This is a genomic window from Coleofasciculus sp. H7-2, assembly GCF_042747725.1.
In the GTDB taxonomy this organism is placed as follows: domain Bacteria; phylum Cyanobacteriota; class Cyanobacteriia; order Cyanobacteriales; family FACHB-T130; genus FACHB-T130.
Window position 1 is genome coordinate 1 of record NZ_JBHZGO010000086.1, and the last position, 56,515, is coordinate 56,515.

At 47.2% G+C, this 56,515-nt stretch carries 59 protein-coding genes and 2 pseudogenes (1 of these 61 cut by a window edge); 32 read left to right on the forward strand and 29 right to left on the reverse strand.

Annotated elements, in window-relative coordinates:
- The first annotated feature begins 503 nt into the window (after positions 1–503).
- Positions 504–785: an HNH endonuclease gene (locus tag ACFW2W_RS17355; protein ID WP_378181015.1), complete on the forward strand. Its 282-nt coding sequence runs from the start codon at positions 504–506 to the stop codon at positions 783–785.
- A gap of 26 nt (positions 786–811) precedes the next feature.
- On the opposite strand, the gene ACFW2W_RS17360 is transcribed toward ACFW2W_RS17355, so the two are convergent.
- Positions 812–1,708: a tetratricopeptide repeat protein gene (locus ACFW2W_RS17360; RefSeq protein ID WP_378180719.1), complete on the reverse strand. Its 897-nt coding sequence runs from the start codon at positions 1,706–1,708 to the stop codon at positions 812–814.
- Between the two features lie 216 nt (positions 1,709–1,924).
- On the reverse strand, positions 1,925–2,083 hold the full coding sequence (locus ACFW2W_RS17365; RefSeq protein ID WP_378180722.1) for a hypothetical protein: 159 nt from the start codon (positions 2,081–2,083) through the stop codon (positions 1,925–1,927).
- Between ACFW2W_RS17365 and ACFW2W_RS17370 the strand changes: the two genes are divergently transcribed.
- Positions 2,067–4,118 (forward strand): elongation factor G, encoded by a 2,052-nt coding sequence (locus ACFW2W_RS17370; protein WP_378180725.1) that lies wholly within the window; start codon positions 2,067–2,069, stop codon positions 4,116–4,118. The two genes, ACFW2W_RS17365 and ACFW2W_RS17370, sit on opposite strands and share 17 nt — an antisense overlap.
- 92 nt (positions 4,119–4,210) lie before the next feature.
- Positions 4,211–4,399: a DDE transposase family protein gene (locus ACFW2W_RS17375; protein WP_378180728.1), complete on the forward strand. Its 189-nt coding sequence runs from the start codon at positions 4,211–4,213 to the stop codon at positions 4,397–4,399.
- A gap of 49 nt (positions 4,400–4,448) precedes the next feature.
- On the opposite strand, the gene ctpC is transcribed toward ACFW2W_RS17375, so the two are convergent.
- Entirely contained in the window at positions 4,449–5,732 is a 1,284-nt protein-coding gene (ctpC, locus tag ACFW2W_RS17380) for a carboxyl-terminal processing protease CtpC (RefSeq protein ID WP_378180731.1), read from the reverse strand.
- A 254-nt stretch (positions 5,733–5,986) separates the two neighbouring features.
- Positions 5,987–7,213: a (E)-4-hydroxy-3-methylbut-2-enyl-diphosphate synthase gene (gene ispG, locus ACFW2W_RS17385; protein ID WP_378180734.1), complete on the reverse strand. Its 1,227-nt coding sequence runs from the start codon at positions 7,211–7,213 to the stop codon at positions 5,987–5,989.
- Positions 7,214–7,732: 519 nt separating this feature from the next.
- Here ispG and ACFW2W_RS17390 point away from each other — a divergent pair.
- Positions 7,733–8,422, forward strand: coding sequence for a Uma2 family endonuclease (locus ACFW2W_RS17390; RefSeq protein ID WP_378180737.1), 690 nt, complete (start codon positions 7,733–7,735; stop codon positions 8,420–8,422).
- A gap of 3 nt (positions 8,423–8,425) precedes the next feature.
- On the opposite strand, the gene ACFW2W_RS17395 is transcribed toward ACFW2W_RS17390, so the two are convergent.
- Positions 8,426–9,871: a phosphoglucomutase/phosphomannomutase family protein gene (locus tag ACFW2W_RS17395; RefSeq protein WP_378180740.1), complete on the reverse strand. Its 1,446-nt coding sequence runs from the start codon at positions 9,869–9,871 to the stop codon at positions 8,426–8,428.
- 135 nt (positions 9,872–10,006) lie between these two features.
- On the reverse strand, positions 10,007–10,366 hold the full coding sequence (locus ACFW2W_RS17400) for a hypothetical protein (RefSeq protein ID WP_378181018.1): 360 nt from the start codon (positions 10,364–10,366) through the stop codon (positions 10,007–10,009).
- Between the two features lie 241 nt (positions 10,367–10,607).
- Between ACFW2W_RS17400 and ACFW2W_RS17405 the strand changes: the two genes are divergently transcribed.
- From ACFW2W_RS17405 to psaI, 7 genes are all read left to right on the forward strand, one after another.
- Positions 10,608–11,447, forward strand: a complete 840-nt coding sequence (locus ACFW2W_RS17405) for a photosystem II manganese-stabilizing polypeptide (RefSeq protein WP_378180743.1) — start codon at positions 10,608–10,610, stop codon at positions 11,445–11,447.
- Positions 11,448–11,865: 418 nt separating this feature from the next.
- Positions 11,866–12,642 (forward strand): RNA polymerase sigma factor SigF, encoded by a 777-nt coding sequence (locus ACFW2W_RS17410; protein ID WP_378180746.1) that lies wholly within the window; start codon positions 11,866–11,868, stop codon positions 12,640–12,642.
- Between the two features lie 209 nt (positions 12,643–12,851).
- On the forward strand, positions 12,852–13,877 hold the full coding sequence (locus ACFW2W_RS17415) for a hypothetical protein (protein ID WP_378180749.1): 1,026 nt from the start codon (positions 12,852–12,854) through the stop codon (positions 13,875–13,877).
- Between the two features lie 11 nt (positions 13,878–13,888).
- Positions 13,889–14,170: a hypothetical protein gene (locus ACFW2W_RS17420; RefSeq protein ID WP_378180751.1), complete on the forward strand. Its 282-nt coding sequence runs from the start codon at positions 13,889–13,891 to the stop codon at positions 14,168–14,170.
- Positions 14,171–14,345: 175 nt separating this feature from the next.
- Positions 14,346–15,629 (forward strand): histidine--tRNA ligase, encoded by a 1,284-nt coding sequence (gene hisS, locus ACFW2W_RS17425; RefSeq protein ID WP_378180754.1) that lies wholly within the window; start codon positions 14,346–14,348, stop codon positions 15,627–15,629.
- 125 nt (positions 15,630–15,754) lie between these two features.
- On the forward strand, positions 15,755–18,817 hold the full coding sequence (locus tag ACFW2W_RS17430; RefSeq protein WP_378180757.1) for a hypothetical protein: 3,063 nt from the start codon (positions 15,755–15,757) through the stop codon (positions 18,815–18,817).
- A gap of 94 nt (positions 18,818–18,911) precedes the next feature.
- On the forward strand, positions 18,912–19,028 hold the full coding sequence (psaI, locus tag ACFW2W_RS17435; protein WP_378180760.1) for a photosystem I reaction center subunit VIII: 117 nt from the start codon (positions 18,912–18,914) through the stop codon (positions 19,026–19,028).
- Between the two features lie 119 nt (positions 19,029–19,147).
- Here psaI and ACFW2W_RS17440 read toward each other — a convergent pair whose 3' ends face one another.
- The 7 genes from ACFW2W_RS17440 to ACFW2W_RS17470 form a co-directional block, all read right to left on the reverse strand.
- The gene (locus ACFW2W_RS17440; RefSeq protein ID WP_190410994.1) at positions 19,148–19,267 is read right to left on the reverse strand and encodes a photosystem II reaction center protein J; all 120 of its coding nucleotides are present in this window, start codon (positions 19,265–19,267) and stop codon (positions 19,148–19,150) included.
- 48 nt (positions 19,268–19,315) lie between these two features.
- The gene (locus tag ACFW2W_RS17445) at positions 19,316–19,438 is read right to left on the reverse strand and encodes a photosystem II reaction center protein L (RefSeq protein WP_190410995.1); all 123 of its coding nucleotides are present in this window, start codon (positions 19,436–19,438) and stop codon (positions 19,316–19,318) included.
- 13 nt (positions 19,439–19,451) lie between these two features.
- On the reverse strand, positions 19,452–19,586 hold the full coding sequence (gene psbF, locus ACFW2W_RS17450) for a cytochrome b559 subunit beta (RefSeq protein ID WP_378180765.1): 135 nt from the start codon (positions 19,584–19,586) through the stop codon (positions 19,452–19,454).
- 371 nt (positions 19,587–19,957) lie between these two features.
- Positions 19,958–20,203 carry a cytochrome b559 subunit alpha gene (psbE, locus tag ACFW2W_RS17455; RefSeq protein ID WP_378180768.1) on the reverse strand — a complete coding sequence of 82 codons (246 nt, stop codon included), beginning with the start codon at positions 20,201–20,203 and terminating at the stop codon, positions 19,958–19,960.
- 110 nt (positions 20,204–20,313) lie between these two features.
- Positions 20,314–21,318 carry a photosynthesis system II assembly factor Ycf48 gene (locus ACFW2W_RS17460; RefSeq protein ID WP_378181021.1) on the reverse strand — a complete coding sequence of 335 codons (1,005 nt, stop codon included), beginning with the start codon at positions 21,316–21,318 and terminating at the stop codon, positions 20,314–20,316.
- A 99-nt stretch (positions 21,319–21,417) separates the two neighbouring features.
- Positions 21,418–21,753: a rubredoxin gene (locus ACFW2W_RS17465; RefSeq protein ID WP_378180771.1), complete on the reverse strand. Its 336-nt coding sequence runs from the start codon at positions 21,751–21,753 to the stop codon at positions 21,418–21,420.
- A gap of 103 nt (positions 21,754–21,856) precedes the next feature.
- Positions 21,857–22,069 carry a hypothetical protein gene (locus ACFW2W_RS17470; protein ID WP_378180774.1) on the reverse strand — a complete coding sequence of 71 codons (213 nt, stop codon included), beginning with the start codon at positions 22,067–22,069 and terminating at the stop codon, positions 21,857–21,859.
- Positions 22,070–22,073: 4 nt separating this feature from the next.
- Between ACFW2W_RS17470 and ndhC the strand changes: the two genes are divergently transcribed.
- The 4 genes from ndhC (at position 22,074) to ACFW2W_RS17490 (ending at position 25,580) form a co-directional block, all read left to right on the forward strand.
- Complete coding sequence (gene ndhC / locus ACFW2W_RS17475) at positions 22,074–22,436, forward strand: photosynthetic/respiratory NAD(P)H-quinone oxidoreductase subunit C (protein ID WP_190411000.1); 363 nt, start codon at positions 22,074–22,076, stop codon at positions 22,434–22,436.
- Positions 22,433–23,179, forward strand: a complete 747-nt coding sequence (locus tag ACFW2W_RS17480; protein WP_378181024.1) for an NADH dehydrogenase subunit K — start codon at positions 22,433–22,435, stop codon at positions 23,177–23,179. The genes ndhC and ACFW2W_RS17480 overlap by 4 nt, the downstream gene beginning before the upstream one ends.
- Positions 23,172–23,711: an NAD(P)H-quinone oxidoreductase subunit J gene (locus tag ACFW2W_RS17485; protein ID WP_378180777.1), complete on the forward strand. Its 540-nt coding sequence runs from the start codon at positions 23,172–23,174 to the stop codon at positions 23,709–23,711. The genes ACFW2W_RS17480 and ACFW2W_RS17485 overlap by 8 nt, the downstream gene beginning before the upstream one ends.
- 417 nt (positions 23,712–24,128) lie before the next feature.
- On the forward strand, positions 24,129–25,580 hold the full coding sequence (locus ACFW2W_RS17490) for a DNA phosphorothioation system restriction enzyme (RefSeq protein WP_378181027.1): 1,452 nt from the start codon (positions 24,129–24,131) through the stop codon (positions 25,578–25,580).
- 87 nt (positions 25,581–25,667) lie between these two features.
- Here the strand turns inward: ACFW2W_RS17490 and dndD are convergent, their stop codons facing one another.
- From dndD to dndB, 4 genes are all read right to left on the reverse strand, one after another.
- Positions 25,668–27,653 (reverse strand): DNA sulfur modification protein DndD, encoded by a 1,986-nt coding sequence (dndD, locus tag ACFW2W_RS17495; RefSeq protein ID WP_378180780.1) that lies wholly within the window; start codon positions 27,651–27,653, stop codon positions 25,668–25,670.
- A gap of 61 nt (positions 27,654–27,714) precedes the next feature.
- A complete protein-coding gene (gene dndC / locus ACFW2W_RS17500; protein ID WP_378180783.1) occupies positions 27,715–29,304 on the reverse strand; it encodes a DNA phosphorothioation system sulfurtransferase DndC in 1,590 nt (529 codons plus the stop codon).
- Between the two features lie 18 nt (positions 29,305–29,322).
- On the reverse strand, positions 29,323–30,276 hold the full coding sequence (locus ACFW2W_RS17505) for an HNH endonuclease (protein ID WP_378180786.1): 954 nt from the start codon (positions 30,274–30,276) through the stop codon (positions 29,323–29,325).
- Complete coding sequence (gene dndB, locus ACFW2W_RS17510) at positions 30,273–31,364, reverse strand: DNA sulfur modification protein DndB (RefSeq protein WP_378180790.1); 1,092 nt, start codon at positions 31,362–31,364, stop codon at positions 30,273–30,275. The genes ACFW2W_RS17505 and dndB overlap by 4 nt, the downstream gene beginning before the upstream one ends.
- Positions 31,365–31,494: 130 nt before the next feature.
- On the opposite strand from dndB, the gene ACFW2W_RS17515 reads away from it, so the two are divergent.
- Positions 31,495–33,096 carry a DGQHR domain-containing protein gene (locus tag ACFW2W_RS17515; RefSeq protein ID WP_378180793.1) on the forward strand — a complete coding sequence of 534 codons (1,602 nt, stop codon included), beginning with the start codon at positions 31,495–31,497 and terminating at the stop codon, positions 33,094–33,096.
- Positions 33,097–33,157: 61 nt separating this feature from the next.
- Here ACFW2W_RS17515 and ACFW2W_RS17520 read toward each other — a convergent pair whose 3' ends face one another.
- The 8 genes and pseudogenes from ACFW2W_RS17520 to ACFW2W_RS17555 all read right to left on the reverse strand — a co-directional run bounded on the left by ACFW2W_RS17520 (position 33,158) and on the right by ACFW2W_RS17555 (position 40,938).
- The gene (locus tag ACFW2W_RS17520; RefSeq protein ID WP_378180795.1) at positions 33,158–33,628 is read right to left on the reverse strand and encodes a DNA phosphorothioation-associated protein 4; all 471 of its coding nucleotides are present in this window, start codon (positions 33,626–33,628) and stop codon (positions 33,158–33,160) included.
- 58 nt (positions 33,629–33,686) lie between these two features.
- Positions 33,687–34,244 (reverse strand): annotated as a pseudogene (locus ACFW2W_RS17525) (Uma2 family endonuclease).
- 54 nt (positions 34,245–34,298) lie between these two features.
- On the reverse strand, positions 34,299–34,850 hold the full coding sequence (locus tag ACFW2W_RS17530) for a Uma2 family endonuclease (RefSeq protein WP_378180798.1): 552 nt from the start codon (positions 34,848–34,850) through the stop codon (positions 34,299–34,301).
- Positions 34,851–34,856: 6 nt separating this feature from the next.
- Positions 34,857–36,782 (reverse strand): DUF3370 family protein, encoded by a 1,926-nt coding sequence (locus ACFW2W_RS17535; protein WP_378180801.1) that lies wholly within the window; start codon positions 36,780–36,782, stop codon positions 34,857–34,859.
- Positions 36,783–37,231: 449 nt separating this feature from the next.
- Complete coding sequence (locus tag ACFW2W_RS17540; RefSeq protein ID WP_378180804.1) at positions 37,232–37,978, reverse strand: SAM-dependent methyltransferase; 747 nt, start codon at positions 37,976–37,978, stop codon at positions 37,232–37,234.
- 80 nt (positions 37,979–38,058) lie between these two features.
- Positions 38,059–38,712 (reverse strand): Uma2 family endonuclease, encoded by a 654-nt coding sequence (locus ACFW2W_RS17545; RefSeq protein ID WP_378180807.1) that lies wholly within the window; start codon positions 38,710–38,712, stop codon positions 38,059–38,061.
- The gene (locus ACFW2W_RS17550; protein WP_378180810.1) at positions 38,702–40,768 is read right to left on the reverse strand and encodes an AAA family ATPase; all 2,067 of its coding nucleotides are present in this window, start codon (positions 40,766–40,768) and stop codon (positions 38,702–38,704) included. Before ACFW2W_RS17550 ends, ACFW2W_RS17545 begins: the two co-directional genes overlap by 11 nt.
- Entirely contained in the window at positions 40,765–40,938 is a 174-nt protein-coding gene (locus ACFW2W_RS17555; protein ID WP_378180813.1) for a hypothetical protein, read from the reverse strand. The genes ACFW2W_RS17550 and ACFW2W_RS17555 overlap by 4 nt, the downstream gene beginning before the upstream one ends.
- A 318-nt stretch (positions 40,939–41,256) precedes the next feature.
- Between ACFW2W_RS17555 and dndE the strand changes: the two genes are divergently transcribed.
- A complete protein-coding gene (gene dndE, locus ACFW2W_RS17560) occupies positions 41,257–41,649 on the forward strand; it encodes a DNA sulfur modification protein DndE (RefSeq protein ID WP_378180816.1) in 393 nt (130 codons plus the stop codon).
- A gap of 20 nt (positions 41,650–41,669) precedes the next feature.
- Here dndE and ACFW2W_RS17565 read toward each other — a convergent pair whose 3' ends face one another.
- A complete protein-coding gene (locus ACFW2W_RS17565; protein WP_378180819.1) occupies positions 41,670–42,875 on the reverse strand; it encodes a class I SAM-dependent methyltransferase in 1,206 nt (401 codons plus the stop codon).
- A complete protein-coding gene (locus ACFW2W_RS17570) occupies positions 42,862–43,887 on the reverse strand; it encodes a carbohydrate kinase (RefSeq protein WP_378180822.1) in 1,026 nt (341 codons plus the stop codon). The genes ACFW2W_RS17565 and ACFW2W_RS17570 overlap by 14 nt, the downstream gene beginning before the upstream one ends.
- 213 nt (positions 43,888–44,100) lie before the next feature.
- On the opposite strand from ACFW2W_RS17570, the gene ACFW2W_RS17575 reads away from it, so the two are divergent.
- The 9 genes and pseudogenes from ACFW2W_RS17575 to mdh all read left to right on the forward strand — a co-directional run bounded on the left by ACFW2W_RS17575 (position 44,101) and on the right by mdh (position 51,900).
- Positions 44,101–44,376: a LuxR C-terminal-related transcriptional regulator gene (locus ACFW2W_RS17575; RefSeq protein WP_378180825.1), complete on the forward strand. Its 276-nt coding sequence runs from the start codon at positions 44,101–44,103 to the stop codon at positions 44,374–44,376.
- A gap of 493 nt (positions 44,377–44,869) precedes the next feature.
- Entirely contained in the window at positions 44,870–45,463 is a 594-nt protein-coding gene (locus ACFW2W_RS17580; protein ID WP_378180828.1) for a TolB family protein, read from the forward strand.
- 203 nt (positions 45,464–45,666) lie between these two features.
- Positions 45,667–46,320 carry a DUF6391 domain-containing protein gene (locus tag ACFW2W_RS17585; RefSeq protein ID WP_378180831.1) on the forward strand — a complete coding sequence of 218 codons (654 nt, stop codon included), beginning with the start codon at positions 45,667–45,669 and terminating at the stop codon, positions 46,318–46,320.
- 88 nt (positions 46,321–46,408) lie between these two features.
- Positions 46,409–46,789, forward strand: coding sequence for a photosystem I reaction center subunit IV (locus tag ACFW2W_RS17590; protein WP_378180834.1), 381 nt, complete (start codon positions 46,409–46,411; stop codon positions 46,787–46,789).
- A gap of 3 nt (positions 46,790–46,792) precedes the next feature.
- The gene (locus ACFW2W_RS17595; protein ID WP_378180837.1) at positions 46,793–47,626 is read left to right on the forward strand and encodes a DNA-formamidopyrimidine glycosylase; all 834 of its coding nucleotides are present in this window, start codon (positions 46,793–46,795) and stop codon (positions 47,624–47,626) included.
- A 377-nt stretch (positions 47,627–48,003) separates the two neighbouring features.
- Positions 48,004–48,219, forward strand: coding sequence for an NAD(P)H-quinone oxidoreductase subunit O (locus tag ACFW2W_RS17600; protein ID WP_378180840.1), 216 nt, complete (start codon positions 48,004–48,006; stop codon positions 48,217–48,219).
- 634 nt (positions 48,220–48,853) lie between these two features.
- Positions 48,854–49,153: pseudogene (locus ACFW2W_RS17605) on the forward strand (hypothetical protein); the annotation flags it as partial.
- A gap of 141 nt (positions 49,154–49,294) precedes the next feature.
- Positions 49,295–50,893, forward strand: coding sequence for a right-handed parallel beta-helix repeat-containing protein (locus tag ACFW2W_RS17610; RefSeq protein ID WP_378181030.1), 1,599 nt, complete (start codon positions 49,295–49,297; stop codon positions 50,891–50,893).
- 32 nt (positions 50,894–50,925) lie between these two features.
- Positions 50,926–51,900 carry a malate dehydrogenase gene (gene mdh / locus ACFW2W_RS17615; protein WP_378180842.1) on the forward strand — a complete coding sequence of 325 codons (975 nt, stop codon included), beginning with the start codon at positions 50,926–50,928 and terminating at the stop codon, positions 51,898–51,900.
- Positions 51,901–51,942: 42 nt separating this feature from the next.
- Here mdh and ACFW2W_RS17620 read toward each other — a convergent pair whose 3' ends face one another.
- Positions 51,943–52,065: a photosystem II protein Y gene (locus ACFW2W_RS17620; RefSeq protein WP_378180845.1), complete on the reverse strand. Its 123-nt coding sequence runs from the start codon at positions 52,063–52,065 to the stop codon at positions 51,943–51,945.
- Between the two features lie 119 nt (positions 52,066–52,184).
- Positions 52,185–52,739: a gamma carbonic anhydrase family protein gene (locus ACFW2W_RS17625; RefSeq protein ID WP_378180848.1), complete on the reverse strand. Its 555-nt coding sequence runs from the start codon at positions 52,737–52,739 to the stop codon at positions 52,185–52,187.
- Positions 52,740–52,861: 122 nt separating this feature from the next.
- On the opposite strand from ACFW2W_RS17625, the gene ACFW2W_RS17630 reads away from it, so the two are divergent.
- From ACFW2W_RS17630 to ACFW2W_RS17655, 6 genes are all read left to right on the forward strand, one after another.
- Positions 52,862–53,371, forward strand: a complete 510-nt coding sequence (locus tag ACFW2W_RS17630; RefSeq protein WP_378180851.1) for a TIGR02652 family protein — start codon at positions 52,862–52,864, stop codon at positions 53,369–53,371.
- A 60-nt stretch (positions 53,372–53,431) separates the two neighbouring features.
- Positions 53,432–53,884, forward strand: coding sequence for a VOC family protein (locus ACFW2W_RS17635; protein WP_378180854.1), 453 nt, complete (start codon positions 53,432–53,434; stop codon positions 53,882–53,884).
- Positions 53,885–54,202: 318 nt separating this feature from the next.
- On the forward strand, positions 54,203–54,958 hold the full coding sequence (locus ACFW2W_RS17640; protein WP_378180856.1) for an energy-coupling factor ABC transporter permease: 756 nt from the start codon (positions 54,203–54,205) through the stop codon (positions 54,956–54,958).
- Between the two features lie 44 nt (positions 54,959–55,002).
- The gene (locus tag ACFW2W_RS17645; protein WP_378180859.1) at positions 55,003–55,392 is read left to right on the forward strand and encodes a PDGLE domain-containing protein; all 390 of its coding nucleotides are present in this window, start codon (positions 55,003–55,005) and stop codon (positions 55,390–55,392) included.
- A gap of 15 nt (positions 55,393–55,407) precedes the next feature.
- A complete protein-coding gene (gene cbiQ / locus ACFW2W_RS17650) occupies positions 55,408–56,178 on the forward strand; it encodes a cobalt ECF transporter T component CbiQ (protein WP_378181033.1) in 771 nt (256 codons plus the stop codon).
- A gap of 25 nt (positions 56,179–56,203) precedes the next feature.
- Positions 56,204–56,515, forward strand: the start of a protein-coding gene (locus ACFW2W_RS17655) for an energy-coupling factor ABC transporter ATP-binding protein (protein ID WP_378180862.1). 474 nt of this gene lie beyond the right edge of the window; only the first 312 of its 786 coding nucleotides appear in the window; its start codon is at positions 56,204–56,206; the stop codon falls past the right edge of the window.

Sequence of the window (56,515 nt, forward strand, 5' to 3'; positions counted from 1 at the left end):
AAATCTAGAAGCTCTGTTAGAATTTTAATATCTCTTTTGCTAGCCATAGCTGTAAATTCACCTAAAAATACTATGCTTATATTTATAGTTAATAAAAAATAGTCTTTACATGTCAATCTGTTCAATCTTTTTAGTAACTTTTTGAGATATTTTTTAATGTTTTTTCTAATTATAACTAATGTTTTGGCATAAAAAGTACTGAAGAGCCATTGTATTTTTGCTAAATTTTAAACTTTGTTACAGCAAATACAATTAGTATCTATCGTAATCTGAAATGATTTGTGAAGACAAAAAGAGTGTTGTTGAACCACAAAGACACAAGGAACACAAAGGAAGATAGAAAGAGGAACTGATTGGTTCGCGAATGAAATAGGATTGCTATAGGATCAATTCTATTAACGTGATGTTTTTAGTGAAATAGGATCTAATCTGAAAATATCCTCACTTTTTACATTGATATATAATGATGTTAGAAAATGGTGAGTTATAAGTATTATCAAAAAATGCAGTGTGAATTGTGTGAAAGAGAAGTGGAGCGATTGACCGTCCATCACTTGATTCCAAGGCAGAAAACTAAACGGAAAAATGAAGATCCAGGTCCGACTGCAAAGATATGTTCTGCCTGCCATCGGCAAATACATAATTTATTTGACAATACGCGATTAGCCCAGGAACTTAATTCCTTGGAAAGGCTGAAGGACGAGCCGCAAATGGAGAAGTTTTTGTCTTGGGTGAAGAAGCAAGACCCGAATAAGCGCGTTAGAGTGCATCGGGGAAACAATTAAAGATTAAAAAACTAATTTTTAATTGTTTAGGGGTTTTGCGATCGCTTTAATAATTCCTCTGCGTTAGAAGCCCACTGGGTATTCCCTTGGGCGGTGTAGAGTTCTTTGGCATATTGCAAAACTTGCTGGGCGTCACTGTAACGACCTTGGCGCAGAAAGACTAACCCGGCGGCATAGTAGGCATTGGGGTAGTTAGAATTAGCCTCCGCAGCCTTGCGAAAGGCAGAGAGGGCTTCGTCTAACTTCCCCTGGTTCATCAGGATGGAACCGAGATTATAATAAGCTTCTGGATATTTAGGACTAATTTTAATGGCTTGCTGAAATGCCTTTTTCGCTTCATTCAGGTTGTTCTGTTGTAGATAAGCTAATCCCAAATGATAAGCAGGTTCCGGTGCTTTGGGACTCAACTGCATCGCTTGTTTAAAAGAGGCGATCGCTCTCTCCCCATCTCCCTGCTGTTCCCTTACCAAACCTAGATTGTAATGAGCAACCCCCAACTTTGGGTTGAGTTCCAGCGCCCGTGACAAATAATCACCCGCCTGCTGCAAGTTGTTGCCCTCAAGCAGCGCTGCACCCAAATTGGCATAGGCGAGAGCAAAGTTAGGATCGGCTTGAATTGCTTGGTAAAAGGCATCTGCTGCTGGCTGCAATTGCCCCACCTGACGCAATGCCAGCCCCAAGTTGTAATGTGCGGGTGCCAGTTTGGAGTCGAGTTGGGCTGCTTGTCGAAAAGAGGCGATCGCTTCTTGTGTTTTTGCCTGCTGAATTAGCTGAAGTCCCTGATTCACCAAGTCCACCGCCGATTGAGCTTGAGCAATTTGTACCGGCGTAGCGGGTGCCCCAGCCACCACTGGCGTCATATTCCCACCCAGTAACAGTATCAACCCCCCAGTCATCCATCTCATCTGTCGGTGCGTTCTCATTCTCCGTGTCACCTTTTTACAATTGTTACGTTTGTTGACCGCCCATTCAGATTTTTTTCTAACAAATTTGAGTTTATTTGTTGCATATATTCATAGAATTTATAGCTAATTAATACTGATTCATTTAACTTAAATTTTTGCTGGGTTTGCTTTAAAAGAAGTTGCAATTTTCCGGTCATTGCCACTAGAACGCGCTAACCTCACATTCAGGGATCGTTAATTCCATCTAACTGTTAACAGCGATCGCCATTGGCACGGGAGAGAGAAAATCCTCCGGGAGTTACCAATGGCATCGGTACCGCCTACTTCTGCGATCGCTAGCATCTCTACATCTTTTTTATTTTGTTGGGGGTGAATTATGAACGAAAAAGTCATGTCCGGGGTACGCAATGTGGCAATTGTTGGCCCCTATTTAAGTGGCAAAACTACGTTACTGGAAAGTTTGCTCTTCGTCACGGGTGCGATTTCCCGCAAAGGTCGCACTTCAGACGGTAACACGGTGGGAGATAGTTCCCAAGAGGCACGCGATCGCCAGATGAGCGTAGAAGTATCAACTGCCAGCACCGAGTACGACAATGTCCGCCTCACCTTTGTCGATTGTCCCGGCTCGGTTGAATTTGCTCAAGAAACCTACAATGCTCTGATTGGCGTCGATGCGGCAATTGTGGTGTGCGAACCCGTGAGCGATCGCGTCATGACTCTCGCGCCTCTATTTAAATTCCTCGACGACTGGGAAATCCCGCACCTAGTCTTCATCAACAAAATGGATCGGGCGAACAACAACTTCATGGACGTGCTGCACGCCCTGAAAACGGTCTCTAGTCGCCCCGTCATCCCACACCAATATCCCATCGGTCAAGGCGAACAACTCAGCGGCTTTATCGACCTGGTAAGCGAACAAGCTTATCACTACCATCCCGGTGCCGCCGCCGACCCGGTGCCGATGCCAGATGCCCTCAAAGAGCAGGAACAAGCCGCCCGTGCCGAGATGCTGGAGGAATTGGCAAATTTTGACGACCACCTGCTAGAAGAACTGCTAGAAGAAATTAACCCGCCCCAAGAAGAAATTCTCCAAGACTTGAAGATGGAGTTAGGGGCAGATTTAATCGTGCCTGTATTCCTGGGCGTTGCCGAGCAAGATTACGGAGTGCGACCGCTGTTGGAAGCGTTGTTGCGAGAAGCACCCGACCCATCCACCACTGCCGAACGTCGGGGAATCGTTCTCCATGCCGATGCCCCCCTCGCGCAAGCGATTAAAACCTATTACACTCCTCAAGGCGGTAAAATCTCCCTGGTGCGGGTGTGGCAGGGCAGATTGACCGATGGAATTGTCCTCAATGGCGTTCGGACTGGTGGCTTGTACCGTTTGATGGGTCAGCAACAACAGCCACTGACTTCAGCCGAAGCCGGTGAGATTGTCGTCTTGGGACGCTTAGAGGGAATTAAAACTGGCGATACCTTGACCGCTTCCGGCGACCCACTGGCAACCGAACTCCCCAAAGCCGAGCAAATGGCACCCGTTTTTGCTTTAGCAATTACGCCCGAAAAACGCAACGATGAAGTTAAACTTAGTAGCGCCATCAGCAAGCTGCTAGAAGAAGACCCCTCCCTGGCTTGGGAACAACACGGCGACACCCACGAAGTCATCCTTTGGGGTCAAGGTGAAATTCATCTGCAAGTTGCCCTCGACCGACTGCGGCGCAAGTACAACCTGCCAATGACCACTCACCAGCCGCGCGTTCCCTACAAAGAAACCATCCGCAAACCCGCCTCGTCGATTCACGGGCGCTACAAGCACCAAAGTGGCGGTCACGGGCAGTTTGGCGATGTTTATCTGGATATCAAGCCGCTGTCGCGTGGCGAAGGCTTTAACTTCAGTCAAGCAATTGTCGGTGGCGTCGTACCGAGACAGTATATTCCTGGCGTTGAGACGGGTGTCCGGGAGTATTTGGTACATGGCCCCTTGGGCTTCCCAGTGGTCGATGTGGGAGTGACGCTAACCAATGGTTCTTACCACTCGGTTGATAGTTCCGAACAAGCGTTTAAACAAGCGGCGCGAATTGCCATGCAGGAAGGAATGCCCAAGTGCGAACCAACGCTCTTAGAACCGATTACCGCGATTCAGGTGTGTGCCCCTGCCGAATTTACCTCTAAGGTACTCCAGCTGGTAAGCGGACGCCGGGGACAAATTCTCGGCTATGAAGGGAAGTCGGATTGGTCTGGTTGGGATTGCGTTTCTGCTTACTTACCCCAAGCAGAGATGCACAACTTTATTGTGGAATTGCGATCGCTCACAATGGGCGTCGGCTTCTTCAACTGGAAGTACGACCATCTCCAAGAAGTCCCAGACAAGCTGGTTGAACGAGTGATAGCAACTTCTGGAAACGGCAACGGCAACAGCGCACATTAACTAAAAAAGTTATGAGTTTTGAATTGATTGCCGATCATTCAAAACTCATAACTAAGCCACTCTTCAAGGCGTTTTTTGCGAATCTTCACCTAATGACAAACACACAAACCTGGTATATTGTCAAGCGTAACGAGGGAAAATGCGAAATCCTCCCTAGCGATCGCGTCGAAGGAGAGGATAAATCAGCTTTTGTGGAACGCTGGGGACCATTTGATTCCCAAGAGGAAGCGATCGCTCGTCGCGTCGGCTTAATTCGCGCCCGAAAGTGCCAACCCCAATAAGTTTTGAATTTTGAGTGTTGAATTTCAACTCAAAACTCAAAACTCAAAACTATTTCTGCGCCTGGTTTCCTCGCTGGGCGGCAATCTTCTGATTCAGCACTTCCAGCGCTTTGGCATATTGGGGATCGTCCGGGCTGCCAATTTTATCACGATCGGTTTGCAATGCCTTGCGCTGAGCTTCCGTCATTTCCAGCACCACATCCGGCTTGATCCCCGCGTGATTAATATCGCGCCCGCTAGGAGTGTAATACTTAGCGATCGTCACCGCCAGACCCGAACCATCCCCCAGACCCCGCACCGATTGCACCAAACCCTTACCAAAGGTCTTTGTCCCCACCAAAACAGCCCGCTTGTTATCCTGCAACGCCCCTGAGAGGATTTCGCTGGCACTCGCCGATCCGCCATCCACCAACACCACCAACGGTTTATCTGTGAGGGCGCGATTATTAGCTGTCTCTCGTTCCCTTTCCCCCTGCCGATCCACAGTTGAGACAATAGTGCCGTCTTTTAACCACATCTGAGCAATTTCAATACTGGCGTAGAGTAATCCGCCTGGGTTAGAACGCAGATCCAAAATGTAGCCATTCACCTTCTGCTGTTCTAAACCCTTAATCGCATCTGCCATTTCCTTAGCAGCATTGGCGCTAAACTGATTGAGACGAATGTAGCCTATCTCACCCGTAGGACTGTTCTGCTTGCTAGAGCGCACCGGATGGATGGCAATCCGCGCCCGTTTCAGGGGAAATACTAATTCCTTCTCGCCCCGCTGAATGGTCAACGTCACTTCCGTTCCCGGTTGTCCTCGGATCAGGCGCACAGCGTCATTGACATCCATGCCCTCGGTACTCTTACCATCAATTTTCTTGATAGTGTCCTTTGCCAGAACACCAGCCTTAGAAGCTGGTGTATCTTCAATTGGCGCAATAACCGTTAGCTTTTTCGTTTCCTCATCTTGAGCGAGTTGAATGCCAACCCCAGTTAATTCCCCAGAAGTATCAATCTGCATACTCTTGAACTCTTCTGGGTCCATGAACCGGGTGTAGGGATCGTTCAGTTTTTTCAGCATTTCCCGGATCGCCTCATAGGCTTCCTTCTTGCTGGAATAAGAGCGGTTCAGGTATTGTTGACGAACTGCCCGCCAATCGACTTTGTTGAAGGTGCCATCCACGTAACTGCGGTCAATAATCTGCCACACTTCGTCTACAAGTTCCTTGGGACTTTCACGAAAAAAAGCCTGACCTTGAGACAGATGAATACCAGCGCCCGTAACAGCAACAGTCGATAATACCAGTGCTGTCGCACCGAGAACGATCCCGCGTTTTGTAATTACCATGATCCTTTCTGAGCCGGTGGGAAACTACTGCCAAGGAATTACGCTAACTCTAGCACAGGGCATACCTGGAAGCCGGAGAGCGCAATTATTTATCCAGCTGCACTAAGTGCAAGTCCGGAAGTAGAGAGTTTTAAGTTTTGAGTTGTAGAAACGCGATTTATCGCGCCTGATTTATCGCGCCTGAGGTTTAAATTAATGCTTTCCTCAACACTTATTTTGTGAGTTTTGAATTAACTTTTCTCTCAACACTCAACTTAAGGATCGACCCAACGTCCGTCTGCCTTAATTAAATTAATCAACTCTTCAACTCCTTGAGACTCTGGCACTTTTTTGATTTCTTCTCTGCCACGATACAGAGAGATGAAACCGGGCTGTTTACCAACATAACCATAGTCGGCATCCGCCATTTCTCCGGGGCCATTGACAATACATCCCATGACTGCTATATCAAGACCTGTAAGATGTTTGGTGGCTTCCCGCACTTCGTGCAGCACTTCTTCTAGATTAAACAATGTCCGCCCACATGAGGGGCAGGCGACATATTCCACCATCGTTTTCCGCAATCCCAGTGCTTGCAGAATGCTGTAGCAAACGGGAATCTCTTTTTCCGGTGCTTCGGTGATTGATACTCGAATCGTATCGCCAATACCATCAACTAGCAGAGGAGCAATGCCTGCGGTGGACTTAATGCGTCCGTATTCGCCATCACCCGCTTCAGTGACACCGAGATGCAAGGGATACTCCATGCCTAGCTCATCCATCCGCTGTGCCATCAGACGATAAGCTGCTAACATCACCGGCACCCGCGAGGCTTTCAGAGAGATTACCAGGTTGCGGAAGTCAAGAGATTCACAAATTTTGATAAATTCTAGGGCAGATTCCACCATGCCTTCTGGGGTATCGCCGTAGGTAAACAGCATCCGTTCGGCGAGAGAACCGTGGTTGACGCCGATTCGCATTGCCTTACCTTGATCGCGCAAGGAAACTACCAGGGGTTCTAAAGTTTCGCGGATTTTTTCGCCAATTTCATCAAATTCGGCTTGGTTGTATTCGCTTCTATCCGACTTTGGCTTTTCAAACACATACAACCCCGGATTAATCCGCACCTTATCAACGTGCTTGGCAACTTCCAGGGCAATCTTCATGCCGTTGTGATGCACATCAGCTACCAGCGGCACTGGTTGATAGGTTTGAGCTAATTTCTGCTTGATTTGGGCTAAAGCTTTAGCATGACCGATACTTGGCACGGTGACGCGGACAATTTCGCAGCCAATCTCGTGCAGGCGGCGAATTCCGGCAACCGATCCATCAATATCAAGCGTGTCTTCATTAATCATGGACTGCACTACCACTGGGTAGTTGCCGCCAATCGTGACATTCCCCACCTTGACGGGACGAGTTTTGCGCCGCTTGATAGTGGTGTCAAAGGAGGGTTGACTGGAAGATGCACTGGTAGTGCTTGGATTGGGCAGGGTTTGCATAACCTTTTCTTTAATTTTGGCTTTCCTGTCTGTTTCTCAGATTGCCACAGAAAGGGGTCTCTTTGGCTAAGTCAGCTTTTACAGGACTTACGCAAAGCTTATACATATAGAGTTTTGTAGGGGCAATTCCCCAGGGGGAAAGCGGAAGGGCAGATGTGGTGATGTTGTGTAAGTCCTGATAAATTCAACTGATTATCGAGCAAGAAATGCCAGTTTTATTGGCGAGTGTCCAGAAAATTTATTCGAGGAAGTATTGAGGCACATTAAGCCAATCTTGTTTTAGCGTGCTTTTAATCAACTTTTAATGAACCAGAAGCAGTGTTTAAAGTCTTTAGTTTAGTCAGCCTTGAAATTCATTTTTGTCCATTCACAAAAGCTATCCTGCTGGCATCAGAACATTTGTACCTTTATTAAAGGTTATTGAAATAGCGATCGCATCCTTTCACCCTAATCCCGTTTGTCCCTCACTGTTGCTAAACTCATAGTAACTAGCATCTTGCTATCGGGAGCAACGCTGCCATGTCCCTCGCCAAAGATTTAGACACTCCAGAAGATGTTATCTTTCCACCCAGCGATTTACTGAGTGACGAACCGCCTTTGGAAACTTACCTGCATTTGCAGCAAATGCTGCTGCTGATAAAATGCCTTGACTGGTGGTGGCGAAGCCGCAACGACTTCTTTGTTGCTGGCAATCTCAGCATCTACTACAGTCCGCGCCAGCGCAAATCGGAGGACTTCCGAGGACCAGATTTTTTCGTAGTGTTGGGAACTGAACGCAAATCCCGTAAAAGTTGGGTGGTTTGGGAGGAAGATGGCAAGTATCCGAATGTAATTGTAGAAATTCTCTCAGACAAGACAGCCGCCACAGACAGAGGCTTGAAGAAACAGATTTACCAAGATATCTTTCGCACGCCCAACTATTTCTGGTTTGACCCCGAAACGTTAGAATTTGCTGGTTTCCAGTTATTGGCAGGTCAGTACCAAACGCTGGAACCCAATCAGCAAGGATACTTGTGGAGCCAACAATTAGAGTTATATTTAGGTATTCACGAGAGAAAGTTGCGCTTTTTCACTGCCGAGGGGCAGCTAGTTGAGTTACCTGAAGAAGCAGCCCAAGTGCAACGGCAGCAGAAGGAGTTGGCTCAAGCTAGGGCAGAGAGATTAGCTGCTAAACTACGGGAATTGGGTATCGATCCAGATACTTTGTAGCGCTTAAACTGAATTCGCCCAATTTTTCGCCCACTCTAAGGTGTGATGAACTTGCTTCAGAGTTGGCGCTTCGCAGTACAGCCGCAAAACGGGTTCTGTTCCGCTGAAGCGAATCATCAACCAACTATCATCGACTAACCGAAACTTATAACCATCAATCGTTAGGCAATCGATTACCGACCGACCGGCAATCTCAGTTAAGGGCGTATTTTGTAATTGTTCTAGCAGGCGCGATCGCACTTCCATACTCGCTAATGGTAGGTCAATGCGGTCGTAGGCAGAATTAAAGCCGGTTTTCTCCTGCAAGCGCTGGTAGAGGTCACTGAGATCCATTCCTGATTGCGCGATCGCTTCCAGCAGATACAGCGCTGACAACAGCCCATCTCGTTCTGGAATATGATTGCCGTAGCCAATCCCTCCCGACTCTTCGCCACCGACTAACACCTGAGTCGTTAACATCCGGTCGGCGATGTACTTGTAGCCAATTGGCGTCTCATACACCGGCAGATTGTACAGGGAGGCTACGCGGGGAAACAAGTCGGAACCACTCACTGTTTTAACGACTTCGCCCGTCAATCCCCGCCGCGATGCCATGTGTTCGATCAAAATTGGGATGAGAATTTGGGAACTGAGGAAATTTCCCTGTCCATCGACAGCAGCAATGCGATCGCTATCTCCATCAAACACAAACCCCACTGCCAACCCATCAGCAATGCGGCGTCGGTGAGTCCGCATCTGCCGAAACATCTGGGAAAGGTAACGCGGCAAAGGTTCCGGCGCACCGCCACCAAACAAAGGATCGCGGGAACTATTAATTTCCTGAATTGGCATTTGCAGCAGTTGTTCTAGTCCAGTCGCAGCAGCACCGTGCATCACATCAGCAAAGACAGTGAGCTTATGTTGGGCGATCGCATCCTGAATGCAAACAATATCCACTTTCGCCCGTAGCGCTTCGCAGTAATTGGGCCAAGGGTCGAACATCTCCAAACTTCCAGGCGTCGTCGAAAATGGTGACGGTTCCTTCTCTAACAACGCTTCAATCTGCTGAGTAATTTCCGGGGGAACCGATCCCCCAAATGCGCCCTTGACTTTTAAACCCAAATATGCTCCAGGATTATGACTAGCGGTAATCACCAAAGCTCCCAAAGCTTTCCGTTGATAAGCCGCCCAGCTGAATGCCGGGGTTGGGGCATAACTACTGCTGCTGAGAACATCAAATCCCGCTGCTTGCACGACTTGTGCCACTTTACGGGCGAACGTTTCCGCCATAAAGCGCCGGTCATAACCCACAATAATCGTGCGGCTACCGGTCGTCTCACCATAGACATTTGCTAGGACTTGTGCCGCTAACGGTGCTACCAAAGCCACCCGCTCAAACGTGAAGTCTGCGGCGATGATGCCTCGCCAGCCATCTGTACCAAACTTAATCGGATTAACAGCAACCGGCATAAATTAAGCAGGGGGTTAGTGTTCAGAGATTGCAGTGATAACTGGAGGATCTTAGCATCTGTTGTACTCTATAGCCCAATAAAGATTGACTAGCTTCACCCGCGGGCGAGTCAAGTCAGTGAAATAGTTTTGCCTTCAACCTTCCTGAGTCGGCTGGGTTTCTAACTCCAGTGTGAGAGGGTGTGAAGAATTGGGCGATTCTGCGGCTGAGAGCTTTTCTAAAAGCGATCGCAGCTTCATCCGCTCAATATAGGGCCAACCGCCCCCTTCTTCCATATCCTTCAGCAAGGCGTATAGAGCCTGACGATTATCCGGTAAAGACGCCTGAAACACACCATCTCGAATCTCACGATGCCAACTTTCCAAAGCCCGCAGCAACGCCAACAGAGCCAGAGTATCCCCCTGGCAAGTCTGTGCCAAAGCGCGAACAGAAGTAGCGATCGCTTGCAGTTCCGGCTTCTGAAGCTCCAATTCTAAATTCTCTTCGCTGTTCACGCCATCCCCTTTAGTCCGTTTGATCAACTCAACTTTAACCGAGTCTTTCACTGACTGAAATGGTCAATTTACACTGAGCTTCAGGATAAAGGCAACACAAAGCCTTGTAAAATTCACTGTAGAGATTCTGAGCCGAACCATTCCGAGCCTAATTAAGAATTTCACTTTTGTCTGTTGTAACTTAAGCCCAATACCAGATTCTACTGGTACGGATTCCTAGATTAAATATTTGAGGTTGACCATGAGGTATCGCGCTTTCATTGTTGCCTTCCTAGCTTTGTGCTTGGGGGTATTAACTGCTTGTAGTGAAGGTCCAGCCGCTGCGACCAGCGTTCCCACTCCACTCACTTACGACCAAATTCGAGGCACAGGGCTTGCTAATAACTGCCCGCAACTGTCAGAAACGACACGCGGTGCCATTCCCATTCAGCCTCGTCAGTCGTATGCTTTGACGAACCTGTGCTTACAGCCAACCAGCTTCTTTGTCAAAGAAGAATCGACTAACAAACGTCAATCCGCCCAATTCATTCCGGGTAAGTTGTTGACCCGGTACACTTCTAGCATCGACCAGGTGCTGGGTAAATTGCAAGTTGATGAAGATCGTCGTTTGACCTTTATTGAACAGGATGGTCTCGACTTCCAAGCCATTACCGTCCAGCTACCGGGTGGTGAGCGAGTGCCCTTTCTATTCACGATTAAAAATCTGGTTGCCAAAAGCCAGCCGGGGATGGATAGCATTAACACCTCGACTGACTTTGAAGGCGAGTTTAACGTTCCCTCCTATCGGGGAGCAGCTTTCCTCGATCCCAAGGGTCGCGGTGTGGTCACTGGCTATGACAATGCAGTGGCACTCCCCAGCCAAGCTGATGAGAAAGACCTGACACGTGCGAATGTCAAGCGTGCCGAAACCCTTAAGGGCGAAATTTCTCTCCAAGTCGCTAAAGTGGATAACGTCACAGGTGAAATTGCCGGTACGTTTGAGAGCGAGCAGCCATCCGATACCGATCTAGGCGCTGGCGAAGCCAAGGAAGTGAAAATTCGCGGCATCTTCTATGCTCGGATTTCTCCAGAGCAGGCTTAAATCTGCTCATTAGCACCGAGTCACCCTGCTTGGCTTTGCTGGCAGGTGAAGAAAAGGGGTTTGGAAGCCCCTTTTTTCTTTTCCTTTGCTCCCGTCAGCATCTGCTGCTTAATGCTTCTGCCTGCACTCCGCAATCATGCGAGTGATTACCACAAGAGAGTTTCTCGGTGAAAATGCTGTTGTAATTGACCAGGGCCAGAGAATAAACTGAATTTTGAAGCGACCAAAAGAAAGCAACTTATCGCAATTTGGGGAAAATGCTACATTTGGTGGCGTTTCCCCAACTGCATTTGTTAGCTTCCGGCTTAAAGTTTTGTTATCGAAACCTATGTTTAACATCACAGCACGCACTTCAAAAACAGAATATAACCGAAATAAACGTTTTTAACCGGGCCACTCTACCAATTGAACTTCGTGTATGTATAGCACTGTCACTCCCGAACTGAAGCTTGAGAGCTTACGGCTGTTACGAGAGTACCAGCAAAATCGTTCAGATACTGTTCGCAATCAGCTGGTAAAACTGAATTTTGGACTGGTGAGAAAAGAAGCCCATCACTGGGTTAATCAGTGTACAGAAAGCTACGAAGACTTGCTTCAGGTCGGCTGTTTAGGCTTAATTCGAGCGATTGAGCGCTTTGATTTGTCCAAGGGTCACGCCTTCAGTTCCTTTGCCATCCCCTACATTCGCGGAGAAATTCAGCACTATTTACGGGATAAAGGCGGCTCATTCCGCATTCCTCGGCGTTGGGAAGCACTGCACTATCAGGCAGTTTCTTTGGCGCGGTATTTCCAGCAGAAGTACAACCGATCCCCTACCGATTCAGAGGTGGCACTAAAGCTAGAAATTTCACAGGCAGAATGGCAGGAAATCAAGTTGGCCTTTCAAAACCGCGAACTTGTCAGCTTAGATGTACCCCTAGGGGATGGTTCTGAAGGTGCGACTTGCTTAGGTGAAATCGTCCCAGACCCGCAATATCGGAGTTTTCAGTTAGCGCAAGAAGACCAGCTTCGCCTGCAACAAGCTTTAGTTCAGCTAGAAAAGCGAACCCGCGAAATCTTGGAATTTGTTTTTTTACACGACTTAACGCAAAAGGAAGTCGCAGAACGCTTAGACATCAGTGTTGTGACAGTTTCTCGGCGGGTCAAAAAGGGACTGGATGCGCTGAAAAAGTTAATGGCAGGGGCTGACGATTGACACTTCCAACAACCGGAAACTGAGATTCCCGATTCAGTGAAGAAAGTAACACAAACGCGATAGTTTGATCTCAGTCCACTAAACTGAATATATAGATGGGTGTTTTTGCACACATTTAATCAAATAAATTATCCGCATATATTAGAACTGTTGAAAGCAAACAGGGAATTTCTATTGGCGGATGCAGGTAAAGCACTGGGGAACTGGTCATGCGTCAACATTCATGGATTGCGTTTTTGGGAATGCTTGCTCTGTTAGCGGGGGGCTGTTCGCAGGGAGAGGATACGGCTGTAGCTCCTAGCCCTAGTATTTCTCCGGCTCCGTCTGTACCAACTGCTTCACCAACAGCCCAGCCAACTCCCGTAGGCAAGTCAACTTTTTCCAATCCGACGATTGCCCAAAAACCGGCAAGCGTTCCTGGGCTTTCCGGCTTGATTCCATCCACGAATTCTGATGTGCGGCTGCGAGAAATTCAGAAAGGACGGCAAGATCCGTTTGCACTTGTTCCCCTGAAGCCAATTGTGGAAGTGACACCAAACGAGACGGGTTCGGGTTCGCCTCCCCCTCCATTTCCGGCTCCTGGTTTAGCTCCTCCTCAGGGTTTGGCTCCTGGGCGTCGCATTCCCGTACCGCCACCCCTGCCCCTTGTCAGACCTTCCAGAACGTCCAGAACGACTGGAGGCGGAGGTAATGCTGGCAGTCGGGCGATCGCTGGCGGAAGGACGACGATACGACCCGCTACCGCTCCCAATGGCAGAAATGGGGTGACTGCGGGTAGGAGAAACGCTACGCCTCCGGGGAACAGAAACGGTATAGCTCCAGGTAGTCGGATTGCTACGGCTCCTCGGATTCCTGCTCCCGCGCCACTTCTACCCAAACTGCCGCCGCTACCAGAACCAAACCTGGCAAGAAGTGTAGAAGTCACAGGAGTGGTTCAGGTGGGTGGTGAACCTCAGGCAATTGTGAAGGTACCAAACGAGCCAAGTCGCTACGTCGGAGTGGGACAGCGTTTATCCAATGGACAGGTGCTAGTCAAGCGGATTGAAGTTAATAATGGTGCCAGTCCGGTGGTGATTTTGGAGCAATACGGCAGAGAAATTGCCAGACGGGTTGGGGAAAAACCAATTGCAACGCCCGATCAACCCGGTACACCGACGGCTGTTGCTCCTGCTCGCCCAACCAGCGACCAATGGCTCTCCTCAAGCTTAAACAAGTACCACGATCAGTTGTTGTAGGAGTTGAAAGGGTGCAGACTGCTGGAGGAGAACGGCTGCGGTATCAAATTCGCTTCCCTGAGTTGCCCTTAGCGGTGTATCGGGAAATCGCTGCCCATTTGCGTCAGGTGGAAGGGGTAGACACAGGTCTGGTTCCCCAGCCTTCGGGGCAATCGTTCGACTATAATCAAAGCCAAGTTGGCGGCTTGTGGATTCAGTATGCAGAAGATGCCGATTTATCGAGTCGCCAACGGGTCAAGCAGATTTTGGACTACTATAGTCAGCGCTATTGTCCTTGGGAGGAAAACCCATAAATTTTGGATTTTAGATGGATTGTGAATCTAAAATCTAAAATCTTCAGTGTCACGAAGTTTTCGCCAATGCAATGACCTAACCCCCTTCCCCCTTCCCTAGCTTTCTAAGGGGGTAAAGTTAAAAATCCAGGGGGTGAAAAACTCATGACACTCACTAAAATCTAAAATCTAAACAATGGGAAGCATTCAAGCGATACGGGGAACGCGGGATATTCTGCCCGAAGAAGTCGGGTACTGGCAATGGGTAGAATCGGTCGCACGGGATATTCTAAGCAGAGCGGCTTATCAAGAAATTCGCACCCCGATTTTTGAGCTGACGGCGCTATTTGAGCGCGGGATTGGCGAAGCTACAGACGTGGTAGGGAAGGAAATGTATACCTTCAAGAGTCGGGGGGAAAATCCTTATTCTATGACCCTGCGACCGGAGGGAACGGCTGGGGTGGTGCGCTCTTATATTGAACACGCTCTTGATGTCAAAAGTGGGATTCAGCGCCTCTGGTATTTGGGACCGATGTTTCGTTACGAAGCTCCCCAGAAGGGACGACAGCGGCAATTTCACCAGCTGGGTGTAGAGGTGTTGGGGACTGCGGATTCGAGGGCAGATGCAGAGGCGATCGCGATCGCTAACTCAATCCTCGAAACCCTCGGTCTAAAAAATCTCCGCATGGATATCAACTCGGTGGGAAATCCTGAAGATCGACAGCGTTATCGGCAAGCACTGGTAGATTACCTGACTCCCTACAAAGAAGAGTTAGACTCGGATTCGCAGGTACGGCTGAGTCGCAATCCCTTACGCATACTGGATAGTAAGGATCGGGGGACGCAAGCAATTGTTCAAGATGCTCCCAGTATCTTGGATTATCTGAGTGCAGATTCTTGTCGCTACTTTGAGCAAATCCAAGCACGTCTGGCTGATTTGGGGATTTGTTATCAACTGAACCCGCGTCTGGTGCGCGGTCTGGATTACTACACCCACATTGCCTTTGAAATTATCTCGGACGACCTGGGAGCGCAAGCAACTGTCTGTGGTGGCGGACGCTACGATGGGCTGGTGGCAGAACTGGGGGGACCAGAGACACCAGCGGTGGGTTGGGCAATGGGCTTGGAACGCTTGATCATCCTGCTGCAACAGCTGCAAGAGGCACCCGTACCGACGTTGGATTTTTACGTGGTTTCCAGAGGCGAGAAAGCCGAATCGCAAGCTTTACAATTGGCTCAAAAATTACGTCGAGCTGGGTTTACCGTGGATCTAGACTTGAGTGGAAGTGCTTTTAAAAAGCAGTTCGCTAGGGCTGACCGTAGCGGTGCAGTTGCTTGCTTGGTTTTGGGAGAAGAGGAAGCAGAGAACCAAACCGTCAAGCTGAAGTGGATGGCATCGAAGGAGCAGAGTGCGATCGCTCAAACTGAATTATTAGGAATGATCGAGGAACTGCGGCAGCAGATTAAAGTAAAAAGGTAACAGGAATAGGAAGTATGAAGTGTGAAGTTTGGCGTGTAATAATACGTCACACTGTCTTTCAGCCGCGCCTCTAACTCTAACTTCATCCTTTATACTTCATCCTTTATGCTTGCTGCTTGCCTCCTATGGAATACTGGCAATTTCTGATACAACAAGAGGGCGATTCCTCCTGGCTCTCCCTAGAGACACCAAGTGTGGAAATCGAAGAAGGTCGGTATCGGGTGGTTGCTCACTCCAGCCGTCCCAACACCGAGGTGGAAATTCGCATCACCTATGACAGCACTGAGGAAGTTCCCCCCAAGCGCCGGTTTCAGAAGCGATCGCGCCGCACCAACGCCGAAGGTTTGATGGTGGTCATTCCCTTCACCTACCTCAAGTCGGGGCGATGGGAGTTGCGCTGCCATAGCGATATCATGTCAGATTTCCTCGGCAACACTTGGCAGCAGGCGATTCAATTCCAGGTTTTGCCAACCTCCCTGGCAGACGCAGATGTCGATCCAGTGGGACAAATGCGACCCGTTTGGAGGCAAGAGGCAGGTGTCGCCAGCGAAACCCTCCAAGAATCATCCGCCGGTTCTGCCGCTGACCTCCCCGTTCACCCTGCCCCGACAACCACCGAAATCACCGCTGACGTTGACCTTCCAAATCCAGATTTGCCCGATCCCAGTACCTCTTCCCAAGTAGACGAATCGGCGACAGAGGCGATGACTGATGCTGGGTGGGAAGAAGACGAAGATGAGGCAGTTAATGAATTATTCCTCTCCTTTGGGGCATCGGAGTCACAAAGGTGGGAAGCGGCACCGAAGCGCACCCCTCCGAAGGCGGCAGTGCCCGTCAGCCGCCTCGTAGAACACTCGCTACAAATGGTGGACGAAATCTTACACGAAGTCGTCGATCCGGTCTGGCAAGCTTTTGAGCCGACATCTACAGCTCGTGGGGCAATACCGCAGAGTGAGTTTTCGGGCGATTCCTTAACGTCTCCCTCTGCCAGTGCCTCGTCGGAGCTTGCCTTTTCTGCCGCCGAAAGGGGTTACTCAGCAGAAACTGAGTCGCCGGAAATTGAAGCACCGATACGACTGACCCTCGATCGGGAAACGCTGGTAGTGCGTCGGGGAGAGCTAATTACCTTCAGCGGACAAGTGGAGATCCCAGACAGTTTTAGGGATTTGCATCTTTTGCAGCCAGACGTACTGCGAATTGAAATGCGCGATCCGCAAAACTCACAAATCTTGGTAGATGTCCAGCAGTTGATACCCGAACAGGTGCCGAGCTTTTCTTTTAGCTGTAATTTAGAGCTGCCGGAAAATTGCCAAACCCGGTTGATTTTGGGAGAAGTCACGTTAATCGATGAGGCTCAGACAGTCTTGGTGACTCACTCCTTTACCGTGACCGCCGATTTGGAAGAGTTACTCGACGCTCTAGCTCACGATAAACATCACGCAAATTTATTGAACCCGCCGTTAGACTCTCTTTTGGCAGAGACACCCTCTATCGATTCATCTTTCCTCGATCTGGTGGAAACGGCAAAAGATACTCAGCCGCTGCACTTAGAACCTTTGCCCAATAAACCCCTACCGGATCAGATTGCTAAATCCGATCCTGCCCCCTTCGCCGCGCTTAAACCCCCCGAACTTCCAGCAATTGCTTCCGATACCGAGGCAACAGGGAATGGGGAGGCAACGGATAGCGATGAGCCTGAGGATATTGCTTTGCGCGATCGCAATGCATCAGTAACTTCTGAACCTCCGTCCGTGGTATCCCTCCCCCCGCAACTTTATCGACCCGATCCTGCCAATCCAGTCAATCGCTCGCTTAAACTTCCGGTAATTTCCGATCCGATGCCTGCAATCGAGCGCCGCGAGAATGCCGACACGCCCATCGCTCAAGAGGAAGATTTATCTTCTGCCCTAAATCCTCCCCAACCTGTTGACGCCCCTCCAGAGGGGGCTGCACCTGATGTAGAGCAGTTATTTGATAATTTATTGAATAACTTAGCCCAGACTTGGCAGCGTCCAGAGGAACCCGCTCGAACAGATGCCAGCGAGTCGGCGGATACAGATTTGCACGCTCACCAGGACGTAACTGTTGAAGATGCTTCTAACACCGAGGGGGCAGAAAACTCCGCCGAACAATCCGCTGAACAAAAAGCCCAGCCGTCGGCAGACTCCCAGGCATCGCCCCTAGATACGGCTTTTGCGACCCTGAAGCTGCAAGATCGTTTTTTGTCACGGTTGAACGACCTAGCAACTGATGAGGAATCTTCAGCATGGCTGCAACCTGAGGAGGTACTTTCGACGCAGGAGTCTACGGAGGAAACAGAGCCTCCAGCAGACCTGACCGACGGCAGCCAAGACACTGACGTTGCGGATGGAACCGAAGCCACTGCTGCCGAGCCGCAGGGGGAAACTGACTCTGACCGCTTGCCACCGATGCCGACAGACTGGGAAATCGTGGCACTATTGCTAGACCAACAACCTCCTCTGCCAGAGTTGGAGGAAGAATTGGGTGAAGATGCCGGTATTGCTAGCGATGCAACGAACAATCCCCAAGAGGTGGGAGCAGCCTCTGCTCAACTGCCAGAAACTCCGCCGACGGCTGTTGAGATGGCTAAGAATGTTTTATCGATGGCAGAGTCTGCTGTTAACTGGACAGAGCGAGAGATTGTGGTAGACGATGACCCCTCTTTTCTCCCTCCGGGCACCAGTGGGCGAGGAGGGTATGGCTGGCGAGAAGCCTCCGCTAGGGGGATACAACCAGGGCGATCGCGTTTTCCCAATGCGGGGCGGGATTATCCCCCAGAACCGCAGCCATCGTCGCTGGACGAGGAACCAGTGCCAGCGCCTGAGCTAGTTTTACCAGAAGGCGAACTGATTGCCGGACAACCATTGGGTGTCCGCTTGAAATTGATGTCTGATTTATCTCGCTTCTATGTCAAACTGTGGGTGCATGACCGCCAAACGCGATCGCTACTGGATGGTCCCCGATGGCTGGTAGATTTTACGCCTACTGGCTTAGAATCCCTGGAGGCAACGACTCAGCTAACAGTGCCGTTCGGGAGCGTAGAAATCCGTTTTGAGGCAGTCACGGTCGATACTTATACCCAACGGGAGAGTCATAAAGTAACCGTTGACCGTATAGTTATCCCCCCCGATTTGCCCAACTGGTCGCTAGATGAGTTTGCGGATTAAGCGCTTGTTAAAAATTTTTATGATTCGGTTCTTGGTTGCCAATTCACTGTAAATTCAATTACAACCAGTGTTCAATTAGAAAGGAAATTTACTGATGGCAGCTTCATTCTTACCTTCAATTCTGGTGCCTCTAACTGGCTTGGTCTTCCCGGCTGTAGCGATGGCTTTCCTGTTTCTTTACATCGAACACGAAGACGCAACGGGCATTTAACTTTAGCTGGGCATTAGCTGGACATTGAAAAAAAACCGCCTGTTCTAGTCAGATAGGCGGTTTTTCTTGGATGATTTGATGAGAATTATCTCAAATCTGGTTGATTACCCAGCTTTTCTCTACAAAGAGGAACCTAGACCAGCGTAGGCACCATAGAAGAAAACACCCAGCACAGCGATCGCGCCCAGACCGGCGACGGTAGCTACAATCCACAACGGGATTCTTCCACTTCCAGACACAGCTTTTCCCTCCTAATTGAACTTAAAAATGATTTCAGTCAAACCCAGTTAGTTAAAGAAATAACTGGAAAACAGAATACCAAGGACAAAAACCAGTAGCAAGCCCAAGTAAAGAGAAGTACGGTTTAACTCAACTGGTTGATTATTGGGATTTGGACTCCGTTCTGGCATAATTAGGTTTCTCCTATCGTTGAATAAATTGCATAGAAGCGATCGCGCCCAAGAAAAAGATTGTTGGGACAGCCAACGTATGAACCGCTAGCCATCTAACGGTAAAAATCGGATATGAAACTGGCTGATTGGGCGTATTACTAGTCATGTTTTGCCACCTCTTTTAAACGACTTACTTGTTGACACTCCCAATTCTTTTTATAGAAATGGGACTTTTGGTACCGTAACGGGAAGGCTTTTCCTGCAAAAAGGGCTTCGTAGACCTACTATTGAGGCTACTGAACCTTTGAAGTCTCCTCCAACAAGCCAGAAGTGATTCTTTTCCCAAGCACTTCCGTATGCCTACGGTACTTAACTACCGATGTATCTAGCTGGATTCCCGTTCGCTTCTTATAGCCGCATTTAGACGGTACTTTTCATCCCTCTTTTGCATCGAATCCAGCCGAAATTGCCCCGGCAATCCTAACACAAATAGGTGCTTTTATTTTCACACCCAGATATGTCTAGGGACTGCCGCACTTATTTTATAAATTCCTCGATTTGTTGCTTGGATTCAAAGCGATCTTGAACAATCGGCACTTCCTGCCGAGTTTGGGTGTAATACTCGTTGGGGCGGGGTGTCCCAAAGGCATCGTATGCAAGACCCGTGCTAACAAATAGCCAGCCTGCAATAAATAATGCCGGGATGGTGATGCTGTGAATTACCCAGTAACGAACGCTTGTAATAATGTCCGAAAATGGACGCTCTCCAGTTGTACCAGACATTCAGATTCCTCCTCTAACAACAATTAAAAGCTAACTTAATTATGATACGAAACTTGGTAAAGAGTCACAAGCAAAGCATTAGTTGCATGACAACAATCTTGCTTTCCTCTTCAAGCCGCTGGCGACGAGCCTTCGTATTTCAACAAAACACCTCGCTGACCTATGATAAATCCTTGCTGGGGTGTTAGAAACAGAATTCTGTAAAGATTGGAAGGGATATCCTCTATCTCACGAGCTTTTTCCCAAGTTTTGCCGCCATCCAGACTCCGGAGCAAATTTCCACTGCCGCCTGTTACCCAAATTTCCTCAGGTGTCCGGTATGCCAAATCGAGTAAACCCCAACTGGTGGATACCTCTGGATATTGTGCTTCTTCCCACTCCTCTTGCTTTTCCGGACTGCTAAATTGTAGCTGACCGCCCCGCGCCAGCATCCACAGCCGACCATCTTGTGCAAACCCCATATTCTCCACCCTTCGGGAGCTATTGCGATTATGGGGCACCCAGGCATCTAGACCAGGCTCCCAAGTGGAGTAGAAGTTACCTTTGGCAGACACCGCCACATATTTGCCATCCGCAGAGCGAGACATATTGCGTACAACGCCCACCGCTTCTTGCACCATCGCTTTCCAAGTCTGTCCCGCGTCTTGAGTGCGATAAATTGCCCCAACGTTGGTGCTCATCTCAGCGGAGTTCGGACCCAGTGCCACAATTGTGTTTGGTGCCCCCGGTAACTTGTTACTCAGGGCGATGCGAGTCCAAGATTTTCCCCCATCCGTCGTGTGGAGCAAGATAGATGGTTCTCCTGTAATCCAGCCTTCTTGCTCGGCAAAACTCACGCCAGTAAAGCGGTATTGCCGATCTCCCAGTTCCAGGTTTCTTGACTCCCAAGTATTGCCGCCATCCGTTGTCTCCAAAAGTGTGGAGTCACTTCCCACAACCCAGCCATGATTGGGGTCGCCCGTAAAAGCGAGATCCTGTAAGTTGGCCTGCGTTGGTAGAGAAATGGCGTGCCAGGGGCTGTTGCTCACCGAAGGAACTTGACTGCAACTGGCGCAAAAGAGGACAACCGCCAACAATATTGCAATTTGTTTCAGCTTTCTCACAAATAAATTCATACTGTCCAGAACTGGTGCGTGCAAATCTTCTACTATGCGATTGATAATCCAGCGAATTCGGGGGTGATTCGCTTCAGCTTTTGCCAGCTGAGTTTGGTTTTATTGCAAACCATAGAGACTGATAAAGAACAAGAAGCCCAAGGCTAATGCCCCAAAAATGAGAAGATTCTTCTGTCCTGGGGTTAAACGGTTAACGCCCAGACCATAGCCCAGATTTTCCTTGAATCCAGAGGGGGAGCCTACAACGCCAACGTTTTGAAACTGTGTCTTTCGCACCCCACAAATGGGACAGCGCCAGTCTATTGGCAATTCTTCAAAAGGTGTCCCTGAAGGAACATCGCTCTTACTATCGCCCTTAGTCGGCTCATAAATATAGCCACAGGCGCGACATTCGTAGCGATCTAGTGCTTTGGCATCGACGGCTTGATTGCTCATGGCTCAAGATGAAATTGAGAAGCCAATCTTAAAATGTATGTTAAAAATTATGCCATAAGTAGGGGATGAGTCTTAATATTGTTTAGCTTGGCTCTACCTTGAGTTATAACTTCGCTATCGTACCTCGCTGCCAGTAACCATTGTCCGCTTCGGTAGGAGCCTTGACTAGAAATGCCGAACGGATCAATAAGAAAACGGTATCGATGACAGACATTCGCTGCCCCGCTACCAGCAACTTTGGCAGAGGCAGGCGCTTTATAATGTATAAATGTGAAGAAGTAATAACAGCCGTCCTTTCATCTGAGTGGTAGTACAAGATCGTGTTTGTCCTCAGTGGGTATGAGTATTTTTTAGGCTTCTTGCTAGCTTCCAGTCTGGTGCCGATTTTGGCGCTGACTGCCTCCAAGCTCCTGCGGCCCAGTGGTAGTAGTCCGGAGCGGCGCACCACTTACGAATCTGGTATGGAACCGATTGGGGGAGCCTGGATTCAGTTCAACATCCGCTATTATATGTTTGCGCTGGTTTTCGTCATTTTTGATGTGGAAACTGTTTTCCTGTATCCGTGGGCCGTTGCTTTCAATCGCCTGGGTGTACTGGCGTTTATTGAAGCCTTGGTCTTTATTGCAATTCTTGTAGTTGCTCTTGTTTATGCGTGGCGCAAAGGAGCGTTGGAATGGTCATGAAATCTAACGGGAAAACCGAGATTGCTGCCCTTGAGGCGCAGCAGAAAGAGAAGATCCTCAACCCGATTGAGCGACCCACTGTTACTCAAGAACTTTCTGAAAATGTCATCCTGACAACGGTTGACGACCTCTACAACTGGTCGCGGCTTTCCAGCCTGTGGCCTCTGTTGTTTGGAACCGCCTGCTGCTTCATTGAAGTGGCAGCGATGATTGGCTCCCGGTTTGACTTTGACAGATTTGGTCTAGTTCCTCGCTCTAGTCCACGGCAAGCAGATTTAATTATTACTGCTGGCACGATTACGATGAAGATGGCACCGGCTCTGGTGCGTCTGTACGAGCAGATGCCAGATCCCAAGTACGTGATTGCAATGGGAGCCTGCACGATTACTGGCGGGATGTTCAGCGCTGATTCCCCGACGGCGGTGCGGGGTGTAGATAAGCTGATTCCTGTCGATGTCTATTTGCCAGGGTGTCCTCCACGTCCGGAAGCGATCATGGATGCGATCATTAAACTCCGCAAAAAAATCGGGAATGATTCTATCCAGGAGCGGGATCAGTTTCAGCAAACTCATCGCTACTACAGCACCACTCACAAGATGCAAGCTGTAGACACCATCCACGATGGCAAGTATTTACAGTTAGCAACTCGCCAAACTCCGCCGCAGGAGTTGGCGGCTGGGATGGGTATGCCTGTACCACCAGCACTGTTGACGGCAGAAAAACAGGAGGAACGTCGTGGCTGAAGCAGAATCCCCAGCAGAATCTTCAGGGGAACCCCAAGCAGAATCCCAAATTGTGGAAGCGGGTAAGGTTTCCCTTTGGCTGAAGGAAAACGGTTTTGAGCATCAGGAACTAGAACGCGATCGCAGTGGTGTTGAGATTGTCAAAGTTGACCGGGACTTCTTGATTCCAATTGCTACAGCCCTCTACGCCTACGGGTTTAATTATCTCCAGTGTCAAGGTGGCTATGATGCAGGACCGGGAGAGGATTTGGTCAGCTTCTATCATCTAATCCAGGTGAGCGACAATGCTGACCGACCGGAGGAAGTGCGGCTGAAGGTGTTTTTGCCGCGAGATGATGCTAGAGTCCCTTCGGTGTACTGGATTTGGAAGACGGCAGACTGGCAAGAGCGGGAAGCTTTTGATATGTACGGCATTGTCTATGAAGGGCACCCGAACCTGAAGCGGATTTTGATGCCGGAAGATTGGGTGGGCTATCCGTTGCGGAAGGATTATGTCTCGCCTGATTTCTACGAGTTGCAGGATGCTTATTGATGCAGGCAAAAGGCAAAAAGTAAAAGAAAGACTTTTTCCTTGCTGACTTGTGGAAAGCACTCACTTTTTGTTTGAAGTGGGTGCTTGTTTCTTTTGGCGAAGGAACAGGCGAGATTGTATCAAATATTGCTTGACTTTTTCTGCGTATTGACATATACTTTAAGAATGGGAATCTGTGCGCCTAGGTAAATTGATTTTTAAGTTAAGTAAGCAGCTATTTTGGTGTAGTGAGTATTTAAATTAGCTGGGTAGATAAATAGCGATCGCACCTAACTACTGCCCTAAACCCATAAAATAAATCAACAGCTTGAATGGCAGGGGTAGTGGCGCGTGAAGTTGTCGTCAAAGGGTGTTTATAAAGTCGAAAGTCAGGCAAAAGAGCAATCTTATCGCCTAGCTTCGCCAGTAGAGTACGACCTGCAACCGATTAACAGACTTTTAGCAGTCGCTGCTTCTAAGGGTACTTACCATCTGCATCCCTCAGAAGGGAATCAAACACCCCTGGGATGCCCCCGAATGCCAGCGTCTTTACAACTGCGGCAGTATCAGCAGGAAGCCGTTGCTAGCTGGTTTGCCAATCAAGGCAGAGGGACGCTGAAGATGGCGACGGGGAGTGGGAAGACAATTACGGCGCTAGCGATCGCTACCTCACTCTATCAACAAATTGGCTTGCAAGTGTTGCTGGTAGTGTGTCCCTATCGACATCTGGTGACACAGTGGGCGCGAGAATGCGAGAAATTTGGACTACAGCCAGTTTTAGCTTTTGAGAATGTACGCAACTGGCAGAGTCAGCTATCAACGCAACTATACAATCTGCGTTCTGGCAATCAACGGTTTCTCACACTCATTACAACAAATGCCACCTTGATGAGTGAGGGATTGCAATCGCAACTCAAGTATTTTCCAGACAAAACGCTAATTGTAGGAGATGAAGCGCATAACCTCGGTGCAAGGCAGTTGGAGAAGAGTCTGCCTTCTCGCGTGGGATTAAGACTAGCGCTGTCGGCAACACCGGAACGGTATTTTGATGATGAAGGTACGCAATCTTTATTTGATTATTTTGGCAGAGTTTTAGAGCCAGAATTCACTCTGAAAGATGCAATTCAACAGGGGGCGCTGGTGCATTATTTGTACTACCCTATCCTCGTAGAACTAACAGAGGCAGAAGCCCGTGCTTATGTAAAATTAACCGCTAGGATTGGCAGGGCGCTGTTGTTTCAAGAACGCGAGAACGGTGCTTTCAAAGGCAGTTGGGAAGATCGTGAAAAACTCAAGCCGTTGTTGATGCAAAGGGCGAGATTAATTGGTGCTGCTACCAACAAGTTAACTGCTTTGCGCGAGTTAATGAGTAAACGCTTAGACACGACGCACACTTTATTTTATTGCGGAGATGGTTCTGTAGAAAGCACGCGCCAATTAAAAGCCGTTGCTAAAATTTTGGGAGATCAATTGGGATACCGAATCAACACCTACACCGCCCAAACTCCATTATTAGAAAGAGAAAATTTGCGACGTCAATTTGAGACGGGAGATTTACAAGGTTTGGTGGCGATTCGCTGTCTAGATGAGGGTGTAGATATTCCAGCAATTCAGAATGCTGTAATTTTAGCCAGTAGCAGCAATCCGCGCCAATTTATTCAGCGTCGAGGACGAATTTTGCGCCCTCACCCAGGCAAGCAACGCGCCACTTTATTTGACATGATTGTACTGCCACCAGAGTTAGATCGGGAAACTTTGGAAGTAGAACGCAATTTGTTAAGAAAGGAATTGCGGCGATTTGTCGAGTTTGCTGACTTAGCGGATAATGCGGGCGAAGCCAGAGTAAAATTACTGGATTTACAGAGAAACTACGAGTTGATGGATTTGTAATGCTTTCCTAGAGGCGAGATCCCTGAATTCTTAAACAAGTCGGGGATCTGAACCCCTGGCTCACAACTCCCATAGTAGGATGCTATATCACCAGAAATAACCGGGTACTACTGTTGTCTGGCGATCGCTTGAGTCGTATTTTAAAAGATACTGGTGAGCTAGAGCATCCAATTCTCGCAACCTCTCGACTTCAGTTTTGCCAATCTCAGTATCGGTCGATAATAAGATCACCTGATGACTAGCAGAGGGAAAATATCGCTCAACTAAATTCTGTCGGTGCGAAGAATCTAGTCGCCCCAGCGGTGTATCGATTGCTACAGGTAAGTGGTGTCCGGCGACTCGTGCTAATCCCCATAAAAAAGCGATCGCCAGTAATTGTTTTTCTCCGGCTGAGAGGCGATGCTTTGGTACAGGTTGTCCCTGCGGATCGTAGATAGAAAGGCTGAAGGTTTGAGTGTCAATGGCTACGCGATGCACTAAGTCGGATTTGTGCAGCAGATAGCGGAAACACTCGGTTACTTCTATTTCTAATTTATTGAGTTTTTTCAGAGTTAATTTTTCCCGAAATAGCTTTAGGGTAGCTTGAACTTTGGCAACGGAGGCGATAATATGCTGATTATTCTTTAGTTTGAGATTGTCCTCGGTATAGTCTTCAAGTTCTTTTTTGGTTTTAGCGATCGCTCTAGTCAATTCTTCACAACGGCGGTTAGCAAGTTCACGAGCAAATTGAGCTTTTGCGACTGCATTATTCGTTTCTCTAACAGCATCTTGTAGTTGTTGATATGCTTCTGGGGAAGCAGCAGCGGCTATCTGTCTATCGAGAGAATCTATCTCAATTTCTAGGTTTTCTAGTTCTTCTAGTTTTTCTTTGGCTCTAAACTTAGCAGTATTTATGCCAAAACTTAAGAAATTATCCAGTTCCTTGATTTCCTCTAATTCTGCTAATAACCAGGGACTTTCATTGGCGGCAATTTCCTTCTCAAGTTGTTGATTTTCTTGAATCATAAACTCTTTGATTTTGTCAAGTTGCTCGGAAACCAATGACAATTCTGTAATATAATTTAAGAAGCGATCATCTCGTTCTATCAAAACATCCCGTGCGATTTTTTTCTGTTGTTGACGGCTTTCCTTTTCAGCTTGGCATTTAGCTTGTTCAAGCAGGGGAGAAATTAAGGTGAGGGGAAAAGTACCAGCAGCTAATTCTCGCAGCGCCTCTCGCGCCTTTTCTGCTTGGGTTGTGAAATGCTCTTTTTGTTTTTCTAGACGGTTGCGATCGCTGGCGATTTTTCCTCCTTCGTACAAAAATTTTTCGGAAGCTTCGCGCTGTTTTTTTTCAGCCGTATCTAACTTATTTTGTAGAGAAGCTGATTCTTGAGTTGCAGCTTCTAATTCATCTTTTTGTACATTAAGTTTTTGCTCAATTTCTTCTAAAGTAGCGAGTTCTTTAGCACTAGCAATTTCTTTGCGTTTACGGCTAACTAGGATATCTAAATCGGCGGATAGACGTTCTGATAGTTCTAAGCCTAATAGCGATTGAATTGCCCCTACAACTAGGGTGGGTGGAGTATCCAATTCGGCAAGTTCTTTTACCTGTTCGCCGTCAAACAAAAATAGATTAGAAATTCCCAACGGTAACAGGTTCTCGATGTATTCGTCCCAGGTGTTGGCAAGGGCTTTATCAGGCCATTCTTCATTAATCAGAATCCCTAAAGTGTCTTTACCGTCTTTGGGTTCTTTTTCCCAATATCTGACAATTCTTAAAGTAGTGGGTTTGTCGTCTTGGATGACTTCAAAAGCTAATTCAATTCGGGCTTTTTCTGTGGGTGGAGTGTTGCGGTTGACTGACTGAGTAAGAAAGTCGTTATAGCTTAAGTTTCCGCGTGTGGAACATTGGGCGCGAGAACCGTACAACGCAAGGCGAATGGCGTCCATGAGGGTCGTTTTACCGCCGCCATTCATGCCGCCAATTAAGATAATGGGGCGAGTATTTTCATCAGTTTCGGGGCGGAGGTTGATGACTTGTCGCCCAAGATAAGGACCGAAATTTTGTAGGACGAGTTCGAGAAATATCACAGCTTATTGAGAATAGGTAATCGGTAACGGCTAATGGGTCATCGGGAATCAACAGCAACAATTATTCATTAGCATCATCTGCATTTGGCAATGAAAATTTCATGCTTGCCCAACTTAGCTGTTTCACTTTGTCAATATCGCCTTCGATGACAGCATTTTTCATGTCGCGTTTATCGTGGGCATTTTGAATGGCGTCTTCTTTAGATCGAGAACTACTTTCAAAACATTTATCCAATTTTTCGTAGACGCCGCGCCGAGATTTGACATGAAATTGGCGTTCTGTATCTAGCAGTTTCGCCATCAGTTCTAGGTGCATTCCGTCGTCATTGCAGATTTCTTGCAGCACTTCCCACTCGTCAGTGCCTAGGAGTTTCCTCTCGGCACCAGGACGAATGTCTTGGAACGATTCGCCTGTGACTTCTTCATAAATACGCGGCAAGCTGTCATCAAATTCGTGTTTTTCTTCTAACCAAATGCGACGAATTTCGCTTAATTCATCCTGGGTAATTAGGGTGATATCGCGCATTTCTGCTGGTGCAGTGCGGCGAACTTGGGTTTGTGCTTCTAAGACTCGCCTCAACCAATGTTCTCGCCAGTATTTTGTATAGGGGCCAGGAATTGGTTCAACTGAGGTTTCGTCGTCAACATTACGTTCAAAGAGTTGAACATTTCCCCAGATGCGCCGAAAATCTCTTCTGTCGCGATCATTTTCAATATCCAATTCGTTGCGGATATCGAGTAGAGGCTGCATCCATTCTTTTTCTTCATCATTCTGGATCATTGCCTCCATCGATTTATCTTGATTCACCATTGTGCAAACCCAGCACCCAAAGCGCGAACTACCACAGCTAGGGGTAGAAGTATCAACAACTAAAGGGCATTCATTATCTGCTGTTGCACCCCGATACATTGTGAATAAATCCTTGTTGCTATATCCCCAAGGATTTTGCCACTGATTCAAATAAATCCAGACTTCATCAGTTCGCCAATCCTGGATAGGGCTATAAATCAAAGAATTAGGTAAACTAGGGCTATGGTAAAGCAAAGACTTAAGTGAACTAGAATTATGATTAAGGCGGTCGCTGACTCGACCTACTTCATGCTTTTCCATTGAAGTAGCTCGTTTAACACTTTCTGCTTTGCGAGTGCCTAAGACAAGAATTACCTCTCCGTTTGTTCTTACTACATCACGAACAAAGCGGTTAGAAGGTTGGATTTTTAGGCGTTCAGTACACCATCGAAATCTATGGCGCGGGGAGGGATATCCCTTGCCAATCAGGTTAACCCAAAAAGTGTCTTTGATATCTGGATAAAGCAAATGAGGTTCTATTGGTAATTCTTGTGCTTCAGCGGCAGATTTCATTTGCTCCAACGATTTACGTACCCAAGTAGAAACTATAGGATTTTCTACTAACGTATCTGTTGTAATTACGTATATCTTTTTTGTGCGTTTTTCTGGCGTTAATTCTGCAATCGCATTCCAAACTAACTGCACTACTGTTCCACTATCTTTCCCACCCGAATATCCTAAAATCCAAGGAATTTCGTCTAAACAATATAAATCTTGGATTTCTTTATTTAGCCTTTTTATGTCTTCCACTAATTCCGTAACTGTGCGTGGTGGAAATAGTGACGTCTGTATTTCTGTCATGTTTGCAACCTTTATTTTTTATAATTTAAATACATTTCTGCGATGCCACTGTAGCGCTTCAATGCTTGGAAAGTATTGCTCTGAACTTGGCAGTAGAATAAGCTCCCCCTGAAAGTCCTTAATAGGTTTAGCGTTTGGGGATTCTTCTTGTAAGTCACTGGCAACTAAAATTTTAAAATCATCATCAATTCCAAACCAACCATAATCAAATGCCCAATGATGATTTTTACATAATGATATTCCGTTATCTGCTCTACTATTATAAAATTGTGCGAATGGTTTAATATGTGCGCCATCTACAATAGTTTGGCTTATAGTTCTAGTTACTTTCAATTTGCAAAATGCACATCGGTAGTCATAAATATGTACAACAGCTTTTCGGAAAAAAGCATTTCTAACCACTGATTTTCTAAAAATAAACTTTGGCTCATATTCTGTAGCCTCAAACTCAAGTTTATTTGTATCTTGAAAATCTTGGTTAATCTTTAATATTTCCTCTATTCTCTTACGATTATCTGAAAACCAAGATGCAACAAGGATATCAATTAACTCTTGCCTGGAAAGTTGGTCTTGTAGTAAATTAAACAGCTCGGCATCTAAATAAGCATACTCAACAGCGTCTTTTAGCTTGTTAGTGGTTTTAGGCTGTAAACCATTAAAGTTAGGCTTAAATTCAAGATGCCAAAAGCCGTCACTTTGCAGATGAAAAAATGGATAGTGCAGACCCCCCTTGTAAGACGTAGAAGCAAGGATAGTCCAATATTTATTGAAGGTATTAATCAAATCATCTGAAACAGTAATCTGATTATCGGTAATTAAATTTTGTGCAATTAAATCGATTACAGATAACAGCAGTATTGGCTTATAGTGAGCATCACCACGTTGGCGGCTACTACTCACATTAAGTTTGGAAAAACAATCGCAGTAGTAAGCTAAATTCCGCTGATTTTCTTGCTGTTGTCCTGTACTCATTTCTTCCTCCCTGCTGAAACACTAACATCTTCCAACCGTTCCTCATCCGGTGTCAGCGGTAAATTCAGGTGCTTCTTAAGATAAGCAATCATCAGACTGACACTGGCGCGGGATTTAGAAATCGCACCACTAGACATAATTATCCCTTCCCAATCAGGATTAGAGCGCGACCAGTCGATTTGTCGCAAACCTTCTAGATGTGAGTCCCAACTCTCAGGGTAAAGCGAGAGGAGAGTTGCCCCAATTGCGCCTAAACTAGCGATCGCGATCGCGTGACTATGCACGTAATCTCGCCGCATCTCGCCTGCACTGACCTTCCCGTGTAGAACTTGCTCCCAAGCTGGAATATAGCGACTAACCGCATTCCAGTAACGGACTGCTAGTTCAATCTGCTGTTCAGTCTCCTGGCGATCCGTTAGCAGGGCAAGAGTAGCATTATAGATGCTGTTGAGAGTAAATAGTTTGCCGGAGCGGGTAGACAGCGTGCTTCGTTCCGTATCCGTCAGGTTTCTAAAAACCTGGACTTGCTTAACAACTGACCGCACCAAGTTGGTTTTCTCGTCCCGACGATCGTAAAGAATGTTTAGCGATGGATCGGCAGTGACTGCATAGCGGTTTAGGTCGATAAACATCTGCTGCGATCGCTTTAGACCAATATCCAAAAACAAGATAACCGCGATCGTTTCATACCCCAGTTCGGGATTTTCCTTCAGCGCCATTTCCAGCGCCGCCCGTCGATGTTGCCCGTCATGGATGGCAAACCGCGCATCCATCGGCACTTTCAAGCGTCCAATCTTCCGCGCTTCTGTCTCTGTACCTATCGGTTCAAAAGTGATATCCGCGTCAATTGATGCCGTAATTGCCGAGAAAATGTAGTTAGTCGGATTGTTCAAAATATATCTGGCAATTTCTGGCACGCGGGTGCGGTTGAGCGATCGCGTTGTCCTCATTTCCGGCGGCATTTCCCCATCCTCCAAAGGGAACAACTTAGGGATAAATCGCACCGGACACATAGAAACGTAGTATTCTCGCCCTGCCTGAATTCCCCGAATCACAGGCAAAACGTACTCAAAGGAGGGGGTAAGCATAAATACCCTGCCTTATTTGATTTTGGACACGATATAAGTATTACATAAAGTTTTTAAAAACTTTATTTGACACAACAACTTTTGACTGATAGTTTTTAAAAATTAATTGAACTCTTCGGTAAATCTACCTATGAACAGCCCCAGCAACCCCACAACTGACCTTGCCAGCCAGATTTTGGAACGGGAAAATCAAGAAAAACAAGCGATCGCGCTCCTGCTAGATAGATATCTGGCGCGGAACGACCAGTTTTTGGTGCAGAAAATCGAGATGGGTGGCACCGAAGCTTATATCGGTTCCGCAACCCTGGAATGGTTCGCCAGTCGCGTTCGATTCGCGTCTCGCCTGCCACTTTTTCGGCAAAAATTCGACCCGGAGAAAGACAATGTAGAAATCGACGCCGAGAGTATTGAGGAAATTCAGCAACGACCCCTAGATTGGTCGCGCCAAGCGCCCTTGACGCAGTATTTAGCTGCTAGAAAAACTCACAAATTCCCGCCAGTATTAGTAGTTGTAAATCAACCTTGGGTGGACAATTCCAATGCTGCCGAGTGGGATGCTAACGGACGCGCGATTAAATCGGCTGGTGATTTTATGGCACTAGATAAAGACGGCAAAGTAGGGTTGTTGAACGTTTCCTCGGATGTAACTATTTTTGCCTTGGATGGTCAACATCGACTGATGGGAGTGCAAGGTTTAATGGAGTTACTGCAAACGGGAAAACTCCCACGATATAAAAAAGATAAAAAGCCTTCTGGAGCTGTTATTACAATTGACGATCTCAGGCAAAACTATCAGATAGACCCGGCTTATTTGCAAAACTTAGCCAAAGAAAAGATAGGCATTGAATTTATTTCAGCCGTTGTTACTGGGGAGACGCGGGAAGAGGCACGACGACGAGTTAGATCCATCTTTGTCCATGTCAATCTCATGGCAGTACCTTTAAGTAAAGGTCAGATGGCACAGCTAGATGAAGATGATGCGTTTTCAATTGTTGCCAGAAAAGTTGCTGTCACCCATCCTCTACTGAAAGATATCGAAGGTCGCAATCCCCGCGTCAATTGGGATAGTGCAACAGTTGCCGCTAAGTCAACCGTTTTAACCACCCTGCAAGCGCTCAAAGAAATGTCTGAACGCTATTTAGAATACAAATTCCCCAAGTGGAAACCTGTAGGGAAAAAAGGTTTAATTCCCATGCGTCCTGATGATGAGGAACTTGAGGAGGGAATTGAGGAATTTAAGCAACTTTTCGACTATTTAACAACTCTGCTCAGCTTTCAAAGGCTAGAAAATGGCGCAGAAACCCCGGAAATGCGCCGCTTCAATTTTGAAAAAGGTGGGGGGGAAGGAAATATACTTTTCCGCCCAGTTGGGCAAATTGCCTTAGCTCAAGCTTTAGGAATTTTGGTTTTTAAAAAGGGATTTTCGCTCAAAACTATTTTTGAAAAACTTCAGAAATACGATGCAGATGATGGCTTTAGTGGCATGGAGTCTCCTAATTCTCTTTGGTATGGCGTTTTGTATGACCCGAATAAAAAGCGGGTTTCAGTTGCCGGAAAAGACTTAGCCGCGAAGTTAATTGTTTATTTGCTGGGTGGTGTTGATGATGATATGGAACGTGCAGAAATTCGCCGCGCTGTAGCTGAAGGAAGAACAATTGAAGATAAAGCAATGGGATTTAATGGCAAGTTTGTAGAGCCAAGGCAGGTAGGATTACCGCCGATTCTATCTTGAGCCTTGCATTTCTGAACCACTGCCATCTCACCACTCAAATAGGATTGCTATAGAAGCTAACTCAAGATAGAAACCTGCTGAGATCGAATTCTCCTTCTACTTGTTCTTGCTTGTTGCGTTCAGAAATAAGTAGTAATAAAAGTGTGGCTGAATAGTCTACTGTTCCCCGCAACTCATCTTGTAGAATCTCTAACCCTCCGTTGGCATATTCTTCAAAAATACGGATGCGTTGTTCTTCGTAATTTTCATCAGTAGCAGAGAGAATTTTTATGTCTTTAGTTTCAGCGATCGCTAATAACTGAATCGCCCGATCGGTGCCTCTAGATACAAAAACCTCTAGCGCGATCGCACCCGGTTCCCTTTTGGAGATTTCCCCTAAAGGCGATCGCTTTTTCCGCTTCGCCCCCAATGCTGCCGCAAACACTATGACATCAGCATAGGTTTGGAAAGGGCCAGTTGTGCTATCAGATGCTACTAAGGCTTGCACCAAATCAGCTTTATCTTTGGCAATCCTGATTCTGTTTGCACCCATTGTCAACGATGGTTTGAATATAACGAGCGATCGCACTTCCCCCATTTTGCTCTAAAAGCTAGGGAAATAAGCAACTAATTTGCACTGCAATATCTGGAAAAGCCAACAGGGAAATTGTGGTATGTTCATCTAGAATCATTTCTTGTTGATAATTTGTTTCTCCCGGTTGGCGAAAAATATAAACTCTTCTGGCATTTACATCTACAACCCAGTAGTCAACAATGTTAGCTTTGGCATAAGTGCTGGCTTTTAGCTTGCAGTCCCTGTTGAGAGTAGAGTCTGCTACTTCAATTAATAGGAAAATCTCATTAGGAGTTGGGTGATGGTCGAGGTAATTTCAAGTATCGATACGCACAACAGCGATATCAGGTTCTGGTTCTGAGTTAGGACAAAGAGTAATAGGTAACTGCATCCGTAAGAAAGCTTGACCTACAAATAGGCTGCTGAGGTAATTGAAACTCCACTGTGTTGTGGCAGCATGAGGAGGTTGTTGGGGACTGATTTCGAGGATTTGTCCTTCAAGTAATTCTACGCGATCGCTAGTTGTCAGAATTTCTGCCTCAATCATGCGGTGGTATTCGTCTACAGTCCACAAACGGACACCTGTTGCAGTCATATAATTTTAGTTACAAAAACAGTTTGATTGATTGTTGGAAGAAGTGGGCGATTTCTAAACAAATAAATTATCTACTGGCATCAACCATCCCGGTAAAGCCGGTTCCGCTTCCGCCACCTCACCACGACAGTAAACTTGCGGCTGTGAGGGATTGCTGGCACGATACACCCTGACAACTTTCGCTTTGAGTACGTCTACATCCCATACTACCAGCGTACCCGCCGCAAAGTAATCCTGACGCTTGGTTGCCATTTCCGCTTCTGCTGCCTCACCGTAATCATTCTCACTTCTCACTTCAGCAGCAAAAACGGGTGCCCCTTCTAAGAACTTTCCGCCGCTGGGGTTGCCGATGTAGAATGCAGCATCAGGGCTGAAGGAACGGCGGTTTGAAAGATTGACAATAAAGCCAACATTATCAGGCAAAGCATAACCACTTTTGGTGCTGCGTTCGTATTCGCGCAGGCTAACATATATTTCACCTCCTGCACGTCCTGGCAGAAAACCTGTCGCCGCCATCAGTAACAATTCTCCGTTTACAATTTCCGCTTTGCCATTTTCAGGTATGCGGTATAAATCTTCAATTGTTACCTCAGTTTTTAAATTCATTGTGAGTTACCTATTTGTGCTGATGGTGAGAACCTGCGGCGGTGTAGAATCCGGAGGATAGAGAAAATCTACCTGTACTTGTCTCTTATCGCCCGACGGCATCTTCAGCGTTACCAATGGTTCTCCCGGTTGTCCGCGTCGCTGTACCAGATGCACGTAGCGCGTCTTTTCTACTCCATTATCATCGTTGTAACGCAGCCTGACTGTGCCTCGAAAAAACACTTGGTTATTGCGGGGATTTAAGAACAAAAGTCTATCTGTACCCCCCTCATCCTTCAGGGGTGTTTGCACGGATACAGTAACAGTTTGGGTTTGATTGGTAGAGTTTTTTAGCGGCAAAGTGAGATTGTATTCCACCCCGTAGTTGCTGTGAGCAAAATACGCCGTATCGGGATATCTAGCAAGCATCGGCGCACTTTGAATTTGTCCCGTACCAAGGGTAATTAGATGCAAAGTTCCCAGGACGTAAGAAAAGGCTTTTCCTGGTTGAGGAATTGTTAAATCTGAGGGATTAGAATTATCAGTAATTTGTGCTTGCCATTGTGCCCCTTGGGACACACCCGCCACGCGACTAAAAACGGTTGGTTCTCTGGGAGGATCTAACGGTGTGGGAACTGGATCGCGCTTACCTGCCAAACCGCCTGTATTTAATAGATTTAGCCATTCGTTTAAAGTTGGCGGACGGTTGCCATTCATGGCTAAATTGGCAACATAAATCGGGCGAGCGCTCGACAATCGCATCATCGTAGTGCGACCATTTGATGAGGGAGCCTGAACGGGAATTGGCTGATTCATCAATATTTGGCTTTGTCCCGGTTCTATTGTCAGCTTTTCGGGAAACTTTTCCTGCCTGATATCCCGCAGTACATCGTTCATCGTCCGGCTACCAGGGCCAGAGTAGACGGTGCCGTTAGGATTATCCTTAATATCTGGCAAGGAAATAAACGGCGCATCGGGAGTCGAGAGGTAACTAGCAGCTTGCAACACTTCGACGCTGGCAGGTTGATCGCCGGGATTGTGCAAAATCACGCCTTGGTACAGGGTGCGCGTTTGCGAGGAATTTTCCGCCCTAGCAATGTGGTGAGAAAATATATCAAATCGTCCCTGGAAGGGGAAATTTAAATGCGCTTCGGGCACCTGTTTGCCTGCTGGGGGGAAGGTAGACAGGAGAATGCCTTCAGTTGTCACGAGTTCGGGACTGTTGCTGTTAAAGGTGGGAACTGCATCGAGTTTTCCCGGTAAAGTCCGCACCTCCATCGGTTGCACTTCCACCCCGGCAATATACTGCGGCGGAATCGTATAAATATTTAACGCCCGACACATCGACGCTGCCACTTCGCCTCTGGTGGCGCTGCGATTGGGGTTGAGCTGTTTGACGTTAGGATAATTGACGACAAGAGTGCCCACGGCTGCGGAAGCGATCGCATTCTGGGCATAACTGGGAATCTGCGCCGCATCGTTAAAATACTGCCCCAGCGTCTGACTTACATTTTCCGGGATGGGGTAATTCACCGCACCTGCCACGACGCCTATCGCTTGCACTCTGGGAATTGCTTGATTCGGTTGAAAAATCCCGCCGGGATAACCCGAAAAAAAGCCTTTTTGATAAGCCGTAGCGATCGCTTTATTCGCCCAGTGACTAGCAGGCACATCTTTAAAAGCTGTGCTGCTACGCTTTACTGGCGCATCCGGGAAGGCATTCAACATCAGCACCGCCGCCTCAGCGCGCGTCACCGTTGCTTCTGGGCGAAAGCTGCCATCCGGGTAGCCCGTCACTAGCTTTTTTCTTGCTAACTGAGTAATGCAATCTTTCGCCCAATGGTTTTGAATGTCAGAAAAGGTGGCAGTACTGGGCGTTGATAAACCCAACAGAGACACAAAAAGAACGGAAGTAACGGCAGGATTTGTTAGAAATTTGAGAGTCTTAACCATTAAAAGGCTTTAATGTCAACGGAAGTCTTTGAAGCATTTTTAGACAAATTTGTTGCCAGTGGGAAGCGATGCGCGATCGCCCTGTATCTACTTCAGTAATCCAAGGGAGAACCTCTTTCCTGCTATAGGAGGGTCTGGAGCAGAGGTTTTTGATTACTAACATCTTGCACCATTCTCTTTTTCAAACGCGATGGGTTAGAGATCCCCCTAAATCCCCCTTTTAAAGGGGGACTTTGACTGGATTTCCCCCCTTTTTAAGGGGGGTAGGGGGGATCAAAACGGGACTGGCAAGTTCAAAAAGACTTGTGTGTACACCGTAGCCTTTTCAAGGGGGGTAGAGGGGATCAAAACGGGACTGGCAAGTTCAAAAAGACTTGTGTGTACACCGTAGCCTTAAAAAGGGAGACTTTGAAGATTTTCCCCCCTTAAAAAAGGACGACTAATTTTATTTATTTATAAACCACGCAGCCATACATAAAAACCGGCTCGCTAGCCTCAATCGGTTTTGCCGAAAAGTCAGCCTGCCACGCCTCAACTGGCAGGATACCATGCTCGGTTAATTGCCAGCGTCCCAGCAGCGATCGGATCGTTTCCGGATTACGCATATAAAGATGCGCCCCCATTGAGTCCAACAGTTCTAGCATTTCCGGATACACGATCCCCGCTTCACCATCAAAGTCCAGCGCCAGGAAACTACCCGCAGGTGCCCAATCATAGAGTTGATCGAGCATCTGGGTCATAATTTCATCAGGGATAAAGGCTGAAACACCGACAAAAACCATACCCAGACGCCGAATTGACCCCAGCACTTGTGCAACAACCGCTCGATCGAGCGTATCAAGGTTTGTCGCATCGCAGAAGGTGTAGTCAACGTTCGAGTTCTCGGCTAAAATCTCTTGACCCAGTTTGATATTAGCTCGATCGATATCAGTATAAAGAACCTTTGCTTGCGGTACAGCTTCATGCACATTCCCACAAGTTGGTAATCCGGAACCGAAAACAATAAATTGGTCAATTCCCTGCAATTCGATATAGCGGGATACCCGACCAATGTAGTCTCGTAACGTGCGAAAAACTGTTGGAAAATCAGGGTATACCCCGTCAAAAACCTTGGCTGCTTCCACGTCAATTGGGAAGTAATGAGAACCACCAAGCCAATAATCAAGAATCCGGGCTGTGTTGGGAGAAACTTCCATTACGACTCCTTTCAGGGATAGATTATAAAAAGAGCGATCGCGCTTTTTATCCTCTTCTCTTTGACTGCATTTTTAGCTGATTAGCTAAATGATTGTAACAGCCAGCGAGTAATTGCCCCATCATCCTCTGATTGGCTGCGTTGCAGTGCTTCTTCAACGAGGGAAAGCGTCAATCCCGGCAATACCAACGACTCCTGTATTTCACCACTTCGCCCTTCAGAAATAGAGAATGCGATCGCATCATCTGCACTCGCATCAACTACCCAATATTCTCGTACTCCTACACGTTCATAAATTAACCGCTTCATCCCCAGATCGTCATTCACCGATGATGCCCCAATTTCAATCACTAAGGCAGGCGGTTGAAACTCATTCAAATTAATTGGCGTGTTTGTTCGTGGTGGTAATTGAAACTCAGCGCCGATGTAATAAGACAAATCAGGTTGAAATTCGCCTACACCTCTTTGGCGGAAGGTGGCATTATTCAACTCGACAATTCTGATATTTCTAAGTGTAGCAAACATTTTAACTACGCTAGAAACAATAGAATTCTCCCTAGCATGAAGCGGTCCAACTGCTGCCATTTCAATCCTCATGTAGCCTTGATGGTAGTAAACTTTACCCTTTTCATAAGCAGGATTATCAGCTAATACAATAAATTCATCCCAAGGTGCTTTTATCCAGGTATCTGTCACTAAATTCTGTTGTACAGTCGATGATGAACTAGAAATCATAATCTACCTCTACAATCTCGGTATATTCAAACTCATTAGGACTTTGCCTAACTAAATCGTAATCGTTTCCGTTTAATTCAATCGCATCCTTTTCGCATTCCGGCTTAGAAGAGTAATAAGTAAGTACATATTGCCTGCCAATCCGAGTAGCAATTTCTGCGGCTACTTCACCGCGCCATTGAGTTTTAGTCACTAAAACCACTAACTGATTCGCTAATCTAGGAATCGTCTTCGCAATTTGCCGCCGATAAATTTCATCCAAACTTCCAAAGGGAGAATCCATTACAATTGGAAACGTGCTGCTATCTGGTACCATCAGCATTTCCTTATGACTCCACTCGCGTACCCTATCAATGATACCGCCGATAAACGATAAGCTGAGAATTTGATTTTCTCCCGTAGAAGCGGCGACGGGTGACTCTGAACCGGCGGTATTTTCTACTAATGTTAGCTCGTATTTTTCGCTAAGTTTGGGGATATAGGGGGTAAATGAAATCTCGCTAAATATTTCTTGTACCCGCTTTTCTAGCTGCACGCGAAACTGTTGATCGAGACGCGATCGCACTTCGGTTAATCGCTCAATTGCATCCTGGGTTGCGGCAATTCGTCGCTGGGCTAGAGCTTGCTTTGCCTCATTCATCTCATGTTTAGCAATTTGCTTACCTAAGCTTTCAACTTCAGTTTTAAGATCGGCAATTTTCTGTCGATTTTCTCCTTCTTCTAGGGTTAAATCTCGAATTGTTGCTTCAATTTCATCTAACCGCTTTTGGAAGTTGCGAATTTCCTCACTGGGATCTTTTCTTAACTTTTCCCTAATTTCATCTAGTTGTGTCTCTATTTGAGAAATTGTTTGTCTAAACTGATTGATATTCGCTTGCTCTGTATCCACCTCTTCCCAAAATGCCGGTGCTTGCTTATCAATTTCATCTACTTGGGCACTCATGCGAATCGCAGTTTCCTCAACAGCCGCAATTCCCGCTTTATCCAACCAGCCTTCAACACTTCCATAAGCGGTAGTTCCCTCATGCAATTCCGTACCGCAAATACAGCGTTGTTGATATAATAAATTAGCGACAAATTGCCGATCGATGCCAGATGGTAACTCGCCTCGCTGTCGCAAATCATCAAGAATTGCTCGGAATGCTGCTGTTGTCTCTGATAATAAAACTGTGTAGCCTTGGGTTGAAATAGCCCGTTTTAATGCTTCCTGGCTTCTTTTAAGATTTTGTTGATTTAAGGCTTTCTGTTCTTCCAAAGATTTTCGTTCTTCTTCTAACTTTTTAGCCGCATCGAGTTCCCGTAAATGGGTGCTAATTTCTTTTTTAAACGTCTGTTGAGCTGCTAATTCTTCACCAATTTCAGTTTGACGATTAGATAAGCGATCGCTTTCTTTTTCTTTCTGCTCTTTCTTCTTTAAAAACTGCTGAGTTTGAGAGTCGCCAATCGCTTTTAACTCAGCTTCTAGAGTTTTTCTTGCTTCCCCCAGATGCTTGATGGCACGATTTAAAACCTCCACCCCCAAAAGTTTTTTGGTTGCTTCGGCGATTTCCTCCTTTTTCTCAGAGCGAACAATTTGCTCAATTCGCTCTCCATCAAAAAAGAAATACTGATGCAAACTTTCTGGTAATATTCGCCCAATAATATCTTCTGGATACTGGGTAGGTAATCTCCAAATTCCATCATCCCCGGCGATTTGCATATACAACTTGCTTTCGCCTTTCTCGATAGTTACACCCTTATAAGCGCGACACTCTCGTTTTGCTCGGTAGCGTTTATCGTTATGCTCCCAAGTGACTTCCACCCAGCATTCTACCGGAAAGCCTGGTTTGGCTTCTGCAAGCGATCGCTTATTCACCAGCTGCTCTTGTGAAGCAAAAGCTGCACTAAATTTTTCATACAATACCCACGTAAATGCATTTAACAGCGTTGTTTTTCCCGCGCCATTATTGCCGTGAATAATCGTAGTATTTTCTTCCTCTCCACAGGACAGCAAAATTTCTGGAGTCTTACCATAAAATTGCCGAAAATTGCATAATTTAATGGAAGTTAGCTTCATCGCACCACTTCCTTCACAATTGTCAAAATATCATCATTTATATGGCGCGGTTGTTTCATGTAGAGCTTATCTTTCTCCGCCTGCAATACCCGCTCAATGATTTGATAAACTTCTGGTGGAGCTGTCGTAATTGGCTCCTGCACATCATTTAAATAGGGTTCTTTCGTCATTTGGTTTACTAAAATGAAAATAAACTCTATTTTATTTTTAAACGCTCTCGGTACGCAAAGGTTAACCGCTCTCGGTACGCAAAGAAGGCAAATTGCTTTGGAAGCATCTCACTTTAGTTTAATGTAAAGAATTAGAGGGCGCTCCGTGCTAAGCACTCCTGGGAGGCGATCGCTTTAAGGTGACTATACCATTCCACCTTAAGGTCGCCGCAAATAAATGGCTGGAAGTAGAGACGCGATTAATCGCGTCTCTGAAATCCAAACTCTAAAATGGTATCAGCCTCAAGTTTTATTGTTCAAGGCTCTATTTAAAGGCTTATGGAACCACCAAGTGACCGCATTCGCCTTTCTCAAACAGCTAAAGATCAGCTGAGTAAGCTCAAGCGCAACACCAAAATCGATCAGTGGAATATTCTTTGCCGCTGGGCATTTTGTCGATCTCTGGCAGAACCAACAATCCCTTCGCCGGTGCCAATTCCAGCAGATAGTAATGTCGAAATGACTTGGCGCGTCTTTGGGGGAGAATTGTCTGATATTCTGTTAATTGCCTTAAAACAGCGCTGCCACAACGATGGATTAGGAACCGAGCGGGATACTTTGGCGACTCAATTTCGCCTGCATTTGCATCGCGGGATTGGTTATTTAGCTGGCGATCTAAATATCAAGAAAATTGAAGATTTGATTGAAGTTGCTGAAACAATAAAAAATTAAAAAGCAAATTTTTAATTGTTTTAGGGCATCGTCAAACCTTTGATCTTTAGTCTCTCTTCCTCGCTTAACCCTTTGCACTGCACCAATACCCCAAAACCACCCAATCCGGTTGGATCGATGAGCTGGTGTAGGGCGTCACGACGGTGCAGTACATCCGTAATGCTTTGCGTCCCGACAGAGCGATCGCTATGGGAAAGGGCAGCAATGCGATCGCCCAATCCCAGCGCCATCAGAAATAACGCCTGCTTTGTAAAACCCACCAATGCCAAGCCGCAGCGATCGCCCCAACGCTCCAAGGCAGTAAAATCCACATGAGCGGTGATATCCTGTTGCCCAATCTGCACGTAAGGATCGTTATGGTGCCGATGCTGGTAATAACACTGAAGCGTCCCCTGACTCCGCTGGGGATTGTAATATCGAGCCGCTGGGTAGCCGTAGTCAATCGTCAACAAATACCCGCGCTTGAGCTTGTCGGCAACTGTACTCAGCCAAGCATGAGCGGCTAGATTAATCTCGCTGCGATAGCCATCCCGATAAGCAGCAGAGGGCAACTCAATCCCTACTAAATCAAAATACTCAGCCAGTTGAGGCGTCGAAAGTTCGCCAGTGACTTCCTCAAAATGGCTTCCATCTGGCGTGCTGACATAGATTTCTCTGAGCTTCCCTTGGGCGATCGCAAACTGATGCACTGGCAACGCATCCACCAACTCATTAGAAAAAAAACAGCCAGCGATCGAAGCGCTAGGTATCTCCTCCAGAGAACACCACCTGACAGGTACACCGCCTTGCGCTTGGGCAAATACTGGGGCTAATTTCTGCAACACCTGCTGTTGTTGGGAAATTAGCCCCGCTGCCTTTTCAACAATCAGGTACTCTAAAGCATTAAAGAATGCTGGATGATGCTGGTGTAAATGCCGCAGGATATCTGCTGCTAGGAGTCCTTGTCCTGCCCCCATTTCCACCAGAGTAAATTGCGTCGGACGCCCCAAAATGTCCCACATTTGGACAAATTGCTCGGCTAGCAGTTCGCCAAAGTCGGCACCGAGGTTGGGAGAAGTAAAAAAATCACCTTCCGGCCCAATGTTGACGGCGTTTGTGGCATAGTAGCCGTAGTCCGGCTCGTACAGCACCCACTCCATGTACTGAGCAAAGGTAATCTGCTGGTTGGGACTGTTGGCAATTCGCTCACCAATCAAGCTCAAGAGCGACACTTCAGACTCCTGCATCAACGATTCCTTCAACCTTTATCCTGCCGAGGAAGTCTTCCACTTCAGCCGCCGTTGGCTGTGCTGCGATCGCTCCCGGCTTCATTGCGGTTATCCCACCCACCGCATTTGCATAAGTCACCACCCGCTTTGCCATTTCTGCATCAGCGAGATGCTGAATGCCGTGTTTGCACAACTGATCGATGAAACCGGCAAGGAACCCATCTCCCGCGCCCGTGGTATCTACCACCTTGACAGAAAAAGCTGGCACCTTGTCTTCATTCCCGCCCAAGCAGTAAGCACAGCCTTTTTCACCGGCTGTGACTAAAACGCCCTCTACTGAATCCAGACGGTAAGCGATCGCGCCAGCATCAGTAGTTTCAAATAACCATTCAGCTTCTTCGTCAGTGATTTTCAGGAAATCGACGTGCTTGATAAGTTCCTGAATCATCGGCTTGGAATCGCTAGGATCGGGCCAGAACATATCGCGCCGATTCACATCTAGCACAATTTTGACATTGTACCGATCTGCCAGCTCCAGGGCTTTCGTAATTGCCGCTCGCGTATCAGGATAAGCTAACTCCAGACTTCCCACGACGAGAAAATCAGCGTTTTCAAACAAAGCCTCTGGCAGTGCAGACGCTTGTAGGTGCGTATCGGCAAATTCTCTGGTGTCACGAGTTTCCTTTGCGGAAGTGGCGTTAACCCCAAATGCCGCAAACTCACGTTCGCCCGATAGCGATCGCACCACATAAACTTGCCGCGTCGGTGCGGTGTCATGGCGCTGCACGCCCGTACTATCCACACCCACTTCCTGCAACAACTGCACCAACTGGTCTCCCGGCTGATCCTGACCCACACAGCCGATAAATCCAGATGGTGTTCCCAACTTCACCAAGGCACACGCCACATTTGCCGGTGCGCCGCCTGGATAAGGCGTCCAAGATTCGACATCTGCAAGCGATCGCCCCAGTTGATCGGCTAGACAATCAAACAAAATCTCACCGAGGCAGAGAACGCGGGGATGGGTCACAACTGCACTCCTTGTCAACATGAACTCAGCCTAGCAGAGCCTCTACCCCCTAGATCCGGATATTCACAGAAGCTCAAGATGCTCCCAACCTTTTTCCCGATCCCGATTTGCGGGTGATACTGCCTCAATCCCAGTCCCGATCGGGCTTACCCCCCAAAGGATCTTCTAAACTTAAAGAGATAGTAAGTAGATATAACTAAGGAAAAAATACTTATGGCTGGTAGCGAGACTTATACCCCCGCGACACTTTCCGATCGAGAACTGCAAATCATTGAGCTAGTTGCTGCTGGCTTAACTAATCAAAAAATTGCCCAAAAGCTGGAAATCAGCAAACGAACCGTGGATAACCACATCAGCAATGTATTGACCAAAACCAAGACTTACAATCGCGTCGCACTGCTACGCTGGGCTTTGCAATGGGGCAAGGTTTGTATCAATGAAGTCAACTGCTGTACCTTGCCAACACCGGCTGATGAAGTGATTTCCTGAGCGAACAACAGGGAAACCCTGCTAAAAAAGACATTAGTCATTGGTCATCGGTTGTTGGTCAGTTAATTGTGCCAATGACTAATTGTCAATTGCTTTTCAATTAGTCATTCGCCACTGAAAGACTATCCAAAACTCCTGAAACCCTTGAAAAATCCAGGACTTACGCAAAGCTTATACATATAGCGTTTTTTCGGGTTCAATCCCCCTGTGGTTGCCCTCAGATGTCGCGCAAGTTGCGTAAGTCCTGAAATCGTAGGGAGTGGTAGAGCGATAGCGTTACCCAACAAACTGCACCAGTGCTGGGGAACGCGAACTCAAAGGGAGCCTACACATCCGAGATTTGGATAGTCTTTCAACATTAGCCATTAGCTCAGGACTTACACAAAGCTTATGCATATAGCGTTTTGTAGGGGTAATCTCCCAGGGGGAAAGCGGAAGGGCAGATGTGGTGATGTGCGGCGAGTCCCGATCTATTCCGAAAAACTAACGACAAATGACTAAAGACAAGCGTTATCTGCCAGTTTTAGCAGTTAGTTTATTAGCCGGATTGAGTGGATGCAGCGATCGCGGCTTGCTCACTCCACCTCCGCAACTACTGGGAGCCGGACTCAACAGCTTAGCTGCCGAACAAGAACCCCGCTTTTCTTACGATGGTCGCTACCTAGTCTTTACCTCAAATCGCCAAGCCCATCGCGGCGTCTATCTTTATGACGTTCAGCGCCGTCGCCTTGTCGATCTCCCCGGACTCAACCAATCGGGTGTCATCCACGAACAGCCAGATATCAGTGCCGATGGTCGCTACATCGTCTACATCTCCGAAGAACGGGGCAAACCAGATGTCTTCGTTTATGACCGCCAAAGCCTGCAATCTGAAGTGATTACCGACAATATTTTAGGTGAATTCCGCCATCCTACTATTAGCGGCAACGGTCGATTTATTGCCTTTGAATCCAATCGTTCCGGGCAGTGGGATATTGAAATTTACGATCGTGGCTCCAGTGTCGAATTATCCTTACCCACCAGCCGTTCGGCACCCCTAAACAGCCCTGACGCCCCCGCCTCGCCCACACCAGCTAACCCTAATTGATTGACAAATACTAGAGCGTCGGTACGGGAATCAAGTCGTTGAATAAATCGAGAACGCTTTCTCCCGGAATTAGGCGATCGCTAGAAGGAGCGTGAGTAGCACTCGTGGCACTCTCACAAAAATTTGCAACGACTTAAAGGCGTAAACGCTAAAGTTGAAAAACATCCCAGTTAATCCATCTGCTTTTGGAGTAGTTCTACTCTATGACTACTGCTTCTGCTTCTTCACAGACTGGCAACTTCTGGAGCTTTGACTGGAGCTTTGACTCCCCAGCTCCTCAACCGACACAAGATGCCGATCTCCTCAGAACCCTGAACTTTGTTCCTGGGCTAAAGGAAATCCTGATGCTGCGTCAGGTTCACGCCTTAGAACACGCCACAGTTTGGGTCTTGAGCGACACCTGTAACTCCCCGAACGCCAGACGTGTATCAACCCCCAGCCAACTAGATAACAACACTCTAGGAGGTCTTTCCACCGACCAAGGATTTTACCTCTACGGTCAAGTCAACAGCGCTGATTTGCATCGTGCCGTTCGCACTGCCCTCCGGCGCATTACCCGTGGAGAATGGAACCTCGCCGTGCATCCCCGCTGCGGCACGAATTTGTCAGTCGGGATGCTTGTCACCGTAGGACTCGCCTTGGGTATCCATCTCGTCCTGCCTCGTGGCCCCATCGAGCAACTTTTGGGCTTAGGCATCGCTACCACCGCTGCTGCCCAATTAACGCCCGATCTGGGTAGCCTCGCCCAACAGTACATTACAACGTCCATTCCCTTTAATTTGGCAATAGAAGACATTTCGGCGACGCCTGACATCTGGGGTCGTCCCGCCCACTTCGTCCGATTGCGTTGGATCTGAGCAGTAATAAAACTTAAAGACTGGGAGGCTCAGCAGTTCCCGATCGAGTAGTACGCTGTACCTTAATGACGTAAGGGAAAAAACACTTATGGTTCAACGTGGTTCAAAAGTTCAGATTCTCCGCAAAGAATCTTTCTGGTTTCAGGATACTGGGACAGTAGCTTCCATAGACCAGAGCGGCATCAAATACTCAGTGATCGTCCGCTTCACTAATGTCAACTACGCTGGCGTTAATACCAACAACTTTGCCGAGAATGAAGTGCTAGAGATTGAAGCCCCGAAGGCAGGAGCGAAGAAAGGTACTGCTACCGCTTCTGGTGGTGGGCAAACTCCCATCGAAGCGGGTATCCGCAAGACTGGCGCAGGTGGTGGCACCAAAACCGCTGCCAAACGTACTGCTGAGCAAGAATCTGGAGATAGCGATCCTCTGGTAGAAGGCGGTGGTAATCAGGGAACAGAAAAGCGCTAAGTTGTGCCCGAACTGCCTGAAGTTGAAACAGTTCGTCGGGGTCTGAATCAACTGACCCTGAATCAGGAAATTTGGGGTGGGGATGTGTTGCTAGCACGCACAATTGCCCACCCCCCTTCCTCTGTAGATTTTTTGCCTGGGCTTGCCGGTTCAGTTATTACCCAATGGCACCGACGCGGTAAATACCTGCTGGCAGAACTCTCCTCATCTGCCTGGTTGGGCGTTCACCTGCGGATGACCGGTCAGATGTTGTGGCTTGACCCCCAAGAATCACTACAGAAACATACGCGAGTGCGGCTGTTCTTCACCAGTGAGAAGGAGTTGCGCTTTGTTGACCAGCGAACCTTCGGCAAGATGTGGTGGGTACCGCCAGGAACGCCGCCAGAAAGCATCATCACTGGTTTACAGATTTTAGGTCCCGATCCCTTTTCCGCAGAGTTTTCCGTCGATTACCTGGCGCTGGCACTGCAAAATCGCCGCCGTCCCATCAAAACCGCCCTGCTGGATCAATCGCTGGTGGCTGGAGTCGGCAATATCTATGCCGATGAAGCGTTGTTTCTGAGTGGCGTGCCACCCAAAACCCTTTGTGCCACTCTGAAATTAGAGCAAATTGAGCGTTTGAGAGCGGCAATTATTCAAGTTTTGCAAGTCAGTATTGAGGCTGGAGGAACGACCTTTAGTAACTTTCTCAACGTGCAGGGCGTTAACGGCAACTATGGTGGTGTCGCCTGGGTTTATAACCGGACTGGTGCCCCCTGTCGAGTCTGTAGCACGCCCATTGAGCGCCTCAAATTAGCGGGACGCTCAGCTCATTTTTGCCCCCAGTGTCAGCGCTAATCAATTAAAAATTTTTAACTTTTAATTGTTCTAACTCTCTACCCGCTTCACCCAAAACAAACAATGATTTCAGGACTTACGCAAAGCTTATACATATAGCGTTTTTTCGGGTTCAATCCCCCTGTGGTTGCCCCTAGATGTGGTGATGTGCGGCGAGTCCTGATTTATAAACTCCTCCCTCTTACCTCTGTGTTCGTTTATGTGGTTATTTTTTTTACGTTCGCGAATCACATAGGATGGCTATAACGCATTAGATTTTTTAAGCGGGTGCAAAAATAGCTAAGACAAGGTTCTGAGTTAATTTGCTTTCAGATGATTCTCTCGCCCTCATAGAAACTAAAATAGTCATGAACTAGAGACAAGGGCAGAACAAAAATATGGCAGTCAAAAGTGGCGATTTGGTTCGCGCTGTGCGAGAAAAATTAGAAAACAGTCTGGAAGCTCAAGCTAGCGACTCGCGCTTCCCTTCCTATCTGTTTGAAACCAAGGGTGAAGTTGTACAATTGCGGGGCGACTACGCACTCGTCAAGTTTGGTCAGGTACCGGCACCAAATGTCTGGTTGCGTGCCGATCAGCTGGAACCATTTAAGTAAACTGAACGGGTAGCAGCTACCTTTTAAGTAGACAGACCTCTAAGTAAGATTTCAGCTTGCGGTGTGCCGATTTCCGTGTGGGCGGGTTGAAAATGTCTCTATTGACAGATGAGTGCTGTACGGGCAGTTGTCACCCGCCCTTATCCTCAACGCTAACAGTTGAATGCTGATGATTGCTACAGAGCGATTTGCTTTAGCTCTCGCCATGCGCGTCAGCGCTTTAGAGCAACACCGTTTCGCTACCGCGCCTACCAACTTCTATGAGCGAGAACAACTATAGCAATCTTATTTGATTTGTGAAATATTTTTTTTAACGAACCGCAGAGGACGCCAAGGACGCAGAGAAAAGAAATAGAGAGTTTTACAAATCAGTTAGGAATGCTATATATCAGTAAATTCTCGTTCCGGAGACGCTGAAGTTTTTCTATCGTCCGAATTTTTACGGATTCCAGTAAAGCTCCAGGGGGCTATGATGTACCGCATAGTACGCTCTATCGTTCCCGAATCGTTTATTTAAACACTTTTAGTAGCGAACTATCTGGAGAAAGTATTTTTTTACACTTCACTTGCTCACATCTTTTTACCTGTATTTTCAATACGGAATCAGTACATTTTTAGTTTAAGAAGAATTTTAATGATTAAATTAATATACTCTATTTTTGCAATAAATTATCTCAACAAAAATATTCGTTTTCTGGGAAAATTGTTTTTGATTTTTAGTACAGTCTTATGCCTAGTCTTGATTAGTAGCAAAACAAATTTACCTGGTTCAGCTTCTGCACAAGACTCAAAAGTTTATTATGTATCTCCATCTGGAGCAGATTCTAATCCGGGAACTTTATCTAAACCCTTTCAAAATATCCAAAAGTGTGCCAGCGTAGCGACTGCTGGATATACTTGTTTGATTCAAGGAGGGATTTATCGAGAAACTGTTATCCCCACTAATTCTGGAACTGCTGGAAAGCCCATTACTTTCAAAGCTTATCAAAACGAAAAAGTAACAATTAGCGGCGCGAACCCGATTTCTAATTGGACTCTGCACAATCACCCCAGCGGAAAAGTCTACAAAGCAACGATGAACTGGGATTTAGGTGAAGGGAATAACCAGGTTTTTGTAAATGATGAAATGATGGTGGAGGCAAGATGGCCTAATATTAACAAAAACCCAGCACAAATTACCAGTAAAGACAAAGCTGTAGCTGATGGCGGTTCAGTTAGCAACCCAAATGCCCCTGACAATTCACGAGTCAGCGGCACAATTTTAGATGAAGCTTTAAGTAACTTTCCTACTGGTTTTTGGAATAACGCCAAAGTCAATCATGTTCCTGGTCCCAACTGGGCACCCCATACCAGCACCATTACCAGCCACACCCCTAAAACTATTAATTTTAGCGACTATCAATATTATGCAAACTCTCTAGGCTATGCTCCAAAAGCGGGTAATTATTACTATATTTGGGGTAAGTACGAAGCTTTGGATGCACCGAAAGAATGGTTTAGAGATGCTTCGGGAAATTTATATTTATGGACGATAGACGGAAGTAATCCTGCAAGCAAACGTGTAGAAGTCAAAAAAAGACAATGGGCGTTTGATATTAACAATAAATCAAATATAACCCTAGAAAATATTAATATCTTCGCGGCAGGTATTCACTCAAATAATAGCTCAAATATTTTAATTAATAAAATAAAGCTTTTGTATGGTTCTAATTTCACAGTGATTCCCCATCTTTGGTACGACCAAGGATCGCCAGCTATTTTACTTGGAGGAAATAACAACGAAGTGAAAAATAGTGAAATTAGATATGCGGCGGGATCGGGAATTAGAATAGAAGGCAATTCGAGTAAGATTACTAATTCAGTTATCCACGATACAAATTACTCCGGTACTAGCAGCGCTATACATATTAAAGGCGCAGGCAATACAATTATGTACAACACCCTGTTTGATTTAGGAACTCCGGGCGCGCTCAATATCAATGAATTGACTCAAGGCAAGGTGATGTACAACGAAGCCTTTAACATGGGGCGTCAAAATAGCGATGGAGGTTCGGTGCAGGCATGGGGACACGACGGAAAAGGCACTGAGATTGCCTATAACAAAATTCACGATAGCCAAGCAGAATACAATCCCAGTTTGCATTATTTTGGCAGCATGGGAATTTACTTGGATGGTAACAGTTCTAACTATGTAGTGCATCACAATGTTTTGTGGAATATTCCCAAGCATGGGATTGCGATTAACAGTCATGGCACTCCCTGTTTAAATACAAATAGGCAAGTGTATAACAACACTGTAGATGGAGAGATTTGGTGGGAACCGTCTCGATTGAATATGAAGGGCACCATCCTCAAAAATAATATTGCTAAAGAATTTAAAGATACCCAGTCCGCAGCGGGAATGACAGTGGAAAACAATATTGTGATGGAAAAAAATGCGGCGGGTCAAATAAGTGTTCCCGATGTAAAGTTTGTAAATAGAAGCAAGCACGACTATCGCCTAACTTCTACTTCTGCGGCTGTAGACAAAGGTGCGGTCATTTCTCCTTACACCAATGGGTTTGTAGGCAAGCAACCAGATATTGGTGCTTTTGAATACAATAAAAAACCGTGGACGGCTGGTGCAGCGATCGCTCAGGAAGATTTGTCTGGCTTAAAGTCAAAATATAACTAAATTGAATCCGTAGCGCGATCGCACTCTTTACTATGCCCTCTTCCCCTTCCTCCCCGCTTCCCTGCCAGTCGCCCCGCGTCTCAATTGTTGGTGCAGGCAAAGTTGGCAGTACCCTCGCCCAGCGGATTGTCGAAAAAAATCTTGCGGATGTGGTGTTGCTGGATGTAGTGGCTGGACTGCCTCAAGGGCTTGCCCTCGACTTGATGGAAGCACGAGGTATAGAACACAATCGCCAGATTGTGGGGACGACTGACTACGCTGATACAGCCGGATCTGAGGTAGTCGTCATCACCGCCGGTTTGCCTCGCAAGCCAGGGATGAGCCGAGATGACTTGATGAAGACGAATGCCTTGATTGTAGTCGAAGCGGCTAAAAACGCGATCGCTCACTCCCCAGACGCCATCTTCATCGTCGTCACCAATCCCCTCGACGTGATGACGTATCTAGCATGGCTTGCCACCAATCTGCCGCGAGAACGGATCGTGGGCATGGCAGGCGTTCTCGACTCCGCCCGGTTTCAAACCTTTATCGCTATGGAGTTGGGGGTTGCCAGTGCCGATATTCACACAATGGTACTGGGCGGTCATGGGAATTTGATGGTGCCCTTACCGAGTTACTCCACTGTCAGCGGGATTCCGATTACAGAACTGATGGATGCCGTCACAATTGAGCGCTTGGTGGAACGCACCCGCAATGGTGGGGCAGAAATTGTCGAATTGATCCAGACTGGCGGGGCATATTTTGCTCCCGCCTCGTCTACGTGCTTGATGGTAGAAGCCATTTTACGCAATCAGTCCCGCTTAATCCCAGTCGCAGCATACCTCGAAGGCGAGTATGGATTGAACGATGTTTTGATTGGCGTCCCCTGTCGCCTGGGATGTCGCGGGATCGAAAGTATCTTAGAACTCAGACTGACAGACGCCGAACGCGCTGCCCTCCATGCTTCTGCTCAATCCGTGCGGGAAAGTATTAATCGAGCGATCGCTATGTTAAATAGCAATCAGTAGGGTAGGCAGCGCCCGCCCTACTTGCTACTTGCCGCGTGCAGTTTACGATCTGTTAAGAAAACCTTGAATTTGTTTCAAGGCATACGGAAGAATATTGAACGCTGCCCAGCTCACTGCTGCGACAACTGGTAGCAGAACGATTAACACCCGCCAGTCAAACTCCATTGAAATTTCCTCTCTTATTGCTTAAAGATTTTTGAACAATTCTCATATTTTATTTTTAGGCATAAGGGGACAGTTTTATACATCGCTTGAGTTATCCGGACTCCCAGTTTTACCAGCCATCAATGGGATGTGGTAAATCCCAGATCCGTCCCCTTGCCTGCATGAACCAAAGCTAACTTCTCGTAGCGCCTCGCGTGTTCGATCAATTCTGCCGTCTCAGACTCAGACAGTTCGCGCACCCGCTTGGCAGGAATCCCCACCATCAGCGACAAAGGCGGCACATCCTTCGTCACCACGCAGCCAGCACCGATAATACTCCCAGCACCCACGCGCACGCCATCTAGCACCACAGCGCCAATCCCAATCAGGCAACCGCGTTCAATATGAGCCGAATGAACCACAGCGCGATGCCCGATAGTTACATGATCTTCCAAAATCGTTGGCTTGCCCGGATCGCCGTGCAAAATTGCACCATCCTGAATATTTGTCCGTTCTCCAATTTCAATGCGTTCCACATCTCCTCGCACCACAGCCCCGAACCAGATGCTGACTCCGGCGGAAATCTTTACCCAACCCATGACAACGGCATTTGGGGCGACAAAGGCAGCTAAGGAGAGATCCGGGCTAGGCCAATAGGAATTAGAGGAACACCAGGACTGGTTTAAATTGCTCACAAGATGCGCTAAGTAACTGAATCAAGGCACACACTTTATGCTGAGGGCGAAGCTTCACCTACACAGATATAATAAAGCCACTGGCACCGTTGGACAGAGAATAGAATGCCGATACACACTCAATGATGAATCTAGGCTTACAGTACCCTATCTTTGGCCCGGAAATTCAGTGCCCCCATTGCCGCCAGACAATTCCGGCATTGACGCTGACTGATACTTATCTGTGTCCGCGTCATGGTGCCTTTGAGGCAGATCCCAAGACTGGTGAACTGATTCATTTACAGTCTGGGCGTCACTGGCGTAGGTGGGATGATGAATGGTACCGGCAGCACACGCATCCGGATGGGATTCGGTTTGAAATTCACGAAGCCCTAGACCGGCTGTATACTCAAGGCTACCGAGCGACGCGAGTCATTATTGCCAGCCGCTATCGGGAGTTAATTAGTGCTTATCTGGAACGCAGCACCCCTTGGCGGGGGCAGTCAGATCCGCCGCGACCCAGGCTATATGGCTTGCCGGTAGAGTTTAGCCCGGAACCAGAAGAAGAACCCTGCTGGGAAGTGATTAATTTCGATTTGGAAAAAGAACCGGGTATCCCGGTGCGATATCCCTATTTCCGATTGTTTGAGTAATGGTGATTAGTCATTGGCACAGACCAAAGGACAAATGACCATTGACAAAGGACAAAAATAATGCATCACGCTTCGATTCGGACGGCAAATATTCATCGGGCGATCGCATTCTACGAACAGCTAGGATTTATTGTTTCTGAACGCTTCACCGCCGGAATCACCCTCGCCTGCTGGATGGAAGGTAGTCTCGGACGCATTGAGTTAATCCAGATTCCCGAACCGAAACCAGCCGCCGACGCCTTTGGAGATGAGCATTACGTCGGTTACTACCATTTGTCCTTTGATATTACCGACGCTGCATCTGATTTGCCTAGTTGGTTAAATCACTTAAAAGAACGCTTTGATGAGGCAGCACAGACCGATCCAGAGCAGTTTGTACCCCTGAAGGTACTTTTAGAGCCAACTCAGCAAATGATCGGCTCAAGCGTCTACGAAGTTGCTTTCATTGCCGATACCGACGGCTTACCCCTCGAATTCATCCGCGTTTTAAGCAGCAAAGACTCGGCAAGTTAAGCCTTACTAATTGGGGAAATGATGTAGGGAAAGTGCTTTGGGAAAAGTCCAGCACTCGTTAAAGGGTACCCCGACAACATCATTTTTTGATTCCGCAATGCCCGGACGCGCAGATGCGATCGCAGATTTTCTGAATCTCAGTCTTAGAGAGGAGGAGTATTCCTTCAAATTATGCCAAAAGTAATAAATTTGTTCACCATACAATGATTAACTTAAAAATCCTCAATGCCCCCCTATCGCATTGCTTTTTTTGAAAAATTTATGTTTTATTAGAGGGTTGGATTTATTAAATAATCTGGCAGTAAAGGACAATTTTTAATGATAATTACAGCCCTGCTCCCTAGTATTCCTTCCTCTAGCTGGCTGCATTGGATAATACAGCCACAGTTAGCCTTGCACATTCCAGATGGCTTCTTGAGCTTGCCCGTTAGCCTCGTGACATGGGTACTCGCCATCGGACTGATTGCACTCGCTCTGAATCGAGTCCAGGCTGACTATAAGGAACGGGCAGTACCGCTGATGGGGGTGTGTGGAGCCTTTATTTTTGCCGCCCAAATGATTAATTTCCCGATTCCAGGGGGCACCTCCGGGCACCTGTTGGGTGGGACGCTAGCGGGAGTTTTACTTGGCCCGTGGGCGGGATCGCTAGTCATGGTGGCAGTCTTCATCGTGCAGGCAGTCTTGTTTCAAGATGGTGGACTGACCGTGCTAGGAGCCAACATCACCAATATGGGACTCATTGGCACCTTTGCTGGTTACTACCTCTACAAAACAATTCGGTTTGCCTTCGGGCGGGATAGCTGGCGGGGAATGTTAGTGGGTACGGCAGTTGCAGCTTGGATAAGCGTGTTTGTTGCCTCAATTTTGACAGCAGTACAACTGGCTTTGTCCGGGACAGTGCCCTTTGGGGTAGCAGTATCAGCAATGGCATTTTGGCACGTGCTAATCGGCATAGGAGAATCACTGATTACCGTCGTAGCAGTGAGTTATGTATGGCGATCGCGTCCCGATTTGTTGTTCGATCCACCCCGCCGAGCTGTTTCCACTGCATCTCGTTCGCTTTCACAGCGTTAAGCACTGCGTGCATTTAGTTATATAGGGATAGGGATGAAACGTTTATGAGTAGTAACCTCTCACGGGAACGCAACCGTGCTTTTGTCATCACTGGATTGGGTGTTGCCTTGCTGATTGCAATTTTTCTGTCTCCATTCGCTAGCTCAGATCCAGACGGATTAGACCGAGTCTCTCAGGATCTAAAGTTTGAGGATAAAGCCGCCGAAGAAGCACCCGCCCAAAAACTCCCCTTTTACGCTGTTTTTGAAGAATATGCCCTCAGAGGCGTACCGGAAGGTCTCGCCACGCCCTTAGCAGGTTTGATTGGAACCTTAACAACATTTGGTTTAGCTTGGGGGATTGGCAAGCTGGTGGTTCGCAATTCCAGTTCATCTTCCCCAGACTATGAAGCACCCTCGTCCTCTGACAATCCAGAGCCGCCCCTGGATAGATAGGAACTGAAGCGAATGCTGCTGCACATTATTGCCGTTCAACTAGATGTCGATAGCGATCGCAAAAGTCTCTGGCACTCATTAGCACCCCGAACTCGAATCCTGTGTACGCTACTGATTGTATTTGCGATCGCCCTAACGCCAAACGGACGCTGGTGGACTTGGGCCATCTATGGGTTAGGCATGCTAGGCATCATCCTGCTGAGTCGGGTTACTTGGAGCATCCTGCTGAAGCGAATCGCCGTTGAGTTTGCTTTTATTGGCGTTGTACTGCTGGGCACTTTGTTTCGGGACGGCGGCAAGGTGCTGTGGTCTTGGGGACTGTTACGGATTACCACCGTCGGGCTGATGGTTTTGGGTAGCGTGACGCTCAAAGCGCTGCTATCGCTGATGATGCTAAATGTACTTACTTTAACCACTTCTGTTCCAGCGCTACTGAATGGATTAGTCGCCTTGCGAACCCCACCCCTACTGGTAGCGATTCTCGCATCCATGTATCGCTACATTAGCGTCTTGATTGGCGAGGTTAACGCCATGCGTCGGGCAGCAGCCTCTCGCAATTTGATGGGTACCAACCACTGGCAACGCCTAGTGATTGGCAATATGATGGGATCGCTGTTTATCCGCACCTATGAGCGAGGGGAGCGGGTTTATCAGGCAATGCTGTCGCGGGGTTATCAAGGACTACCGCCCGTCGAGAAGGTGCCGTCGGGCGGACGCCGCGACATTGTGGCTTTAACCTTAACCGTAATTTTGGCGCTGCTGGGACAAGTGGTTTATTTATTCTAAAAATTTTTAATTTTTAATTGTTGCGATGCACCATAATCCAATATTTATCGAAAATCTTAGCTATATCTACCCCGACGGAACTCATGCACTCAGGGGAATTAATATATCGATTAAAGCAACGGAACGAGTGGCATTAATCGGAGCCAATGGTTCGGGAAAATCCACTTTGCAGTTACATCTGAATGGAATTCTCTTACCCGAAGCCGGAGAAATCATCATTGGAGAATGGCCTGTCAGAGCCGAGAATTTGCAAAAAATTCGGAATTTTGTGGGGCTGGTATTTCAGAATCCAGATAATCAGTTATTTATGCCCACCGTTTGGGAAGATATTGCCTTT

Excerpts from the sequence above, each read along its gene's own strand:
- ACFW2W_RS17355 (WP_378181015.1), top strand. The coding sequence starts at position 504 with ATGCAGTGTGAATTGTGTGAAAGAGAAGTGGAGCGATTGACCGTCCAT.
- ACFW2W_RS17360 (WP_378180719.1), bottom strand. The coding sequence starts at position 1,708 with ATGAGAACGCACCGACAGATGAGATGGATGACTGGGGGGTTGATACTG.
- ACFW2W_RS17370 (WP_378180725.1), top strand. The coding sequence starts at position 2,067 with ATGAACGAAAAAGTCATGTCCGGGGTACGCAATGTGGCAATTGTTGGC.
- ACFW2W_RS17365 (WP_378180722.1), bottom strand. The coding sequence starts at position 2,083 with ATGACTTTTTCGTTCATAATTCACCCCCAACAAAATAAAAAAGATGTA.
- ACFW2W_RS17375 (WP_378180728.1), top strand. The coding sequence starts at position 4,211 with ATGACAAACACACAAACCTGGTATATTGTCAAGCGTAACGAGGGAAAA.
- ctpC (WP_378180731.1), bottom strand. The coding sequence starts at position 5,732 with ATGGTAATTACAAAACGCGGGATCGTTCTCGGTGCGACAGCACTGGTA.
- ispG (WP_378180734.1), bottom strand. The coding sequence starts at position 7,213 with ATGCAAACCCTGCCCAATCCAAGCACTACCAGTGCATCTTCCAGTCAA.
- ACFW2W_RS17390 (WP_378180737.1), top strand. The coding sequence starts at position 7,733 with ATGTCCCTCGCCAAAGATTTAGACACTCCAGAAGATGTTATCTTTCCA.
- ACFW2W_RS17395 (WP_378180740.1), bottom strand. The coding sequence starts at position 9,871 with ATGCCGGTTGCTGTTAATCCGATTAAGTTTGGTACAGATGGCTGGCGA.
- ACFW2W_RS17405 (WP_378180743.1), top strand. The coding sequence starts at position 10,608 with ATGAGGTATCGCGCTTTCATTGTTGCCTTCCTAGCTTTGTGCTTGGGG.
- ACFW2W_RS17410 (WP_378180746.1), top strand. The coding sequence starts at position 11,866 with ATGTATAGCACTGTCACTCCCGAACTGAAGCTTGAGAGCTTACGGCTG.
- ACFW2W_RS17415 (WP_378180749.1), top strand. The coding sequence starts at position 12,852 with ATGCGTCAACATTCATGGATTGCGTTTTTGGGAATGCTTGCTCTGTTA.
- hisS (WP_378180754.1), top strand. The coding sequence starts at position 14,346 with ATGGGAAGCATTCAAGCGATACGGGGAACGCGGGATATTCTGCCCGAA.
- ACFW2W_RS17430 (WP_378180757.1), top strand. The coding sequence starts at position 15,755 with ATGGAATACTGGCAATTTCTGATACAACAAGAGGGCGATTCCTCCTGG.
- psaI (WP_378180760.1), top strand. The coding sequence starts at position 18,912 with ATGGCAGCTTCATTCTTACCTTCAATTCTGGTGCCTCTAACTGGCTTG.
- ACFW2W_RS17445 (WP_190410995.1), bottom strand. The coding sequence starts at position 19,438 with ATGCCAGAACGGAGTCCAAATCCCAATAATCAACCAGTTGAGTTAAAC.
- psbF (WP_378180765.1), bottom strand. The coding sequence starts at position 19,586 with ATGACTAGTAATACGCCCAATCAGCCAGTTTCATATCCGATTTTTACC.
- psbE (WP_378180768.1), bottom strand. The coding sequence starts at position 20,203 with ATGTCTGGTACAACTGGAGAGCGTCCATTTTCGGACATTATTACAAGC.
- ACFW2W_RS17460 (WP_378181021.1), bottom strand. The coding sequence starts at position 21,318 with ATGAATTTATTTGTGAGAAAGCTGAAACAAATTGCAATATTGTTGGCG.
- ACFW2W_RS17465 (WP_378180771.1), bottom strand. The coding sequence starts at position 21,753 with ATGAGCAATCAAGCCGTCGATGCCAAAGCACTAGATCGCTACGAATGT.
- ACFW2W_RS17480 (WP_378181024.1), top strand. The coding sequence starts at position 22,433 with ATGAAATCTAACGGGAAAACCGAGATTGCTGCCCTTGAGGCGCAGCAG.
- dndC (WP_378180783.1), bottom strand. The coding sequence starts at position 29,304 with ATGACAGAAATACAGACGTCACTATTTCCACCACGCACAGTTACGGAA.
- ACFW2W_RS17505 (WP_378180786.1), bottom strand. The coding sequence starts at position 30,276 with ATGAGTACAGGACAACAGCAAGAAAATCAGCGGAATTTAGCTTACTAC.
- dndB (WP_378180790.1), bottom strand. The coding sequence starts at position 31,364 with ATGCTTACCCCCTCCTTTGAGTACGTTTTGCCTGTGATTCGGGGAATT.
- ACFW2W_RS17515 (WP_378180793.1), top strand. The coding sequence starts at position 31,495 with ATGAACAGCCCCAGCAACCCCACAACTGACCTTGCCAGCCAGATTTTG.
- ACFW2W_RS17520 (WP_378180795.1), bottom strand. The coding sequence starts at position 33,628 with ATGGGTGCAAACAGAATCAGGATTGCCAAAGATAAAGCTGATTTGGTG.
- ACFW2W_RS17530 (WP_378180798.1), bottom strand. The coding sequence starts at position 34,850 with ATGAATTTAAAAACTGAGGTAACAATTGAAGATTTATACCGCATACCT.
- ACFW2W_RS17535 (WP_378180801.1), bottom strand. The coding sequence starts at position 36,782 with ATGGTTAAGACTCTCAAATTTCTAACAAATCCTGCCGTTACTTCCGTT.
- ACFW2W_RS17540 (WP_378180804.1), bottom strand. The coding sequence starts at position 37,978 with ATGGAAGTTTCTCCCAACACAGCCCGGATTCTTGATTATTGGCTTGGT.
- ACFW2W_RS17545 (WP_378180807.1), bottom strand. The coding sequence starts at position 38,712 with ATGATTTCTAGTTCATCATCGACTGTACAACAGAATTTAGTGACAGAT.
- ACFW2W_RS17550 (WP_378180810.1), bottom strand. The coding sequence starts at position 40,768 with ATGAAGCTAACTTCCATTAAATTATGCAATTTTCGGCAATTTTATGGT.
- ACFW2W_RS17555 (WP_378180813.1), bottom strand. The coding sequence starts at position 40,938 with ATGACGAAAGAACCCTATTTAAATGATGTGCAGGAGCCAATTACGACA.
- dndE (WP_378180816.1), top strand. The coding sequence starts at position 41,257 with ATGGAACCACCAAGTGACCGCATTCGCCTTTCTCAAACAGCTAAAGAT.
- ACFW2W_RS17565 (WP_378180819.1), bottom strand. The coding sequence starts at position 42,875 with ATGCAGGAGTCTGAAGTGTCGCTCTTGAGCTTGATTGGTGAGCGAATT.
- ACFW2W_RS17575 (WP_378180825.1), top strand. The coding sequence starts at position 44,101 with ATGGCTGGTAGCGAGACTTATACCCCCGCGACACTTTCCGATCGAGAA.
- ACFW2W_RS17580 (WP_378180828.1), top strand. The coding sequence starts at position 44,870 with ATGACTAAAGACAAGCGTTATCTGCCAGTTTTAGCAGTTAGTTTATTA.
- ACFW2W_RS17585 (WP_378180831.1), top strand. The coding sequence starts at position 45,667 with ATGACTACTGCTTCTGCTTCTTCACAGACTGGCAACTTCTGGAGCTTT.
- ACFW2W_RS17590 (WP_378180834.1), top strand. The coding sequence starts at position 46,409 with ATGGTTCAACGTGGTTCAAAAGTTCAGATTCTCCGCAAAGAATCTTTC.
- ACFW2W_RS17600 (WP_378180840.1), top strand. The coding sequence starts at position 48,004 with ATGGCAGTCAAAAGTGGCGATTTGGTTCGCGCTGTGCGAGAAAAATTA.
- ACFW2W_RS17610 (WP_378181030.1), top strand. The coding sequence starts at position 49,295 with ATGAACTGGGATTTAGGTGAAGGGAATAACCAGGTTTTTGTAAATGAT.
- mdh (WP_378180842.1), top strand. The coding sequence starts at position 50,926 with ATGCCCTCTTCCCCTTCCTCCCCGCTTCCCTGCCAGTCGCCCCGCGTC.
- ACFW2W_RS17620 (WP_378180845.1), bottom strand. The coding sequence starts at position 52,065 with ATGGAGTTTGACTGGCGGGTGTTAATCGTTCTGCTACCAGTTGTCGCA.
- ACFW2W_RS17630 (WP_378180851.1), top strand. The coding sequence starts at position 52,862 with ATGATGAATCTAGGCTTACAGTACCCTATCTTTGGCCCGGAAATTCAG.
- ACFW2W_RS17635 (WP_378180854.1), top strand. The coding sequence starts at position 53,432 with ATGCATCACGCTTCGATTCGGACGGCAAATATTCATCGGGCGATCGCA.
- ACFW2W_RS17640 (WP_378180856.1), top strand. The coding sequence starts at position 54,203 with ATGATAATTACAGCCCTGCTCCCTAGTATTCCTTCCTCTAGCTGGCTG.
- ACFW2W_RS17645 (WP_378180859.1), top strand. The coding sequence starts at position 55,003 with ATGAGTAGTAACCTCTCACGGGAACGCAACCGTGCTTTTGTCATCACT.